Origin of the sequence: Ornithinimicrobium cerasi, from assembly GCF_003702705.1 — a bacterium.
GTDB classification, from domain to species: domain Bacteria; phylum Actinomycetota; class Actinomycetes; order Actinomycetales; family Dermatophilaceae; genus Ornithinicoccus; species Ornithinicoccus cerasi.
This window is the reverse complement of the sequence record NZ_QZMN01000008.1, coordinates 115,344-171,035: the sequence shown is the minus strand read 5'-3', so window position 1 is coordinate 171,035 and position 55,692 is coordinate 115,344. Positions and strand designations below refer to the sequence as shown.

The 55,692-nt window shown below is 73.7% G+C and carries 52 protein-coding genes, 3 tRNA genes and 1 pseudogene (1 of these 56 cut by a window edge); 39 read left to right on the top strand and 17 right to left on the bottom strand.

Annotated elements, in window-relative coordinates; translation table 11 throughout:
- Positions 1-771, top strand: partial view of a DUF2891 family protein gene (locus D4B81_RS11100; protein ID WP_122262710.1) — the 3' portion only. 246 nt of this gene lie to the left of the window's left edge; the window shows 771 of its 1,017 coding nt (coding positions 247-1,017); the start codon falls outside the window, past its left edge; it ends in the stop codon at positions 769-771.
- Positions 768-2,375 (top strand): sensor histidine kinase, encoded by a 1,608-nt coding sequence (locus D4B81_RS11095; RefSeq protein ID WP_122262709.1) that lies wholly within the window; start codon positions 768-770, stop codon positions 2,373-2,375. Before D4B81_RS11100 ends, D4B81_RS11095 begins: the two co-directional genes overlap by 4 nt.
- Before the next feature lie 336 nt (positions 2,376-2,711).
- Here D4B81_RS11095 and D4B81_RS18840 read toward each other — a convergent pair.
- Positions 2,712-2,909: pseudogene (locus D4B81_RS18840) on the bottom strand (peptidoglycan-binding domain-containing protein); the annotation flags it as partial.
- Positions 2,910-3,461: 552 nt separating this feature from the next.
- On the opposite strand from D4B81_RS18840, the gene D4B81_RS11085 reads away from it, so the two are divergent.
- The 12 genes from D4B81_RS11085 (at position 3,462) to D4B81_RS11030 (ending at position 15,570) form a co-directional block, all read left to right on the top strand.
- Entirely contained in the window at positions 3,462-4,133 is a 672-nt protein-coding gene (locus tag D4B81_RS11085; RefSeq protein WP_122262707.1) for a response regulator transcription factor, read from the top strand.
- Between the two features lie 122 nt (positions 4,134-4,255).
- On the top strand, positions 4,256-5,494 hold the full coding sequence (locus tag D4B81_RS11080; RefSeq protein WP_122262706.1) for a glycosyltransferase family protein: 1,239 nt from the start codon (positions 4,256-4,258) through the stop codon (positions 5,492-5,494).
- Positions 5,481-6,833 (top strand): glycosyltransferase, encoded by a 1,353-nt coding sequence (locus D4B81_RS11075; protein WP_237565947.1) that lies wholly within the window; start codon positions 5,481-5,483, stop codon positions 6,831-6,833. Before D4B81_RS11080 ends, D4B81_RS11075 begins: the two co-directional genes overlap by 14 nt.
- The gene (locus D4B81_RS11070; RefSeq protein WP_122262705.1) at positions 6,830-7,978 is read left to right on the top strand and encodes a glycosyltransferase family 4 protein; all 1,149 of its coding nucleotides are present in this window, start codon (positions 6,830-6,832) and stop codon (positions 7,976-7,978) included. The genes D4B81_RS11075 and D4B81_RS11070 overlap by 4 nt, the downstream gene beginning before the upstream one ends.
- Position 7,979: 1 nt before the next feature.
- Positions 7,980-9,764 (top strand): ABC transporter ATP-binding protein, encoded by a 1,785-nt coding sequence (locus tag D4B81_RS11065; protein WP_122262704.1) that lies wholly within the window; start codon positions 7,980-7,982, stop codon positions 9,762-9,764.
- Positions 9,761-12,055 (top strand): phosphotransferase, encoded by a 2,295-nt coding sequence (locus D4B81_RS11060; protein WP_122262703.1) that lies wholly within the window; start codon positions 9,761-9,763, stop codon positions 12,053-12,055. The genes D4B81_RS11065 and D4B81_RS11060 overlap by 4 nt, the downstream gene beginning before the upstream one ends.
- Before the next feature lie 4 nt (positions 12,056-12,059).
- The gene (locus tag D4B81_RS18535) at positions 12,060-12,596 is read left to right on the top strand and encodes a hypothetical protein (protein ID WP_122262702.1); all 537 of its coding nucleotides are present in this window, start codon (positions 12,060-12,062) and stop codon (positions 12,594-12,596) included.
- A gap of 87 nt (positions 12,597-12,683) precedes the next feature.
- Positions 12,684-13,478, top strand: coding sequence for a CPBP family intramembrane glutamic endopeptidase (locus tag D4B81_RS11050; RefSeq protein WP_122262701.1), 795 nt, complete (start codon positions 12,684-12,686; stop codon positions 13,476-13,478).
- 111 nt (positions 13,479-13,589) lie between these two features.
- Positions 13,590-14,150, top strand: a complete 561-nt coding sequence (locus D4B81_RS18530) for a hypothetical protein (protein WP_122262700.1) — start codon at positions 13,590-13,592, stop codon at positions 14,148-14,150.
- Positions 14,096-14,512 carry a GNAT family N-acetyltransferase gene (locus D4B81_RS11040; RefSeq protein ID WP_337189874.1) on the top strand — a complete coding sequence of 139 codons (417 nt, stop codon included), beginning with the start codon at positions 14,096-14,098 and terminating at the stop codon, positions 14,510-14,512. Before D4B81_RS18530 ends, D4B81_RS11040 begins: the two co-directional genes overlap by 55 nt.
- A complete protein-coding gene (locus D4B81_RS11035; protein ID WP_122262698.1) occupies positions 14,509-14,742 on the top strand; it encodes an RNA-binding S4 domain-containing protein in 234 nt (77 codons plus the stop codon). The genes D4B81_RS11040 and D4B81_RS11035 overlap by 4 nt, the downstream gene beginning before the upstream one ends.
- Positions 14,743-14,754: 12 nt before the next feature.
- On the top strand, positions 14,755-15,570 hold the full coding sequence (locus D4B81_RS11030) for a bifunctional hydroxymethylpyrimidine kinase/phosphomethylpyrimidine kinase (protein ID WP_122262697.1): 816 nt from the start codon (positions 14,755-14,757) through the stop codon (positions 15,568-15,570).
- A 15-nt stretch (positions 15,571-15,585) separates the two neighbouring features.
- Here the strand turns inward: D4B81_RS11030 and D4B81_RS11025 are convergent, their stop codons facing one another.
- Both D4B81_RS11025 and hisC read right to left on the bottom strand, forming a co-directional pair.
- Positions 15,586-15,987 (bottom strand): hypothetical protein, encoded by a 402-nt coding sequence (locus D4B81_RS11025; RefSeq protein ID WP_122262696.1) that lies wholly within the window; start codon positions 15,985-15,987, stop codon positions 15,586-15,588.
- A gap of 4 nt (positions 15,988-15,991) precedes the next feature.
- Positions 15,992-17,104 (bottom strand): histidinol-phosphate transaminase, encoded by a 1,113-nt coding sequence (hisC, locus tag D4B81_RS11020; protein ID WP_122262695.1) that lies wholly within the window; start codon positions 17,102-17,104, stop codon positions 15,992-15,994.
- A 43-nt stretch (positions 17,105-17,147) separates the two neighbouring features.
- On the opposite strand from hisC, the gene D4B81_RS11015 reads away from it, so the two are divergent.
- The 5 genes from D4B81_RS11015 to D4B81_RS10995 all read left to right on the top strand — a co-directional run bounded on the left by D4B81_RS11015 (position 17,148) and on the right by D4B81_RS10995 (position 22,098).
- Positions 17,148-17,528, top strand: coding sequence for a phage holin family protein (locus D4B81_RS11015; protein ID WP_122262694.1), 381 nt, complete (start codon positions 17,148-17,150; stop codon positions 17,526-17,528).
- Positions 17,525-18,286: a dienelactone hydrolase family protein gene (locus tag D4B81_RS11010; protein WP_122262693.1), complete on the top strand. Its 762-nt coding sequence runs from the start codon at positions 17,525-17,527 to the stop codon at positions 18,284-18,286. Before D4B81_RS11015 ends, D4B81_RS11010 begins: the two co-directional genes overlap by 4 nt.
- A 103-nt stretch (positions 18,287-18,389) precedes the next feature.
- Positions 18,390-19,586 (top strand): pyruvate dehydrogenase (acetyl-transferring) E1 component subunit alpha, encoded by a 1,197-nt coding sequence (gene pdhA / locus D4B81_RS11005; RefSeq protein WP_237565946.1) that lies wholly within the window; start codon positions 18,390-18,392, stop codon positions 19,584-19,586.
- Positions 19,587-19,601: 15 nt separating this feature from the next.
- Complete coding sequence (locus tag D4B81_RS11000) at positions 19,602-20,642, top strand: alpha-ketoacid dehydrogenase subunit beta (RefSeq protein ID WP_097188725.1); 1,041 nt, start codon at positions 19,602-19,604, stop codon at positions 20,640-20,642.
- 31 nt (positions 20,643-20,673) lie between these two features.
- On the top strand, positions 20,674-22,098 hold the full coding sequence (locus D4B81_RS10995) for a dihydrolipoamide acetyltransferase family protein (RefSeq protein ID WP_122262692.1): 1,425 nt from the start codon (positions 20,674-20,676) through the stop codon (positions 22,096-22,098).
- A gap of 15 nt (positions 22,099-22,113) precedes the next feature.
- Here D4B81_RS10995 and D4B81_RS10990 read toward each other — a convergent pair whose 3' ends face one another.
- Positions 22,114-23,184: a cell wall-binding repeat-containing protein gene (locus tag D4B81_RS10990; protein ID WP_122262691.1), complete on the bottom strand. Its 1,071-nt coding sequence runs from the start codon at positions 23,182-23,184 to the stop codon at positions 22,114-22,116.
- Between the two features lie 105 nt (positions 23,185-23,289).
- Here D4B81_RS10990 and D4B81_RS10985 point away from each other — a divergent pair, with 105 nt between their 5' ends.
- Positions 23,290-23,697 (top strand): hypothetical protein, encoded by a 408-nt coding sequence (locus D4B81_RS10985; protein ID WP_122262690.1) that lies wholly within the window; start codon positions 23,290-23,292, stop codon positions 23,695-23,697.
- Here D4B81_RS10985 and D4B81_RS10980 read toward each other — a convergent pair.
- The 3 genes from D4B81_RS10980 to D4B81_RS10970 form a co-directional block, all read right to left on the bottom strand.
- A complete protein-coding gene (locus D4B81_RS10980) occupies positions 23,669-24,499 on the bottom strand; it encodes a patatin-like phospholipase family protein (RefSeq protein ID WP_122262689.1) in 831 nt (276 codons plus the stop codon). The genes D4B81_RS10985 and D4B81_RS10980 overlap by 29 nt on opposite strands.
- A gap of 64 nt (positions 24,500-24,563) precedes the next feature.
- The gene (locus D4B81_RS10975; protein WP_122262688.1) at positions 24,564-25,481 is read right to left on the bottom strand and encodes a maleylpyruvate isomerase family mycothiol-dependent enzyme; all 918 of its coding nucleotides are present in this window, start codon (positions 25,479-25,481) and stop codon (positions 24,564-24,566) included.
- A gap of 66 nt (positions 25,482-25,547) precedes the next feature.
- Positions 25,548-26,084 carry a hypothetical protein gene (locus D4B81_RS10970; protein ID WP_122262687.1) on the bottom strand — a complete coding sequence of 179 codons (537 nt, stop codon included), beginning with the start codon at positions 26,082-26,084 and terminating at the stop codon, positions 25,548-25,550.
- Positions 26,085-26,254: 170 nt separating this feature from the next.
- On the opposite strand from D4B81_RS10970, the gene D4B81_RS10965 reads away from it, so the two are divergent.
- The 4 genes from D4B81_RS10965 to D4B81_RS10950 all read left to right on the top strand — a co-directional run bounded on the left by D4B81_RS10965 (position 26,255) and on the right by D4B81_RS10950 (position 30,071).
- Positions 26,255-28,297, top strand: a complete 2,043-nt coding sequence (locus tag D4B81_RS10965) for a bifunctional copper resistance protein CopD/cytochrome c oxidase assembly protein (RefSeq protein ID WP_122262686.1) — start codon at positions 26,255-26,257, stop codon at positions 28,295-28,297.
- On the top strand, positions 28,294-29,112 hold the full coding sequence (locus D4B81_RS10960) for a carbon-nitrogen family hydrolase (protein ID WP_122262685.1): 819 nt from the start codon (positions 28,294-28,296) through the stop codon (positions 29,110-29,112). The genes D4B81_RS10965 and D4B81_RS10960 overlap by 4 nt, the downstream gene beginning before the upstream one ends.
- Before the next feature lie 67 nt (positions 29,113-29,179).
- A complete protein-coding gene (locus D4B81_RS10955; protein WP_097188716.1) occupies positions 29,180-29,416 on the top strand; it encodes a DUF6458 family protein in 237 nt (78 codons plus the stop codon).
- A gap of 106 nt (positions 29,417-29,522) precedes the next feature.
- Complete coding sequence (locus tag D4B81_RS10950) at positions 29,523-30,071, top strand: GtrA family protein (RefSeq protein WP_237565945.1); 549 nt, start codon at positions 29,523-29,525, stop codon at positions 30,069-30,071.
- A 9-nt stretch (positions 30,072-30,080) separates the two neighbouring features.
- On the opposite strand, the gene D4B81_RS10945 is transcribed toward D4B81_RS10950, so the two are convergent.
- Positions 30,081-31,940, bottom strand: coding sequence for an acyl-CoA dehydrogenase (locus tag D4B81_RS10945; RefSeq protein ID WP_122262684.1), 1,860 nt, complete (start codon positions 31,938-31,940; stop codon positions 30,081-30,083).
- Between the two features lie 517 nt (positions 31,941-32,457).
- Here D4B81_RS10945 and D4B81_RS10940 point away from each other — a divergent pair.
- The 5 genes from D4B81_RS10940 to D4B81_RS10920 all read left to right on the top strand — a co-directional run bounded on the left by D4B81_RS10940 (position 32,458) and on the right by D4B81_RS10920 (position 37,929).
- On the top strand, positions 32,458-34,059 hold the full coding sequence (locus D4B81_RS10940; RefSeq protein WP_122262683.1) for an ABC transporter substrate-binding protein: 1,602 nt from the start codon (positions 32,458-32,460) through the stop codon (positions 34,057-34,059).
- Positions 34,060-34,123: 64 nt separating this feature from the next.
- Entirely contained in the window at positions 34,124-35,074 is a 951-nt protein-coding gene (locus D4B81_RS10935; RefSeq protein WP_122262682.1) for an ABC transporter permease, read from the top strand.
- Positions 35,075-35,109: 35 nt separating this feature from the next.
- Entirely contained in the window at positions 35,110-35,985 is an 876-nt protein-coding gene (locus D4B81_RS10930; RefSeq protein WP_474100187.1) for an ABC transporter permease, read from the top strand.
- The gene (locus D4B81_RS10925) at positions 35,982-37,055 is read left to right on the top strand and encodes an oligopeptide/dipeptide ABC transporter ATP-binding protein (RefSeq protein WP_122262680.1); all 1,074 of its coding nucleotides are present in this window, start codon (positions 35,982-35,984) and stop codon (positions 37,053-37,055) included. The genes D4B81_RS10930 and D4B81_RS10925 overlap by 4 nt, the downstream gene beginning before the upstream one ends.
- A complete protein-coding gene (locus D4B81_RS10920; protein ID WP_122262679.1) occupies positions 37,048-37,929 on the top strand; it encodes an ATP-binding cassette domain-containing protein in 882 nt (293 codons plus the stop codon). Before D4B81_RS10925 ends, D4B81_RS10920 begins: the two co-directional genes overlap by 8 nt.
- Positions 37,930-38,027: 98 nt before the next feature.
- On the opposite strand, the gene D4B81_RS10915 is transcribed toward D4B81_RS10920, so the two are convergent.
- Positions 38,028-39,320, bottom strand: coding sequence for an MFS transporter (locus D4B81_RS10915; RefSeq protein ID WP_161965125.1), 1,293 nt, complete (start codon positions 39,318-39,320; stop codon positions 38,028-38,030).
- Between the two features lie 80 nt (positions 39,321-39,400).
- Between D4B81_RS10915 and D4B81_RS18835 the strand changes: the two genes are divergently transcribed.
- Genes D4B81_RS18835 through D4B81_RS10895 form a run of 4 tightly spaced genes read left to right on the top strand, consistent with a single transcriptional unit; the run spans position 39,401 to position 42,869 of the window.
- A complete protein-coding gene (locus D4B81_RS18835; RefSeq protein WP_122262677.1) occupies positions 39,401-40,036 on the top strand; it encodes a winged helix-turn-helix domain-containing protein in 636 nt (211 codons plus the stop codon).
- On the top strand, positions 40,026-41,174 hold the full coding sequence (locus D4B81_RS10905; protein ID WP_237565944.1) for a P1 family peptidase: 1,149 nt from the start codon (positions 40,026-40,028) through the stop codon (positions 41,172-41,174). The genes D4B81_RS18835 and D4B81_RS10905 overlap by 11 nt, the downstream gene beginning before the upstream one ends.
- A gap of 10 nt (positions 41,175-41,184) precedes the next feature.
- A complete protein-coding gene (gene purU, locus D4B81_RS10900) occupies positions 41,185-42,051 on the top strand; it encodes a formyltetrahydrofolate deformylase (RefSeq protein WP_122262675.1) in 867 nt (288 codons plus the stop codon).
- Between the two features lie 26 nt (positions 42,052-42,077).
- Positions 42,078-42,869, top strand: a complete 792-nt coding sequence (locus D4B81_RS10895) for an SDR family NAD(P)-dependent oxidoreductase (protein ID WP_122262674.1) — start codon at positions 42,078-42,080, stop codon at positions 42,867-42,869.
- Between the two features lie 9 nt (positions 42,870-42,878).
- Here the strand turns inward: D4B81_RS10895 and D4B81_RS10890 are convergent, their stop codons facing one another.
- Positions 42,879-44,534, bottom strand: coding sequence for an AMP-binding protein (locus tag D4B81_RS10890; RefSeq protein WP_122262672.1), 1,656 nt, complete (start codon positions 44,532-44,534; stop codon positions 42,879-42,881).
- A 57-nt stretch (positions 44,535-44,591) separates the two neighbouring features.
- On the opposite strand from D4B81_RS10890, the gene cutA reads away from it, so the two are divergent.
- On the top strand, positions 44,592-44,966 hold the full coding sequence (cutA, locus tag D4B81_RS10885; protein ID WP_122262670.1) for a divalent-cation tolerance protein CutA: 375 nt from the start codon (positions 44,592-44,594) through the stop codon (positions 44,964-44,966).
- Between the two features lie 10 nt (positions 44,967-44,976).
- On the opposite strand, the gene D4B81_RS10880 is transcribed toward cutA, so the two are convergent.
- A tRNA-Gly gene (locus tag D4B81_RS10880) sits at positions 44,977-45,047 on the bottom strand.
- Between the two features lie 81 nt (positions 45,048-45,128).
- Here D4B81_RS10880 and dcd point away from each other — a divergent pair.
- Positions 45,129-45,710: a dCTP deaminase gene (gene dcd / locus D4B81_RS10875; RefSeq protein WP_122262668.1), complete on the top strand. Its 582-nt coding sequence runs from the start codon at positions 45,129-45,131 to the stop codon at positions 45,708-45,710.
- A gap of 10 nt (positions 45,711-45,720) precedes the next feature.
- Positions 45,721-46,773: a M15 family metallopeptidase gene (locus D4B81_RS10870; protein WP_122262666.1), complete on the top strand. Its 1,053-nt coding sequence runs from the start codon at positions 45,721-45,723 to the stop codon at positions 46,771-46,773.
- 19 nt (positions 46,774-46,792) lie between these two features.
- On the opposite strand, the gene D4B81_RS10865 is transcribed toward D4B81_RS10870, so the two are convergent.
- Positions 46,793-49,117: a (Fe-S)-binding protein gene (locus tag D4B81_RS10865; protein WP_122262664.1), complete on the bottom strand. Its 2,325-nt coding sequence runs from the start codon at positions 49,115-49,117 to the stop codon at positions 46,793-46,795.
- 119 nt (positions 49,118-49,236) lie between these two features.
- On the opposite strand from D4B81_RS10865, the gene cysK reads away from it, so the two are divergent.
- Positions 49,237-50,172 carry a cysteine synthase A gene (gene cysK / locus D4B81_RS10860; RefSeq protein WP_122262662.1) on the top strand — a complete coding sequence of 312 codons (936 nt, stop codon included), beginning with the start codon at positions 49,237-49,239 and terminating at the stop codon, positions 50,170-50,172.
- Positions 50,172-50,795: a serine O-acetyltransferase EpsC gene (epsC, locus tag D4B81_RS10855; RefSeq protein WP_122262660.1), complete on the top strand. Its 624-nt coding sequence runs from the start codon at positions 50,172-50,174 to the stop codon at positions 50,793-50,795. The genes cysK and epsC overlap by 1 nt, the downstream gene beginning before the upstream one ends.
- 96 nt (positions 50,796-50,891) lie before the next feature.
- Here epsC and D4B81_RS10850 read toward each other — a convergent pair whose 3' ends face one another.
- The 3 genes from D4B81_RS10850 to D4B81_RS10840 form a co-directional block, all read right to left on the bottom strand.
- Positions 50,892-51,236 carry a YtxH domain-containing protein gene (locus D4B81_RS10850; RefSeq protein ID WP_097188697.1) on the bottom strand — a complete coding sequence of 115 codons (345 nt, stop codon included), beginning with the start codon at positions 51,234-51,236 and terminating at the stop codon, positions 50,892-50,894.
- An 88-nt stretch (positions 51,237-51,324) separates the two neighbouring features.
- A tRNA-Ser gene (locus D4B81_RS10845) sits at positions 51,325-51,407 on the bottom strand.
- Between the two features lie 90 nt (positions 51,408-51,497).
- A complete protein-coding gene (locus tag D4B81_RS10840) occupies positions 51,498-53,114 on the bottom strand; it encodes an LCP family protein (RefSeq protein WP_161965124.1) in 1,617 nt (538 codons plus the stop codon).
- Between the two features lie 128 nt (positions 53,115-53,242).
- Here D4B81_RS10840 and D4B81_RS10835 point away from each other — a divergent pair.
- Positions 53,243-53,337, top strand: a tRNA-Ser gene (locus D4B81_RS10835).
- Positions 53,338-53,404: 67 nt separating this feature from the next.
- On the opposite strand, the gene D4B81_RS10830 is transcribed toward D4B81_RS10835, so the two are convergent.
- Positions 53,405-53,737, bottom strand: a complete 333-nt coding sequence (locus tag D4B81_RS10830) for a hypothetical protein (protein WP_122262656.1) — start codon at positions 53,735-53,737, stop codon at positions 53,405-53,407.
- Positions 53,737-55,560, bottom strand: coding sequence for a phosphoenolpyruvate carboxykinase (GTP) (locus D4B81_RS10825; protein ID WP_122262654.1), 1,824 nt, complete (start codon positions 55,558-55,560; stop codon positions 53,737-53,739). The genes D4B81_RS10830 and D4B81_RS10825 overlap by 1 nt, the downstream gene beginning before the upstream one ends.
- Positions 55,561-55,692 lie beyond the last annotated feature (132 nt).

Below are 55,692 nucleotides of genomic sequence, written 5' to 3'. Positions count from 1 at the left end.
GCCGCGACAGCGCTGCTCGACGCCCGCCTGCGACCCGATCACCTCGCGACCGAGGTGGCCTACCTCCGCGGGCGCCCGTCGTTCGAGCGTCCCTACGGCTGGGCCTGGGCGGCACAGCTCGTCGCCGCCGCCCACGAGGCCGAGCTCCCGCACGCACGCGCCTGGTCCGAGGGCCTCGCGCCGCTGGGTGACGTCGTCGCCGAGCTCGTCCTCGCCTGGCTCCCGCGCCAGACCTACCCCGTCCGGCACGGCAAGCACCAGAACGACGCGTTCGCGCTGACGCTGCTGCTCGACGCCTCCGACCGCCTCGGGCGGCAGGACGTGGCCGACGCGTGCCGGGCGCGGGCCGAGCGTTGGTTCGCCGCGGACGTCGACGCGCCGACCGGGTGGGAGCCGGGTGGCACCGACTTCCTCTCGCCCGCCCTGACCGAGGCGGTGCTCATGGCGCGCGTGCTCGGGCGGGAGAGGTATGCCGGGTGGCTCGCCGGTTTCCTCCCCGGCCTCGGCCACGGTCGCCACGAGCACCTCCTCGTGGCGCCCGAGGTGGTGGACCCGACGGACGGCCAGTACGCCCACCTCCTCGGCCTCGCGCTCAGCCGCGCGTGGGCGCTGAGGGAGCTCGCGGCATACCTGCCCGGCGGTGCGGAGCGACTGCGCACCGCCGCGGACGGGCAGGAGGCGGCGGTGCTGGGGGAGATCACCGGCGGGCACTTCATGGCGACGCACTGGCTGGTGTCGTTCGCCCTGCTGGCGCGGGGTGAGCTGCGGTGAGGGGCTGGACGGTCCGGCAGCGGCTGCTGGCGCTGATGACCGGGCTGATGATCCTCGGGCTGGCGGTCACCGGGACCGTCACCTTCGCCATCCAGTACGCCACGCTCGCCGACCGCGTCGACGCCGAGCTCAACCAGGAGGTCGCGGAGCTGCAGCGGATCGCGCAGGCCGGGCCGGCGCTGGACGGGCAGCCGTACACGGACCTGGACACCCTGTTCTTCGCGGCGCTGTCCACCGCGGTGGCGGGCGAGGACGAGGCGCTGCTGGCGATGGTCGACGTGCGCATCGCCTACGTCTCCGGCGGTGAGCGGCCCTTCGACGTCGCGCACCCGGACGTGCTGGGCGCGGTGGAGCGGATGGCGCTGCCCGAGGGGCGGGCGCGGATCACCACGCTGAGCACGCAGGGCACGACGCTGCGGGTGCTGGCCGCCGACGTGCGGCTGCCCGAGGAGGTGCGCTCCGGGACCCTCGTCGTCGTCAACGACCTCGGCCGCCAGCGCGACCTCATCACCTGGCAGGCGTGGCGGTTCGCGCTCATCTCGATGCTCACGGTCGCCCTGACGGCCGGGCTCGGTCACGTCGTCCTCGGCGCGCTCCTGCGCCCGTTGCGCGAGCTGCGCGAGGCCACCGCGGAGATCAGCGCAGAGTCGCTGTCGCGACGCGTGGCCGTGTCCGGTGCCGACACCGACGTCGCGGAGCTGGCGGTGCGGTTCAACGACATGCTGGACCGGCTCGACGAGGGGGTGAGGCAGCAGCGGCAGTTCCTCGACGACGCGGCGCACGAGCTGCGCACCCCGCTGACGATCCTGCGCGGCAACGCCGAGCTGCTGCGGCCGGGCGACCCGGACGAGGTGCGGGTGACCCGGCAGCTGATGCTCGACGAGGCCGACCGCATGCGGCGGCTGGTCGACGACCTCCTCATGCTGGCGCGCTCGCAGCGGCCCGACTTCGTGCGGCTCGGACCGACCGACGTCACCGAGCTCGCCCTGGAGACGATGGACCGGCTGACCGTCCTCGGGGACCGCGCCTGGCGGCTGCGCGCGGACGCCGAGGGGCAGCTCCCCCTGGACGCGCAGCGGGTCAGCCAGGCCGTCGTCCAGCTCGCCGCCAACGCGGTGAAGTTCAGCGAGGACGGGTCGGTCGTCGAGCTCGGCACCCGCTGGGTCGACGGCACCGACGCGCGGGCGGTCGCGGCGCGGGAGGCGGGGGCGAGGGCGGCTCGCCGCTACCTCACGGTGAGCCTCCGGGACCAGGGCCAGGGCGTCCCGGAGGACCAGCTCGGCCGCATCTTCGACCGCTTCGGCCGGGCCGAGAACGCCGCCGGCGTGGAGGGCTCCGGCCTCGGTCTGCCGATCGTGGAGGCCATCGCCCGCGGCCACGGCGGCGCGGTCACGGTCGAGTCGGTCGAGGAGGTCGGGTCGGTGTTCACCCTCTGGTTCCCCGACGGTGGCTCCGGCGCCGGCGTGGCGGAGGGCTCAGAAACGGATGCCGGCCGCGGCGAGGATCCGGGCCAGGCTCTCGTCGGGGACGGCGAGGAAGCCGCCGACGACGCGGACCCACGGCGGTCGGGTCTCCTCCAGGTGCCGCCGGACGGGTCCCGGTAGCCCTCCGTCCGGGCCCAGCGGAAGGAACGAGGCACCCGTCCGGAACGCGGCCAGCGAGCCGGCGGTCTCGTCCGGGGTGCCGCGCGCCGCGAGCAGGATGCCCTTGCCCGCGGGGGCGGTGAACCGGTCCGCCGCGATGGCGGTCGCGAAGGCGTTCTGGCCGGCGATCCGGAACGGCGCGAGCCGCGCCCGGAGGTCACCCCCGCCCAGACCGGCGATCCCGGCGATGGTCGCGTCCGGCTTCTTCGGCTCGGGCTTGGGGGGCTTCGGCTTGGGCTTCGGGCCGGGCCCGGGCTTCGACGCCTGCCTGGCGAGCGCAGCCTTCAGGGCGTCCCGCGTGCTCTGCCCCGGGTCACCGTCGTCGTCCAGGCCGTGGTCGCGCTGGAACGCCTTGATCGCCCGCAGGGTGTGCTTCTCGCGGAGACCGTCGATCGCGCCGGTGTAGTAGCGGCGGCCGTTCGAGCGGCGCAGCGCACTCAGCTGGCGCTGCACGTCGGCGATGTGCGCGACGGTGAACTCGCCGTTGGGACCCATGAAACGCAGCTCGTGGCCGCCGCCGACGTTGTAGTCGAAGTGCAGGTGGTCGAAGTGCGCCTCCACGCCCCAGATCACCCGGAAGCCCTCCCGCCTCAGGACCCTCGCCAGATCGTCGAGGTGGGCCTTCTCGAAGGTGGAGATGGCCTCGCCGGTGCTGGGGTCGCGCCCCACGTCGACCGCGCCGCCGACGCGTCGACCGTCGAAGCGTCCGCGTTCGTCCACGAAGTGCGTCGAGTCGGCCCGGTGCGGATGACCCGGTGCCCCCGGGAAACAGCTCCCGCGCTGGACGACGGAGGGTCCGTCGTAGACGGTGAAACCACGATCGCGCAACGTGCGCTCGCGCTGCGCGACGTCTCTCGGGCTCTTGGTGTTGACCACGGGTGCCTCCTGGGCTGGTGCGGTCCCGGCGCCCCCTCGGCGCCGAGGTCTCTGTCGGAGGAAGAGGCATTTCCATGGTGCCTGGATACAGGTCGGCACGAAAGAGCCGTGCGCCGAACGGCGGGCCTGGTGGCGCGGTCCGCCCGGGGACCCCGCCGTTAGGCTCGGCCCATGCACCACATCCTGGTCGCGGAGGACGAAGAGGGGATCGCCCGGGTCATCGAGCGCGGACTGCGGTCGGAGGGCTACCGCACGACGGTGGTCGGCGACGGGCTCGCCGCGCTGGAGGCGGCGACCGGCGGCGACGTGGACCTCGTCGTCCTCGACGTGGGCCTGCCGCGGATGGACGGTTTCACCGTGCTGCGGATGCTGCGGACGATGGAGGAGCCCGTCCCCATCATCATGTGCACCGCCCGCGACTCGGTCGAGGACACCGTGAGCGGGCTGGACCAGGGCGCGGACGACTACCTGGCCAAGCCGTTCCGGGTCGAGGAGCTGCTCGCGCGGGTGCGGCTGCGGCTGCGGCAGGCCGAGGTGCTCCGGACCGGCGTCCAGGACGAGGTCCTGCAGGCGGGCGGGGTCATCCTCGACGTCGCCGCCCGCACGGCGACGGTGGGGGACCGACCGGTCGACCTGTCCACGCGGGAGTTCACGCTGGCTCGTGAGCTGATGGAGCACGCCGGGCACGTGCTGAGCCGCGAGCAGCTGCTGGACCGGGTGTGGGGCTACGAGGTGACGGGCAGCTCCAACGTCGTCGACGTCTACGTCCGCTACCTGCGCACCAAGCTCGGCGCGGAGCGGATCACCACGGTCCGGGGGATCGGCTACCGCTTCGAGGCGTGAGCCCACCGGTGTGACCACGGGTGCATGAGAGCACTCTCACCGAGATTTCATCGACCCCTCATCCCGGGTCTGTTGACTCGTCGCACGCCGTCGGCCGACGGCGTCGGACGAGAGGCACAGAGATGGACGAGGCGCTTCGGGTGGTCTTCTCCTCGCACGACTCCCAGGGACTGGGGCACTTCCGCCGCAACCGCGCGCTCGCGCACGCCGTCGCGGCGCGCGTGCCCGAGCTCACCGGTCGGGCCGTCACCGGTCTTCTCGTCAACGGGGTGGGAGGAGCCTCGGGTATGTCGACGCCGCCCGGCTTCGACGTCGTCACCGTCCCGGCGATCGGCAAGACCGGCCACCACTACGGCGCCCGCCACCTGGGGGTGGACCTCGACGAGGTGACCGCGCTGCGCGGCGAGATCGTGCGTGCGACGCTGCAGTGCTTCGCACCCGACCTCCTCGTGGTCGACCGCCACGCACTGGGGGTCGACGGGGAGCTGCTGCCCGCGCTGGTGGCGCTCCGCGAGCAGGTCCCCGCCGCCCACGTCGTGCTCGGGCTGCGCGAGGTGCTCGACTCCCCGGCCGGCGTCGCCGCCGAGTGGGAGGGGGTGCCGCCCGGCCTCGTGCGTGCCCTCTTCGACGAGGTCTGGGTCTACGGCGACCCGCGGGTGCACGACCTGCGCGTCACCGGGGAGCTGCCCCGAGAGCTGGCCGACCTGGTGACCTTCCACGGCTACCTCTCCCGCGGCCGGGCCGAGGACGCGCACGGGCTCGAGCCCCAGGAGCCCTACGTCGTCACCACGGCCGGAGGTGGCTCCGACGGTGCGGCGCTGTGCCGGGTCGCCGCCGCGACGCCGGTGCCCGGGGGCCACACGCACGTCGTGGTCACCGGCCCGCAGATGTCGGAGGAGGAGCACCGGGAGGTCGTCCGGGCCGCTGTCCCGCGCACCCGCGTGGTGCGGTCGGTCCCCGACGCGGCGGGCCTCATCCGCCGCGCCGCCGCGTCGGTGTCGATGGCCGGGTACAACACGGTCGCGGAGACGCTGGCCACCGGCGTGCCCGCGCTGCTCGTCCCGCGCGAGCAACCGCGTCAGGAGCAGCTGATCCGGGCCTGCGGTCTGGAGGCGGTCGGCGCCGCCGACCTGCTGCGGCAGCGGGACCTCACGCCCGCCCGGCTGGCCGCCTGGTGGGGCGGAGCCGTCGGACGACGGGTGAGCCGTGCCGCCCTCGACCTCGGTGGGCTGCGCTCGGTGGCCGGCCGGACCGCCGAGATCGCGACCGCCCGCCTGCCGCGAGCCGGCACCGCCACGCCCGCCACCGCCACGACCGCCACCGCCACGCCCGCCCAGGAGGTCTACCGTGCTGCCGTCTGAGACCCGTCCGGTCCGTGCCGGGGCCCACCCGACCCCCACCCGGGCGCTCCCCCGCCGGTCCCGGGTCGGTTACGTCGTCAAGGTCTACCCCCGGTTCTCGGAGACCTTCGTCGTCACCGAGATCCTGGCCCGCGAGGCCGCGGGCGAGGACCTCGCGATCTACGCACTGCGTCCGACCACGGACGCCCGCTTCCACCCCCAGCTGGCGCAGGTCCAGGCGCCGGTCACCCACGTGCCCCGGCCGCAGAAGCTGTCCGGGGAGTGGGAGACCTTCTCCCGGGCGCACGAGGAGCTGCCCGGCTTCGGGACCCGCCTCGGTGCGCTCATGCCCCTCCTCGTCCGGCTGGGCGCCTCGGACGTGGCCCAGGGCGTGGAGCTCGCGCTGCGGGTCCGGCGCGACGGCATCACCCACCTGCACGTCCACTTCGCCACCCTGGCCTCCTGGTGCGCGGTCATCGCCTCGGCCCTGACCGACGTGCCGTTCACCGTGACCACCCACGCCAAGGACCTCTTCCACGAGGACGTCGACCGGGTGCTGCTCCGCGAGGTCCTCTCCCGCGCCGCCTCGGTCATCGCGATCAGCGACCACAACGCCCGCTTCCTCACCGAGGAGGTCGGCGTCCCCGCAGACCGGGTCCGGCTGGTCCGCAACGGGCTCGACCTGCCGCGCTTCCCCTACCGCGACCCCGGCGACCCGCACGCACCGCTGCGCGTCCTCGCCGTCGGGCGCCTCGTCGAGAAGAAGGGTTTCGCCCACCTCGTCGAGGCGGTCGCCCTCCTGCGCGACGAGGTCCCCGTCGAGCTGCGCCTCGTCGGCGACGGCGAGCTGGAGCAGCCGCTGCGCGACCTCGTCCGGGAGCGCGGCCTCGGCGACCGGGTCCACCTGCTGGGGGCCCGCAGCCAGGCCGAGCTCGTCGACGAGCTGGCCTGGGCCGACCTCCTCGCCGCCCCCTGCGTCGTCGGGGCCGACGGCAACGCCGACGGACTGCCCACCGTCCTGCTGGAGGCGATGGCCAGCGGCGTCCCCTGCGTCGCCACCGCCGTCACCGGCATCCCCGAGGCCGTCCAGCCGGGCGGCGCCGACGGGCCGGGCACCGGCATCCTCCTCGACGCCGAGGTCACCGGCCTGCCCGCACGCCTGGCCGGTGCCCTCCGTGCCGTCGCCGACCCGTTCTGGCCGCGCCAGGAGGTCGCCCGCGCCGCCCGCGCCCTGGTGGAGCGCGACTACGACACCCGGCGGCAGACCAGGTACCTCTCCGCGCTCCATCGGCCCGTCCCCCACCCCGTGCCGGCAGCCTCCGTGGACCCCGTGCCCGTCCCCGGCCAGGAGGCCTCATGAGCACCCAGCGCGTCGCCTACGTCTGCGCCGACCCCGGGATCCCCGTCTTCGGCACCAAGGGGGCCAGCGTGCACATCCAGGAGCTGGTGCGTGCCTGGCGACGCCGCGGCGCCGACGTCGAGGTGTATGCCGTGCGCCGGGGCTCCGAGGTCCCCGCCGACCTCGCGGACCTTCCCGTCCACGAGGTCCGGGTCGGCGGCAAGGACCTGGACCCGGCCGAGCGCGAGCGCGCGCAGCGGGCCGCGGCGGCGCAGCTGTCCGAGCTGGTGCTCGCCGCGCGGCCGGACGTCCTCCACGAGCGCTACTCGTTGTTCTCGACCGTCCTGGCCACCGTCTCCGCGGCCCACGCCTGCACGACCGTGCTCGAGGTCAACGCCCCGCTCGTGGACGAGCAGCGCGATCACCGGGTGCTCGTCGACGAGGCCGGAGCCGAGTCCGCGCTGGCGGCCCAGGTGGCTGCCGCGGACGTCGTCGCCTGCGTCTCGGAGCAGGTGGCCGGATGGGTGCGCTCGCGCACCCCCCGGCCGGGCGGCGCCGACGTGCGGGTCACCCCGAACGGGGTGAACACCGACCGCATCCGGCCGGTGACCCCGGACCCGTCCGGGGACCCGGTCGTGGTGTTCGTCGGGACCCTCAAGCCGTGGCACGGGGTCGAGGACCTCCTCGCCGCCGCCGCGCTGGCGCAGGTCCCCTGGCGGCTGCGCATCGTCGGTGACGGCCCCCAGCGCAGCGTCGTGGAGCGGCTCGTCGCCAGGCACCAGCTCGAGGTCGAGCTACTGGGAGCCGTTGCGCCGGAACAGGTCCCGCAGGCTCTCGAGGGTGCAGCGGTCGCGGTGGCGCCCTACCCGGCCTCCGCCGACCACTACTTCTCCCCGCTGAAGGTCTACGAGTACGGCGCGGCGGGCCTTCCCGTCGTGGCCTCGGCCATCGGCCAGATCCCGGACGTCGTCGTGGACGGGGCGACCGGGGTGCTCGTGCCGCCGTCCGACCCGGCCGCGCTCGCGGCGGCGCTCGACGCGCTCGTCACCGACCCCGCCCGCGCCCGCCGGCTCGGGGCCGCCGCGAGGCGGCGGATGGAGACCCTGCACTCCTGGGACAGCGTGCTGGGACGCTCGCTGCCCGCACCGCTGGGGGCGAGCGCCTGAGATGGGACGCCCCACGGTCGACCGGTCCGCCCTGCTGCGCACCCTCGGCATACTCCGACCCCACCTGCGCGGTCAGCGCGTCCTGCTCGCCGGCGGCGGCGCGGTGCTGCTGCTCGAGGTGCTCTTCCGGGTGCTCGAGCCCTGGCCGACCAAGCTCGTCGTCGACGCGCTCACCCGCAGCCTGGGCGCGGACCTGGCCGAGCCCGGCCCGACCGCCTCGGTGCAGCTGCTGCTCGCCTGCGCGCTCGCGACGATCTCCATCATCGGGCTGCGGGCGGTGAGCAACTTCGCCGCCACGGTCGCCTTCGCGCTGGGCGGCTCGCGGGTGGCCACCGCGCTGCGCGCCAGCTGCTTCGACCACATCCAGCGGCTCTCCCGGACCTACCACGGGAACGTCCGCACCGGTGACGTCGTGCAGCGGCTCGTCTCCGACGTCGGCCGGCTCCAGGAGGTCGCGGTGACCGCGGGCATGCCGCTCGTCGTCAACGTCATCACCCTGGTCGCGATGGTCGGTGTGATGGCCTGGCTGGACCTGGCTCTCGCGGGGATCGTCGTGGCGGCCGTGCTGGTGTTCCTCCTCTCCTCCCGCACCAGCACCGGCAAGATCACCGCCGCGTCGCGCCGGACCCGGCGCAGCGAGGGCGACCTGGCCAACATCGCGCAGGAGACCCTGAGCGGGATGACGCACGTCCAGGCCTACGGGATGGAGGACCAGCGCTCCCGGCACTTCCGCGGGTCCAACGACCGCTCGCTCAAGGACGGCGTCGTCGCCCGCCGGCTGGCTGCCGCGCTGGAGCGGCGCACCGACGTGCTCGTCGGCGTGGCCACCGCGGCCGTGCTCTTCCTCGGCGGCAGCAGGGTGCTGGAGGGCGCGATGACCCCCGGGGACCTCATCATCTTCCTCACCTATCTCAAGACGTCGATGAAGCCGCTGCGGGACCTGGCGAAGTACACCGGGCGGATCGCCCGCGCCACCGCCTCCGGCGAGCGGGTCGCGGACCTGCTCGACGAGCAGCCGGACATCGTCTCGCCCGAGCGCCCGGTGCCGCTCGGCACGGTCCGGGGCGAGCTGGAGCTGCGGGGGGTCGGCCTGGCCTTCGTCCCCGGCGTGCCGGTCCTCGACGGGCTCGACCTGCGGGTGCGCCCGGGGGAGTCGGTCGCGGTCGTCGGCCCGTCCGGCTCCGGCAAGTCGACGATCGTCTCGCTGCTGCTGCGGCTGCTCGACCCCGGCACCGGGTCGGTCCGGCTCGACGGCGTGGACCTGCGCGAGCTCGACCTCGCCGAGCTGCGCTCCGTCATGGCCCTCGTGCAGCAGGACGCGGTGCTCTTCACCGGGACGGTGGAGGACAACGTGCGGCAGGGCCGCCCCGGCGCCTCGGCCGAGGAGGTCGGGCGGGCGGCGCGGCTGGCGCGGGTGACCGAGTTCACCGACCGGCTGCCCGACGGGCTGCGGACCGTGGTGAGCGAGCGGGGCGACAGCCTCTCGGGCGGCCAGCGGCAGCGCATCTCCCTGGCACGGGCCTTCCTGCGCGACGCGCCGGTGCTCCTGCTCGACGAGCCGACGACCGGCCTGGACCCGGAGAACGCCGAGCTGGTCAACGAGGCGATCGAGGAGCTGACCCGCGGCCGGACGTCGGTCGTCGTGACGCACGACGCCGAGACGGCCCGGCGCGCGGACCGCGTCGTCGTGGTCGAGGCGGGCCGCGTGGTGTGGGACGGGCCGCCCGCGGAGGCGCCGCTGGAGCGGGTGCTCGAGGACGTCCCGGCCGCCGGGGTGGCACGGTGAGCGGCGACCCCGCCCTGGCGCTGCTCCTCGACCCGGCCCGGCTGAGCGCCCTGGTCGGGGCGCCGGTGCGGGCGACCCGGCTGCGCCCCAAGCCCGGGGTGACCAGCGTCGCCGCGCTCGTCTCGACGGACGGCTCGCCGTGGGGCTGGGTCCGCACCCTCACCGGGCCGGCCCGCGCGAAGGCGGCCAAGGGACGCGCCGACGGGGTCGCGGAGTCGGAGATCCCCGGGACCGAGACGCTCGTGCAGTGGGGGCCGGTCCGCACCGACCCCCGTCTCGGCCGGTATGCCGCGCGCCTGCCCCTCGGCGCGGACGTGGTCGTCCTGCGGCACAACCCGCTGCGCCGCCTCGTGGTGCGGGACGGACCGGTGGTCCACCGGGTCACGGCGGCACCGCACCGCCGACGGCTCTCGGACGTGACGCGGGCGCTGGCCCGGGCGGGTGTTCCCGTCGTGACGCCCGTGCGCGGCTCCGAGGTGCGGTCCTCCCACGTCACCACCTGGCCGTGGGTCGACGGCCGGGACGCCGTGGGGGAGACCGACCCCGCCGTGCTGCGCGAGGTCGGCGCGGCCCTGGCGGGGCTGCACGCCGTCGCTCCCGGCACCCTCCAGACCACTGCTCCGCGGGGCACCCCTGCCCCCGCCCCGCGGAGCAGTGCCGACGACCCGGTGGTCGGTCCGCTGCGCGACTGGCTTCCCGAGCGCACGTGGGCGGACGTCGTGGGGGCCGCGGCCGCGAGCGTGGAGCAGCTGCGGGTGACCGGGCGGCCGGAGCTGGTCACCCGGGCCGGGGCGGTGCTGCGGCGCCTGGGGTCGGAAGGTCCCACCAGCGACGAGGTCGTCGTCAGCCACGGTGACTTCTCCCTGGACCAGTGCCTGCTGCCGGTGGACGGCGGGGTGCTGCTCACGGACCTCGACCGAGCGGCCCTGGCACCCCGCGAGCTCGACCTCGCCGGCCTGATCGCCACCTGCCTCCTGGCGCGCTCGCACGCCGGGGCCGCCGTCCTTCAGGGGTATGCCGACGCCGCCGGGCTCCCCACCGTGCCCGACGTCCCGGGCCCGTGGGTCGCGGCGGCGCTGCTCGCCCGGGTCGTGGAGCCCTGGCGCCGGCAGGAGCAGGACTGGGTGGCCGGGACCGGGCGCCTCGTCGGGCTCGCCGAGGCGGCGCTGTCCCCGGGCACCACGACCGGCGGCCTGCACGGCGCGACCCCGGTCGACAGGCTCGCCGTGCCGGAGGTCGTGACCGACGGGACGGAGGAGGTCCGGGTCGGGCGGGCGTGGCCGGGAAAGGTGCGCGACGGCATACCCCGTGTCGTCGTGGAGGGCCGTGACGGGGCGGGACGGCTGCGGGCCGGGACCTGGGACGCCGACGGGCGCACGCGCCTGCTGCCGCCGGGGGCCGACCCCGCCCTCCCGGCGCTCGCGGAGATCGACGGGGAGCTCGTGGTGCACCGCGCAGGGCGGCGTGCGGTCGTGCGGCGGCCGGACGCCTACACCAAGGTGGTCCGCCCCGGCCGCGGCAGCGCGCTGGCCCGCGCCTGCGAGGCCGGTCGCCTGCTCGCGACCGCCGCCGGCCTCGGCTCCCCGCAGGTGCTGCGGGCGGGTGAGGACGTCGTCGACCTCTCCGTCGTGCCCGGCCGTCCTCTCCACGAGCTGGCGGACCGGACCGACTGGGGCGAGGCCTGGGAGTGCTGGGCGGAGGTGTGGGTGCGGTTCCAGGGGGTCGCCGACAGGCCTGACCTGCCCGTCCACGGTGACGCCGACGAGGTCGCCGTCCTGCGGACGTGGGCGCAGCGCGCCGCGCCGCTGCTGACCGGCACCCCGTGGCCGGACCGCCTCGAGACGCTCGCGACCGCGCTGACCGCCCGGGCGGGCAGCGGGCTGCGACCGGTCCCCACCCACCGCGACCTGCACGACAAGCAGCTGCTCTGGGACGGGGCGACGCTGTCCGTCCTCGACCTCGACACCGCCTGCCTGGCCTCCCCCGCGCTCGACCCCGCCAACCTCGCCGCCCACGCCTCGCTCCGGCAGGCGCAGGGCCTGTGGTCGGCGACCGCCGCCGGCGTCGTCCGCGACCACGCCGAGCGGGTGGCCACCGCCGCGGGCGTGAGCGAGGAGGAGTGGCGGCTGGCCGAGGCGGCCACGGTGGGGCGGCTGGTCGGGGTCTACGCCCACCGCCCGCGCTGGCGCCGCACCGTCGAGGCCTGGGCCGAGCGGTCCTGGGGCCGGCTCGTGGATGAGAGCTCTCTCATGGAGGTCTCACCCGCTTCTCCTGCCGGGAAGGCATCCTGAGGGTATGAAGCTCCTCGCCTCCGCGCTCGCCCTCGTGGTCGTGGGCCTCGCCTCGGTGTGGTTGTGGTTCGACTCGACGGCGACCGCCGAGCTCGACGCCGCCGGGGTGGTGATCACCACCGGCGCCCCGTCCACCCGGCCGGGCGGGCCGCTGGGCCCGGCACCGACCGGACCGGGCGGGGACGACGCCGCAGCCACCACCACGCGCGGCCCGAGCGCCGACGGCAACGCGGCCCTGCAGCAGGAGGTCGACGACGCCCTGGAGGCCGAGCGACGGGCGGCGGCCGCCCTCGCGCTGCTCGCCTCCGTGGGCCGGGGAGCCGACGAGACGGTGACCGCGGCCGCCAGCGTGCTGGCCGCCGCCACCGAGGAGCCCGCCCCGGCACCCGCACCGGCACCGGCGCCACCTGCCCCCGCGCCCCCCGCCCCGGCCCCCCGGTCCGTCCAGCCCGCCCCCGTCTCGCCCGGTCTGTGCTGGGACGACGACGAGTGGGAGGAGTGCGACGGTGACGACGACGATGACGACGACGGTGACGGCTGACCCCGGGGCGCCGGCGACCTGACGCCGGGGCGCCGGCGACCTGACGCCGGGGCGTGCGGCGGCGGGCCCCGTGGTTACCGTGGGGCGGTGCCCGTCCTCCCCGCCCTCCCGTCGCCGTCGACCCCGCTGACCCGCCGCGACCTCCTCACCGAGACGGCCCTCGTCCTCGGGGTCAGCCTGGGCGCGTCGGCGGTGTGGGCCGTGCTGTCGATCCTGCGCAAGGTGACGGCGGAGCAGCCGCTGTCCGCGCAGACCACCGCGATGAACACCAGCATCACGCCCGACCGGCCGTGGCTCGACCTCGCCCACCAGCTCGCCGGCGTCGGCCTCGCCCTCGTGCCGGTCCTGCTGGCCCTCCACCTGCTGGCCCGCGACCGCTGGCCCGGGGCCGGGGTCCGCAGCGTCATGGGGCTCGACCTGACCCGTCCGGGCCGCGACCTGGTGGCGGGGTCCGCGCTCGCCGCGCTGATCGGCATACCGGGTCTGGGTCTGTACCTGGGTGCCCGCGAGCTCGGCCTCAACACCACCGTCTCGGCCGCCAACCTCGAGGCCGTGTGGTGGGCGGTGCCGGTGCTCGTCCTCGCCTCGCTGCAGAACGCGCTGCTGGAGGAGGTCGTCATGGTGGGCTACCTCTTCACGCGCTGGGCGCAGGCCGGCTGGTCCACCGCGGCGATCATCGTCACCTCGGCGCTCATCCGCGGCACCTACCACCTCTACCAGGGCTTCGGCGGGTTCGTCGGCAACGTCGCCATGGGGCTGCTGCTCGGCTGGGTCTACACGCGCACGCGGCGGGTGATGCCGCTCGTCGTGGCGCACACGCTCCTCGACGTCGTGGCCTTCGTCGGGTATGCCGTGCTCGCGGACCGGGTCGGGTGGCTCTGAGCGACCGTCTCACAGGTGCGGCACAGCCCGGCCACGGGCCAGGGGGAGGAGGAGGGGGCACCGTGGGGACCAGGTCGTCGCACGGACGGCCACCGACCGGAAGGACCTCTCGTGAAGACCTCCAGAGCGACCGTCATCGGCGTCTCGGTGCTCACCGCGGCCGTCGTCGGCCTCGGTGCCTCGGCGCCCTCGCTGGCAGACAACCTGGGCCTCGTGACGAGCACCGAGGACTCCTCGACCACCGACGACGGCAGCACCGCCGACGGCAGCACCGACGACACCACGGACGAGCGGTTCGGGCCGCGCGGGCACCACGGCAGGGGCGACGGCCACCACGGCGGCATGGGCGGCATGGGCGGCATGGGGGGCATGGGCGGGATGGGCGGCGGCATGGGCGCCCCCGCGGACGGCCACGGCATGGTCGGGACCGCCGCCGAGACGCTCGGGCTGACCGAGGACGAGCTGCTCACCGAGCTGAAGGACGGCCGGACCCTCGGCGAGGTGGCCGACGCGCAGGGCGTGGACCGGCAGGCGCTGGTCGACGCGCTCCTGGCCGACCACGAGGCGCGCCTCACCGAGATGCTCGACGAGACCCACCCCGGGCCGGGGCAGATGCGCTGGCAGGACGACGACGGTGCGGAGGACGGCTCGACCACGACCTCCGGGACCTGAGCGTCCGACCGGGCCAGGAGGGGCGTCTTCGCTACTGTGTCGGCATGAGCACCGCCGCTGTCACGCACCGCCCCGCCGAGTCCCGGTTCGTCGTGAGCATGGAGGACGACGTCGTCGGCTACCTCTCCTACGAGATTACGGGAGGGACCGCCGACCTGCAGCACACCGTCGTGGACCCCGCCCACCGCCACCACGGTCTCGGCGCCATGCTGGTCGAGGAGGCCCTGCGGACCTTCCGGGCCGACCGGATGATGGTGCTCCCCACCTGCCCGTTCGTCGCCGACTTCATCGCCGAGCACGAGGAGTACCAGAACCTGCTCGCGCCGTCGCTGACCGTGGAGGACACGGGCGAACGGTCGTGAGCGAGATCGAGCAGGTCCCGATCCGCGACGAGTCCATCCGGCTCGGCCAGCTGCTCAAGCTCGCCTCGCTCGTCCAGGACGGGTCGATGGCGCGGATGGTCATCGAGAACGGCGAGGTGAGCGTCGACGGCCGGACCGTGATGCGCCGCGGCACCCAGGTCCGGCCCGGCCAGGTCGTCAGCTACGCCGGGCGCGAGGTGACCCCGGCGGCAGGACCGCTGCCCGGTTGAGAGGATCGGGGGATGCAGACGCTCCCGCTCGCCCTCACGATCGCCGGCTCCGAGGCCACCGGCGGCGCCGGTGCCCAGGCCGACCTCCGGACCTTCCAGGAGCACGGGGTCTTCGGCTGCGTCGCCCTGACCTGCATCGTCTCCTTCGACCCGCAGGACGGGTGGAACCACCGGTTCGTCCCCGTGGAGGCCGGCGTGATCGCCGACCAGCTCGAGGTGATCACCAGCGCCTACGGCCCGGAGCAGCTCGACGTCGTCAAGCTCGGGATGCTCGGCACGCCCGCCACGATCACGACCGTCGCGGGGGTGCTCCGCGAGCGACGGTTCGGCCACGTGGTCCTGGACCCGGTGCTCATCTGCAAGGGTCAGGAGCCGGGAGCGGCCCTCGACACGGACAACGCCCTCCAGGAGCACGTGCTCCCCCTCGCGACCTTCGTCACGCCCAACCACGTCGAGGCGCTCGCGCTCTCCGGCATGGACGCGATCGGCACGGTGGAGGAGCTGACGGAGGCCGCCCGCCGCATCCACGAGCGCTCCGGCGCCGCGGTGCTGGCCAAGGGCGGGGTGCACCTGCGGACCGACCGCGACCTGGCCGTCGACGTCTACGTCGACGCCGACCGCACCGAGGTGCTGTCGGCGCCCAGGCTCGGCGACGGGGCGCAGGTGGCCGGCGCGGGCTGCACGCTCGCGGCTGCCGTCGCGGCGCGGCTGGCGCGGGGGGAGACGCCCTTCGACGCCGCGCGTGCGGCCAAGGAGTTCGTCAGCCGCGGGATCGAGGCCCGGCTCTCCAGCTCGGCGCCCTACGACGCGGTCTGGCAGGGCGCCTGAGGGCGGCCCGGTCGCTCAGATCTCGGCCCAGCGGGCCGCGCCCGCGCGGGTGAGCCAGCTGACGACATACGTCATCGCGTAGGCGGCTGCCATCAGCACCAGGGTCGTCCCGAAGACGCCCTGGCCCTGCTGGGTGATCGCCAGCGCGAAGAACCAGGGCACGATCAGCCCCGTCGTGCCGGCGGCGGCGAGCAGCCACGGCCGACAGGTGCGCCCGCCGACCAGCTGCGCCGGGACGGCGACCACCGCCAGGGTGCCGAAGGCCATCACCAGCTGGAAGATCTCGCCCGCGTCGCGCTCGATGCTCCACGACTGCCCGGTGATCCACGCCAGGACCCCGCCCACCAGCATGATGAGCCAGGCCTTGACGGGCTGGCCGACTCCGACGACGCTGGAGCCCCGCGGGCTGAGGGACATGCCGTCAGGATAGGCGCCCCGCCCGCCACCGGCCGGCCGCCTCGAGCAGCCGGTCGCTGGCCCCGGGCTCGGCGACCGTGCAGCGCACGCCGTCCCCGGCGAAGGGCCGCACCGTCAGGCCGTCCGCCTGGCAGTGCTGGGCGAAGGCCACGGCGTCCTCGCCCAGCGGCAGCCAGACGAAGTTGCCCTGGGCGTCCGGCACGTCCCACCCCTGCGCCCGCAGCCCCGCGAGCACCCGCTCCCGCTCGGCGACGAGCTGCTTCACCCGCAGCTCCAGCTCGTCGTAGGCGTCCAGGCTGGCGATCGCGGCGCGCTGCGCCAGGTCGGTGACGCCGAACGGGGTGGCCGCCTTGCGCAGGGCGGTCGCGACCTCCTGGTGCGCGACGGCATACCCGACGCGCAGTCCCGCGAGGCCGTAGGCCTTGGAGAAGGTGCGCAGCACGCAGACGTTGGGGTGCTCGCGGTAGAGGGCGAGCGCGTCGGGGACGGTCTCCTCGGTGGTGAACTCGAGGTAGGCCTCGTCGATCACGACGAGCACGTCGGAGGGCACCCGCGCGAGGAACGCCCGCAGCTCGTCCTCGCGGACGGCCGGGCCGGTCGGGTTGTTGGGGGAGCAGACGAGCACGAGGCGGGTGCGGTCGGTGATGGCCGCGGCCATGGCGTCGAGGTCGTGCCGGAAGCGGTCGTCCAGCGGCACCTGGACCGAGGTCGCCCCCGCGAGCGCGACCACGATGGGGTACGCCTCGAAGGAGCGCCACGCGTAGACCACCTCGTCGCCGGGCTCGCAGGTGATGGCGAGCAGCTGCGCGAGGACGGCGACCGACCCGGTGCCGGTGGCCAGGTGCTCGACCGGCACCCCGAGCCGGTCGGCCAGCGCCGCGGTCAGCCCGCTCACCCCCATGTCGGGGTAGCGGTTCATCGAGCGCGCCGCGTCGGCGACCGCCTCGAGCACGGACGGCAGGGGCGGGTAGGGGTTCTCGTTGGAGGAGATCTTGTAGGCCGTCATCCCCTCGACGGGCTCCGCCGGCCGGCCGGGCGTGTAGGCGGGCACCCCGGCGAGGGTGGTGCGCAGGCGCACGGGGCTCGTCGCGGCGGGGGTGGGCTGCTCGGCGCTCATGCGCGGCAGCCTAGTTGGGGGTGGTCCGTGCCACGATGGTGCCATGAAGCTGATCCTCACGATCCTGGCCAACGCGGTGGCGCTCTGGGTGGCGGCGGTGCTCCTCGACGGCATCTCCTTCGGGGGCGAGGGGGGCGGGCTCGCCGTCACCGTGATCCTCGTCGCCGCGCTCTTCGGCGTCCTCAACGCGATCGTCAAGCCGGTGCTCAAGCTGCTCTCGCTGCCGCTCGTCATCCTCACGCTCGGCCTGTTCCTCCTGGTGGTCAACGCGATCATGCTGTCGCTGACGTCGTGGCTGGCCGGCGCGCTCGGCCTGGAGTTCACCGTCGAGAGCTTCTTCTGGGACGCGGTGCTGGGTGCCCTGATCATCTCGGTCGTCGGCGTCCTCACCGACATGCTGCTCCCGGACGGGGACCGCCGGTGAGCGGTCCGGTCGAGCACGAGATCGCGACGGCCGACGGGCCGCTCCCCGCCCTGCTGTGGCTGCCCGACGGGGTCGAGGACGGTGCCGAGGTGCCCGGCCTGGTCGTGCTGCAGGAGATCTTCGGGGTGGGCAGCTACGTGCAGGCCCGGTGCGCCGACCTCGCCGACCTGGGGTATGCCGTGCTCGCGCCGCAGCTGTACGCGCGCCTGGCCGAGGGGTCGGCGGGCGTGCCGGTCGTGGAGACGCCGGCAGGGGAGGGCGGCCTCGACGAGGGGATGGCCCTCGTCCAGCGGCTGGACTGGGACCTCGCGGTCCGGGACGGCCTCGCCGCGCGCGACGCCCTGGCCACCATGCCGGGCGTCGAGGAGTCCCGGGTCGGGCTGCTGGGCTTCTGCCTCGGCGGAGGGCTGGCGTTCGCCGTGGCCGCGGCGTCCGCCCAGGCCGGTGTCCCGGTCCCGGCCCTGGTGAGCTTCTACGGCTCCGCGCTGCCCCAGCTGCTCCCGCTCGCCGAGCACGTCGACTGTCCCAGCCTGCACCTCTTCGGCACCGCCGACGCGTTCATCCCCGCGGAGAAGGTGCAGGAGGTCAGGGAGGCGGTCACCAGCGGTGGGGCGCGCGCGCACGTCCGCCTCGAGCTCTACGAGGGCGCCGGGCACGCCTTCGACAACCCCGACCCGCTGTTCCACCACCCGGGGGCGAGCGAGGCTGCGTGGACCAGCACGGAGGCCTTCCTCGCCGAGGTCCTGCCCGCCCGGTGAGGGCCACCGGTTGCCCCGAGGTCACGCTGCCGCGTGGGGTAACGTGACCGCCGACCGCAGCCGCCCCGGCGGCCGCGGCCTTGCGACGAAGAAGGAGTGTCACGTGAGCGACGACGACGTCGCGGCGGTCGGGTCGACCGTCGCCGCCCCGGTCCGCGCCTCGCACGAGCCGCCGGAGCGGGACATCACCGACGGTGGTCCGGACATGGTGCAGTTCCTCGCCGCCGACGGCACCCGCGTGCCGCTCACCGAGGTCAACAGCCCCTACGCCGCCTACCTCGACGAGCTCGACGACGAGGCGCTCAGGGGGTTGCTGCGCGACCTGATCCTCGTCCGCCGCGTCGACTCCGAGGGCTTCGCGCTCCAGCGCCAGGGCGAGCTCGGGCTGTGGCCCAGCCTGCTGGGCCAGGAGGCCGCCCAGGTCGGCCCCGGTCGCGCCATGCGGCCCCAGGACTACGCCTTCCCGGGCTACCGCGAGCACGGGGTGGCGTGGTGCAAGGGCGTGCCGCCGGAGAACCTCCTGGGCATGTTCCGCGGCGTGAACCACGGCGGCTGGGACTCCCAGGCCAACAACTTCCACCTGTACACGATCGTCATCGGCAACCAGATGCTGCACGCCGTCGGCTACGCGCTGGGCGTGCAGAAGGACGGGGACGTGGCGACGGGGGACCCCGGCCGCGACACGGCCGTGATGGCGTTCACCGGGGACGGCGGGACGGCGCAGGGGGACTTCAACGAGGCCCTGGTCTTCGCCGCCGTCGCCAACGCCCCGGTCGTCTTCTACGTGCAGAACAACCACTGGGCGATCTCCGAGCCGAACGAGCGCCAGTTCCGGGTGCCGCCCTACCGGCGCGCGGACGGCTTCGGCTTCCCGGGTGTGCGGGTCGACGGCAACGACGTGCTCGCCTCGTACGCGGTCTCCCGCGCCGCGCTGGAGCGGGCCCGCGGCGGCGAGGGCCCGACCCTCATCGAGGCGTTCACCTACCGGATGGGGGCCCACACCACCTCCGACGACCCGACGAAGTACCGCATCTCCGCCGAGGTCGACATCTGGAAGGCGAAGGACCCCGTCGACCGGATGCGCAAGCACCTGCTCGCCGAGGGCGTCGTCGACGAGGCGTGGCTGCGCGAGGTCGAGGCGGAGGCCGACGAGCTGGCACGCCGCATCCGGCACGCCTGCCAGACCATGCCGAACCCTCCCCACGAGGAGATGTTCGAGCACGTGTACGCCGAGCCGCACCCGGTCGTGGCGCGGGAGGCGGCGGAGTTCGCGGACTACCACGCGGGCTTCGATGACTGAGGTGAGGAGATCACGATGACCAGCACCACGCCCGACCTCACCACCCCGACGTCGACCGCCCAGCGGACCACGATCGCCAAGGCTCTCAACGCCGGTATGCGAGCCGCGATGGAGCGCGACCCCAAGGTCGTCCTCATGGGGGAGGACATCGGCAAGCTCGGCGGCGTCTTCCGCATCACGGAGGGGCTGCAGAAGGACTTCGGCGAGGACCGCGTCATCGACACCCCGCTGGCCGAGTCCGGGATCATGGGCAGCGCCGTCGGCCTCGCGCTGCGCGGCTACCGGCCGGTGGTGGAGATCCAGTTCGACGGCTTCGTCTACCCGGCGTTCGACCAGATCGTCAGCCAGGTCGCCAAGATGCACTACCGCTCGCTCGGGCGCCTGCCCCTGCCGATCGTCATCCGCATCCCCTACGGCGGTGGCATCGGCGCGGTCGAGCACCACAGCGAGTCCAACGAGTCCTACTTCATCCACACCGCAGGGCTGCGGGTGGCGACCGTGTCGACCACCGACGACGCCTACTGGATGATGCAGCAGGCGATCGCCAGCGACGACCCGGTCGTCCTCTACGAGCCGAAGCGGCGTTACCACGAGCGGGGCGTCCTCGACCTCGGCGGCGGGCTGCCGGACCTCGCGGACGCACCCCACCGGCTGGACGAGGCCGTCGTCCGCGCCGAGGGCAGCGACGTGACCGTCCTCACCTACGGCCCGATGGTCAAGGTGGCGCTGGCGGCGTCCCAGGCCTCCGAGCTGGAGGACGGGCCCTCGATCGAGGTGGTCGACCTGCGGTCGCTCTCGCCCCTCGACACCGGGGTGATCGAGGCCTCGGTGGCCCGGACGGGCCGGTGCATCACGCTGTCCGAGGCGCAGACGTTCACGAGCATCCACAGCGAGCTCGCCGCCCACGTCCAGCAGCACTGCTTCTACTCGCTTGAGGCACCGGTGCTGCGCGTCGGCGGCTACAACATCCCCTACCCGCCGAGCCGGCACGAGGAGGTCTTCCTCCCCGACCTCGACCGCGTCCTGCACGCCGTCGAGACCGTGATGGCGTACTGACCCACCCGCCGCGAACCCCAGAGGAGCCCTCGTGCCCGAATTTCGCCTGCCGGACCCCGGTGAGGGCCTCGTCGAGGCCACGATCATCCAGTGGAAGGTCGGGGTCGGCGACACGGTCCGGACCAACGACATCGTCGTCGAGGTGGAGACCGCGAAGTCGCTCGTGGAGCTGCCGATCCCGTGGGAGGGGACGGTGACCGCGATCCTGGCCCAGGAGGGCGACGAGGTCGAGGTCGGCTCCCCGATCATCGTCGTCGACACCGGTGACGGTGCAGCGGGGCCCGGCACGACCGTCGAGGACGTGACCGACGCGGCGACCGCAGCCTCGGACAACCTCGTGCCGACGGCTCCGGACGCGGCGGCGCCGAAGCGTGAGGCGGTGCTCGTGGGCTACGGCGCGATCGAGAGCTCCACCACCCGCCGCCGCCGGGGGGCGGGCGCCACCGAGGAGGCGGCGCAGGAGTCCGCGGCCCCGCGGCGGGCCAAGGCCGCACCACCGGTGCGCAAGTACGCCAAGGACCACGGCGTCGACCTGTCCCAGGTCGGTTCGAGCCGGGACGACGGCGTCGTCACCCGCGCGGACGTGGACGCCTTCCTGGCCGGGACCGCGGCCTCACCGTCGGCGCAGCGCGCCGCCGCGGAGGTGGCCGCCCCCGCCGGCCAGGGCGTCGCCACCGGTGACGCCGCCCCCCAGGCCGGCCCCCCGGCAGCCAGGCCGGTGCTGTCCCGGTCGGGGGAGCGCGAGGAGCGCACCGACATCAAGGGTGTCACCCGGATGATGGCCCAGGCGATGGTCTCCTCGAAGTTCACCGCGCCCCACGTGACGGAGTTCATCACCGTCGACGCGACGGCCACGATGGAGCTGGTCGAGCGGCTGAAGCAGGACCGCTCGTACGGCATGACCGACGTGCGGGTCAGCCCGCTGCTGGTGCTGGCCAGGGCGATGACCATCGCGGTGCGGCGCAACCCGGGCGTGAACGCGGTGTGGGACGAGGCGGCGCAGCAGATCGTGCAGCGCAACTACGTCAACCTCGGCATCGCGGCCGCCACGCCCCGCGGTCTCGTCGTGCCGAACATCAAGGACGCCGACCTCATGGACCTGCGCCAGCTGGCCGAGGCCCTCGGGAACCTCGTGACGACGGCGAAGGCCGGGCGCACGCAGCCGGCAGACATGTCGGGCGGGACGATCACGATCACGAACGTGGGGGTCTTCGGCGTCGACACCGGCACCCCGATCATCAACCCCGGCGAGTCGGCGATCGTCGCCTTCGGGGCGATCCGGCGGATGCCGTGGGTCGTGGGCAGCGGGACCGAGGAGCGGATCGTGCCGCGCTGGGTGACCCAGCTCGCGCTGTCCTTCGACCACCGGCTGATCGACGGGGAGCTGGGCTCGATGTTCCTGGCCGACCTCGCCGCGCTGATCGAGGACCCGGGCCGGGCCCTCGTCTGGGCCTGACGGGGGTCCTCCCGCTCACTCCCAGGGCAGGGCGCGGATCGCCGTGTCGACGTCCTCGGTGATGGCGAGGTAACCACCGGGCACGATCACGGTGTCCGGGTCCAGCCGCACGAGGCCGGACCCGGTCACGCCGGGCAGCGACTCGCGACGGGTGAGCAGCACCGGGCTGCCCCGCAGCGCGGCGGCCGGGGCGGCGGCGAGGGCGTCGGCATACTCCAGCCCGGTGGCGACCCAGGCCTGCGTCGCCCCGGTGGGCCAGACCTCCATCAGGGCGGCGGCCGTCTGGTAGCGGTCGTTCCCCCGGATGCGGATGACCTCCAGGCCGAGGTCCCGGATGTCCTCCAGCACCGCCTCGGCCACGGCGACCTCGCCGCCCATGACGATCACCAGGCGCGGGTCGTGGCGGCGCAGCTCGGCGGCGGTGGCTCCCGGGAGGCCGCCCTGACGGGTGAGCAGCACGGGGGCTCGGTCGAGGCTGGCGACCGGTGCGGCGCTGAGCGCGTCGGGGTAGTTGAGGCCGGTGACCACGTAGGCGAGGTCGGACGCGGGCAGCTCGCGGCTCACCAGCGCGGCCGTCTCGTAGCGGTCGCCGCCGCCGATCCGACGGACCGGGATCCCGAGGGCGGTGATCTCGGCCACGACCTCCCGGCTGATCACCGTCTCCCCGCCGAGGAGGACCACCTGCTGCGGGTCGAGCGTCGTCAGCGCGGTGCCGGTCACCCCGGGCAGGCTGTCGGGCCGGGTGAGCAGCACCGGGGCGCTCCGGGCGCCGGCGAGCGCCCCGCCGGTCAGCGCGTCCGGGAAGTTGCGGCCGGTGGCGAGGTAGACCGTCGTCGGGGACGGCCGCCCGGACGCCGGGCCGAAGTGCGCCAGCGCGACCTCGACGGCGGTGCCGAAGCGGTCGCTGCCGATGTGCCGCACGATCTCCGGCGGCGTGGCCGCCACCGTCGTCGTCGGCGCGCCCGCCTGGTCGACACCGACCCCCGCCGTCGTGGCCGCCACGGCGAGGACGAGGCTGGCGCAGACCGCCGCCAGCCGGGCCGGGCGGGTCGACCCGGTCGGGCGTGAGCTGCCGCGTCGGGACATGGGCGTGCCTCCCCAGGATCGTCAGGTCCGTCGCCCGTCACCCTAGTCCCCCCGCACACCGCCCGCGGGACGGACCGCGGTGCGCCACGACATACCCTGACCCCCATGGCCCCCAGTCCCCGCCTGAAGGACCGCCTGTTCACGCTCCTGTGCACGGGCGCAGCGGCCGCGGTCCTGCTGGCGGGGGCCTCGCGCGGCAACCTGCGCGTGGGCGTGGTCGGTGCCTGCTTCTTCCTCGGGTACGGCGTGCTCCACTCGGTCACCCGCCGCCTCACCCCCGCCGCCCGGCTCCTGACCGGTGACGAGGCGGACGTCGCGGAGCGCCTCGCGCAGTTCCGTGCCACCCGGGCGGCCGGTCAGGCCGCGCTGGGCCTGGCCCTGGGCGGCATCCTGCTCGACCTCGCGGTCGGGTGGGAGCCGGGCCTGTGGGTGGCCGGGGCCTGCCTGGTCGTGGTGGCGGCGTTCGTGGCGGCGCTGTGGTTCTTCAGCCGGCCGGGGGCGCGACGAGCCTGAGGAGGTCCTCGCTCCGCTCGCGCGCGGCCTCCGCCCCCGCCTCGATCGCGGTGACCGCCTTGTGAAAGTCACCGATGTCCACGCCGTCGATCGGCGGGTCGAGGACGACATCGGGGTGGTAGAAGGACAGGCGCGCGGCCGTGAGCTGGGCCTGCATGACGTCGAGGGCCCGGAAGACCTCCCGCAGGACGGTGCCCCGACGGGAGGACGGCGCGCCCGGCTCCGGCTCGGCGCGCACGAGCGGCGTCGCGTTGACGGCCAGCACCCGGCGCGCACCGAGGAAGAGGGCGCCGTCGACGGGGATCTGGTTGAGCAGCCCTCCGTCGACGAGCAGCGCGTCGCCGAGCAGGACCGGCTCGACCACCCCGGGGTAGGCGGTGGTGGCGCGGATCGCGGTGTGCAGGTCGCCCCGGCGGAAGTAGTGGACCTGGCCGTCGCGCAGGTCGCTGGCGGTCAGCACGAGGGGCAGCTCGAGCTCCTCGAACGTCGGCGGCAGGTGGTCGGCGAGCCAGCGCTCGAAGGCGCGCGTGCTGAGCAGACGACCGCTCATCCGCCAGTCGATGAGCCGCGCCCACCGGAACTCCTTGGCGATGGACTCCAGGTCCTGCGCGCTGTAGCCCGCGGCGACGAACGCCCCGACGAGGCCGCCCATGCTCGTCCCGGACACGACGTCGGGGTGCACGTCCAGCTCCTGCAGCACCCGCAGCACCCCGATGTGGCACAGGCCCCGGGCGCCACCGCCGCCCAGGGCGAGGCCGAGCCGCGGCAGCGGCGGGGCGTCGGGGTGGGACTGCGCAGGCATGGGGACGGGTCAGGTCGGGGGAGCGGTCGGGGTGGAGGTCGGCGTCACGGGTGGCGTCGCGGCGTCAGGGGGTGACCGCGAGCGCGTCGACGACGCGGCGGGCGAGGTCCTCGTCGCCGACCACGTGGTAGGCGGTGTCCTCGGTCGTGCGGCGCCCCGCCGCGCGGCGGGTGAGCTCGTGGGTGGACATCGCGATCGTGGTGGCGCGGTCCTCCTCGTCGGCCTCGTGGACCATCGGGAAGCGTCCGGCGGCCTCGGTGTGGCCGGCGAACAGCTCGTGCCAGACGAGCTCGCCGTCGGCGTCGGTGCCGATCCGGACCCCCCCGCGCGCCATCACGGGTCCGGTGCTCTCCAGGATGATGACGGTGCCGGGCTCGGGCCTGACCCTGCGCAGCACGACCCGCGGCAGGGCCCCGACGACGTGGTCGACGAACTGGCTGGCGCCTGCGGCGTCCAGGGAACCCGGCCGGTTGAGCATCTCGCGCAGGTCCTGCTCGTGCACCCACACGTCGGAGATCCGCAGCCGCGTCAGCTCACCGAACGGCGCGGACGCGTCCATGACGCTGCGGACCGGGGTCTCGAGGGTGAGGTCGGGGTCGTACATGTGGGCCGAGCGCAGCTCCACGAGGCCGCGCAGCTCGGCCAGGAGGTCAGCGGGCTCCCGCTGCTGGCGGGCGCGGACGCCCTCCTCCACCCACACCCCGAAGGCGTGGCGGACGTGCTCCGGCGCGCCGATCTCCACCGGCTCCAGGTCGTCGCGGGGGACCCAGTCCGCCGCCGGGTGCTCGGACCCGGTGAGGTAGTCCTCGACGTGGACGACGTGGGCGAGGATGTCGCGGGCGGTCCAGCCGGGGCAGGTCGTCGGGCGGGCCCAGTCGTCCTCCCGCATGCCGTCGGCGACGTCCGCGAACGAGATCAGGGTGTGGCGGTAGGCCTCGATCAGGCTGGGCACGTCGGACGGCGGGGAGGGGTGGACAGGCATGTGGTCAGGGTACGCCGACGCCGTCCACCCCGCGGGGCGGACGGCGTCGTGCGGGGCCGTCGGGGGTCAGCCGGTGCAGGTGGCGAGGAGCTCCTCCTGCGCGGCCGCGGAGTCGGTGACGTCGATCTCGGGGACGGTGATCTCCGCGTCGCCCGGGCTCTGCTCCGGGTCGTCCAGGACGGCCGCCGAGGCCTCCTCGAACGGCGCGTTGACCCGCTCGAGCAAGGAGGCGGTGTCGCCGTCGGCGTCGGCGACCAGGGTCTCGACCCGCTGCTTGAGCAGGTTGACCTCGGCCCAGGAGGCGGGGTCGACGACGTCACCGTCCTCGAGGGCGGCGCGCGCCCGCTCGGAGCGCTCGGCCAGGGTCACCGGGACGTTCTGGAAGAACCCGGCGCAGGCCTCGTCGGTCATCGGGACGCCCGTGGCGACGGTGCTGCTGCCGTCCTCGGTCGTGGCGGTGCCGTCGGTGGTGGCGGCGGCCCCGGCGTCCGAGGAGGTGGTCGCCGTCCCCGTGCTCCCGGCCCCCGGGTCGTCCGGGGAGCAGCCGGCCAGCAGCAGGGTCAGGCCCAGGGCCAGTCCGATGGTCAGGGTGGTGCTACGCATTCTCGATCCTCTTCGTCGTCGTCCGTCTCGTTCCTTGCCGCAGCCGCGGGGGCTCCGGCAGCGAGGTGGGAAGAGGGACCGCGCACGCCGGCGACCCTGTCTGCTGCGACCGTCCATTGTGCCACCTCCGCAGGGCTGCGCCGTCGGGCGAGGCGCCTAGCATGGGAGGTATGCCGTCCCTCCCGTCCGCGCCGACCGGGCCGCCCGAGACCGCCGGCCCGGGCACGCCCGGCGTGGACGAGCACCCACCGGGTCGACTGCTCGGGGGCTGGGCCGCCCCCGCCACGGTCCTGCTCGTCGCACTCCTCGTGGCCGTGCCCGCGGCGTCGCTGTCGGGCGCGGCCACGCCGGTCCTGATCGGGGACGCCGGCCCGTTCGTGCGGTGGGGGATGCCGCTCGTCGGCGTCGTGCACGACCTCGCGGCCGCCCTCACGGTCGGGCTGCTCGTCGTCGGCGCCTTCCTCGTCCGGGAGGGCCGGACCACCGACCGGCGGGGCACCGCCGCCCGCGCCGCCTCGACCTCCGCCCTGGTGTGGCTGGTGGCGACCCTCGTCGTCCTCTACCTCACCTTCGCCGAGCTCTCGGGGATCCCGCCGGGGTCCCCCGGCTACCTCAACCAGGTGATGACCAACGCCTGGGACCTCGAGCCGATGAGGCTGGTCGTCACGGAGGCGGCTCTCGTCGCCGTCCTCGTCATCGCGACGGCCTGGGCCCGCACCCGCGCCGCCCTGGCCTGGGCCGCGGTGCTGTCCCTCCTCGCCCTGACCCCGGCCGCCTTCTCGGGCCACTCGACGTCGGCGACCGGCCACGAGACAGCGGTGACGGGGCTGGGGCTGCACCTGGTGGGGCTGAGCCTGTGGGTGGGCGGGCTGATGGCCATCGGCCTGCTGCTGCCGGTGCTCGGCCGGGCGCTGCCCGACACCGTCGCGCGGTTCTCGACCCTGGCGACCTGGGCCTACGCCATGGTCGCCCTGTCCGGGGTCCTCTTCGCGACGGTGACCGTCGGTGGTCTGCAGGGCCTCGACACCCCCTACGGCGTCCTCGTCCAGCTCAAGGTCGGCCTCGTCGTGCTGCTCGGCATCGCCGGCTGGCTGCAGCGCACGACCGTCGTCGCGCGGGGGGTGGACAGCCCGGCGCGCTTCGCCAGGCTCGCCGGCGGGGAGCTGGTGGTGATGGGCCTGGCGATCGGGCTCGGCGTCGTGCTCTCGCGCACCCCCCCGCCGGACGCCGCGCCCCGGCCCAGGGACGTCGCCGTCGACCTGACCGGGTTCCCGCTCCCGCCGCCCTGGGGCTGGGGGCGGTTGCTCACCGAGTGGCGGATCGACTGGTTCTTCACCCTCGGCGCCCTCGTCGCGGTCGGTGTCTACCTCTGGGCGATGGTGCGGCTCCGCCGACGCGGGGACCGCTGGCCAGCCTGGCGGCTGCTGCTGTGGGTGCTGGGCTGGGCGTTGTTCGTCCTCGTGACCAGCGGTGCCCCGGGCGTCTACGGACGGGTGATGTTCTCCGTGCACATGGTCGAGCACATGGCGCTGATGATGGGGGTCCCCCTCCTGCTGGTGCCGGCCCAGGCGATCACCCTGATGCTGCGCGCGCTGCCGGCGCGCCAGGACCGGACGCTCGGGCCGCGCGAGCTGCTCCTGGCCGTCGTCCACTCGCGGTGGGCCCGCCTCGTCGTCAACCCCGCGGTCGCCGGCGGGGTGTTCTTCGGCAGCCTGGTGGTCTTCTACTGGAGCGGCCTGCTGGAGTGGGCGCTGACCACCCACGTGGGCCACCTCTTCATGGTCATCCACTTCACCCTGGCCGGCTACGCCTTCGTGTGGTCGCTCATCGGCCAGGACCCGGGCCCGCCCAGGTGGCCGGCGCCGTTCCGGATGATCGTCCTCATCGGCACGCTGGCCGCCCACGCGTTCTTCGGCCTGGCCCTCATGCAGGGGTCGTGGCTGCTGGCGCCGGAGTTCTTCAAGACCCTCGCCGTGCCGTGGGTGCCCGACCTCCTCGTCGACCAGCAGCTGGGCGGCACGATCGCCTGGGGCATCGGCGAGCTGCCCACGGTGGTGCTCATGCTGCTCGTGGCCCTCGACTGGATGCGCCGGGACGCCCGCGAGGCCAGGCGCTCGGACCGGCAGGCCGACCGCGACCACGACGCGGCCCTCGTCGCCTACAACGCGCGGCTGCGGGCCATGGGCGAGCGGGGTCGGAGCGTGGAGCCGTGAGGGTCGCCGTCCTGCAGCTCGCCTACGGCGAGGGCGCCGAGGAGCCGGTGGCCGAGCGCGCCGACCGCGTCGCCGACCTCGTCCGCACCTCCGGGGCCGGTCATGACCTCGTGGTGCTCCCCGAGCTGTGGAGCGCCGGCGGGTTCGCCGTGCGGGACTGGGAGGAGCGCAGCCAGTCGCTGACCTCCTCCCTGCCGCCGGCCCTGGCCCCCGTCGCGCAGGCCGCACAGGAGATCGGCGCCGTGGTGCACGCGGGGTCGGTCGTCGAGCGGACCGGGGAGCCGGGACCCGACGGTCGCCACCTGTGGAACACCTCCGTCGTGCTCGGCCCGGACGGGAAGGTGGTCGCCACCTACCGGAAGGTGCACCGGTTCGGGTTCGGCGGGGGTGAGCCGCGGTTGATGGAGGCGGGGACCGAGCTCGTCGTCGTCGACCTCCCTGCGCCGGCCGACGCCCTCCCCGCCGGCCTGTCCACCTGCTACGACCTGCGCTTCCCCGAGCTCTACCGCGGGCTCGTCGAGCTCGGCGCCCAGCTCTTCCTCGTCCCCGCCGCCTGGCCCGCTCCCCGCGTCGAGGCGTGGCGGCTGCTGCTGCGGGCCCGGGCGATCGAGGACCAGTGCTTCGTGGTGGCGTGCAACACGGCCGGCACGCACGCCGGGCTGAGGATGGGCGGGCGATCGGCGGTCATCGACCCGTGGGGTCGCGTGCTGGCCGAGGCCGGCACCGAGCAGGAGGCGCTCTCGGTCGAGATCGACCCCGGGCTCGTCACCACGGCCCGCACCGACTTCCCGGTGCTGGCCGACCGACGCCTGTAGCGCGCCGCTCGGCGCAGCCTGACCTGCCGCGTTATCGTGGCGCTGACCCCAACGAAAGGGACCAACCATGGGACTCGGTCTCGGAATCCTGCTGCTCGTCGTGGGCGCGATCCTCGCGTTCGCGGTGGAGTACAACATGAGCGGCATCGAGCTGTCGACGATCGGCTACATCCTCATGGCCGCCGGCGTGCTCACGCTGCTGCTCGGCCTGGTGATGAACACCCAGCGCACCAACACCTCGCACAAGGAGGTCGTCGACCGCCACACGGACGCCGACGTCCGCCGCCGCGAGACGGACATCTGACGCCCGTCAGGAACCACGTCACGGGGCCGGGTCGCGCACAGTCGCGGCCCGGCCCCGTCGCATCGGCCCTCAGCCCGTCCCCAGACCCTCGCCCTACCCTGTCGCGGTGGCCGTGCCGCCCCCTCCCGACCAGCCCGAGGCTCCGATGACCGACGCCCCCGACGCCGTGCACCCGGTCGCGTCCGCCCCGAGGACGGCGGCAGACCGTTTCGCGACGCTCCGGAACCGCGTGCACGCCGTGCTCCCGCCCTGGGCGCGCCGCGTGGTCCCCGCCACGGCCGTCGGGTTCGCGGCCCTCAGCTCCTTCACCTACGCCGTCGACCTGCTGATCCTGGCGCTGGCCTTCGACGTGCTCGGGCTGCCCTACCCGCTGGCGGTCACGATCGGCTACGTCATCGCCTTCGGGCTGTCGTTCCTGCTCAACCGGTGGCTCAACTTCCAGGTGCACGGGCACGTCGGACGGCAGACCGGCCGCTACGTGCTGACGGTGCTCGCCAACTACCTGCTCTTCATCCTCGTGCTGGCCTCCACGCTGGAGGCCGTCGGCGTGAACTACCTCGCGGCGCGCCTCGTCGCCGGCGCGTGCGAGGCGGTGTTCATGTACCTGATGATGCGCGGCTTCGTCTTCCGCGCCGGACTGGACGACCGCGGCTGAGCAGCCTCCTCAGAAGGCCTCCTCCGGGAGGTCCATGAGCGAGAGGTCGGGCGCGGTGATCGTGCGTCGGTCCGCCCCCAGCCGGGGCAGGACCTCGCCGGCGAAGAACCGGGCAGCCGCCACCTTCCCCTCCAGGTATGCCGTGTCGCCGGGCCGTTCGCCGGTGTCCAGGAGGCGTGCGGCCACCTCGGCCTGGCGCAGCAGCAGCCACCCGATGAGCAGGTCCCCGGCCGCGAGGAGCAGCCGCGTGGTGCCCAGCCCCACGGCATACACCTGGGTCGGCTCGGCCTGGGACGCCAGCGCCCGGCCGGTGAGGAACTCGACCATCTGCTGGACCTCGCCGAGCGCGCGGCCGACGGCCCCGCGGACGTCCCCGAGCCCGTCGTCCACCTGGGCGGACACGGTCTGCAGGACCTGACCCGCGACATACCCCAGGGCCACCCCCTTGTCCCGCAGGATCTTGCGGAAGAAGAAGTCCATCCCCTGGATGGCGGTGGTGCCCTCGTAGAGGGAGTCGATCTTGGCGTCGCGGACGTACTGCTCGAGCGGGTAGTCCTGCAGGAAGCCGGAACCGCCGAGGGTCTGGAGCGACTCGGTGCCCAGCAGCACGAAGGCGCGCTCGGAGCCGCACCCCTTGACGAGGGGGAGGAGGAGGTCGTTGACGCGGGCGGCCATCGCGGCCGGGCTCTCCGCGGCCACGGCCTCGCTGCCCGAGGCCTGCTGGGCCGCCGCGACGGTGTCCTGAAAGCTCGCCGTCCAGAGCATCAGGGCGCGCAGCCCCTCGGCGTAGGACTTCTGCAGCATGAGGGAGCGGCGCACGTCGGGGTGGTGGGTGATCGTCACGCGGGGGGCCGTCTTGTCGCTCATCTGCGTGAGGTCGGCGCCCTGGACGCGCTCCCGGGCGTAGTCGAGGGCGTTGAGGTAGCCGGTCGAGAGGGTGGCGATGGCCTTGGTGCCGACCAGCATCCGGGCGTACTCGATGACGCGGAACATCTGGGCGATGCCGTCGTGCACCTCCCCGACCAGCCAGCCGACCGCCGGCCGGTCGGGGTCCTCCCCGAAGCGCAGCTCACAGGTGGTGGAGACCTTCAGGCCCATCTTGTGCTCGATGCCGGCGACCTGGACGCCGTTCTCGGCGCCGAGCTCACCGGTGCGCAGGTCGACGTGCTTCCCGGGCACGACGAACAGGGACAGCCCCTTGGTGCCCGGGCCGGCCCCCTCGGGGCGGGCGAGGACGAAGTGGATGACGTTGTCGTAGAACGGCGCCGTGCCGCTGGTGATGAAGCGCTTGACGCCGGTGACGTGCCAGGTGCCGTCCTCCTGCCGGACGGCCCGCGCGCGGCCGGCGCCTACGTCGGAGCCGGCGTCCGGCTCGGTCAGGACCATCGTCGCGCCCCAGCGCCGGTCGACCATGAGCTGGGCGAACTGCTGCTGCTCGGGGGTGCCGAGGCGGTAGAGGACGGTGGCGAAGCTGAACCCGGCGGAGTACATCTTGACCGCGGGGTTGGCGCCGAGGACCATCTCGGCCACCGCCCACGCCAGGGTCGGCGGGGCGCTGATGCCGCCCAGCTCCGCCGGGACCTCCAGGCGCCACCACTCGTGCTCGATCCAGGTCCGGTAGGAGTCCTGGAAGGCCTGCGGCATCGTCACGGTACCGGTCCGCGGGTCCAGGACCGGGGGGTTGCGGTCCGACTCCAGGAAGGACTCGGCGACCGGCCCCTCCGCCAGCCCGGCCACCTGGCGCAGCACGTCGCGGGCGGTCTCCTCGTCGATCTCCTCGAAGGGTGCCCGACCGAGGACGCCGCCGCGCTCCAGCACGTCGAACAGCATGAACTCGATGTCGCGAACGTTGCTCTTGTAGTGCCCCACGGCGACTGCCTCCAGGTATCCGGTACTCGCGGTACTTACTTCCTGGTAACCAGTGTGGACTACCGGCACGTCGGAGGCAAGACCCGCCGAGCCCACGGTGTGCCCGCCCCCAGCCCCACCGAGCCCACGGTGTGGCGGCCCAGACCGCGACCGAGCCCACGGCGTGTGGCTCTCAGCGCTGACCAAGCCCACGGTGTGTGGCTCTCAGCGCTGACCGAGCCCACGGTGTGTGGCTCTCATCGCTGACCAAGCCCACGGTGTGTGGCTCTCATCGCTGACCAAGCCCACGGTGTGTGGCTCTCAGCGCTGACCGAGCCACCCCGTGTTCAGCGCGCCCTGCGCGTTGGGACTGCGCGTGCAGGCCGTGGGCTCGGTGGAGGCGTCGGCGCGCACACCGTGGGCTCGGTGGGATGGGGGGCGCGCACACCGTGGGCTCGGTGGGATGGGGGGCGCGCACAGCGTGGTCTCGGCAGGGGTGGGTGGCGGGGGGCGGGCGGCATGCACGATGATGCAGCGCATGACCACGTCGCCGAGGACGCGCCTCCTGCTCGCCACGATCACCACGACGGCCCTCCTCGCGGGGTGCAACGCCGGGGCAGGCTCGGACCCGGAGAGCACCGGGAGCGGGACGCAGGGCGCCGACGGCGGCACCGCCACGGACGACGGCACCGGGTCCACCGGCAGCGGCACCGCGGCGCCCGGCGGCAGCGACGAGACCGTGCGCGTCGGCCTCGTCGCCGAGCCGGCCAGTCTCGACTTCACCACCACCGACGGTGCGGCCATCCCCCAGCTGCTGCTCGACAACGTCTACGAGACCCTCGTCACCGTCGACGCGGACAGCGGCGAGATCGTCCCCGCGCTCGCCGAGGAGTGGGAGGTCAGCGAGGACCGCCTGACCTACACCTTCACCCTCAAGGACGGCGTCACCTTCTCCGACGGCTCGGAGTTCACCGCCGAGGACGCCGTGTTCAGCCTCGAGCGGGTGAAGTCGGACGCCTGGACCATCAGCCTCAAGGCGCAGCTGGACGTGGTCGACACGGTCGAGGCGCCCGACGACGGCACCGTCGTCATCACCCTCTCCCAGCCGAGCAACCGCTTCCTCTACGCCCTCACCACCCGGGTCGGCGCGATGTTCGACACCGAGGGGGTCGACGACCTCGCCAACACCCCGGTCGGCACCGGCCCCTACCTCTTCACCGACTGGCAGCGCGGCTCGCGCATCACCCTCGAGCGCAACGAGGACTACCACGGGGACGTCCCGTACTTCTCCGACGTGGAGATGCACTACTTCCGGGACGCCAACGCGCTCAACAACGCGATGCTCACCGACGCGATCGACGTCGTCTCCACCGTGCAGGCCCCGGAGTCGCTCGTGGAGTTCGAGGGCGGCGACTACCAGATCGTCGAGGGCACCACCAACGGCGAGGTCGTCCTGTCGATGAACCAGACGGAGGGTATGCCGCTCGCCGACCCCCTGGTTCGGCAGGCGGTCCGGCACGCGATCGACCACCAGGCCCTCATGGACACCTGCTGGGCCGGCCGCGGCACCCTCATCGGCTCGATGGCACCGCCCACCGACCCCTGGTACGAGGACCGCACCGGCGACTACCCCTTCGACCCCGAGCAGGCGCAGAGCCTGCTCGCCGAGGCGGGGGCCGAGGGGACCGCGCTGCGGCTGCGCATCCCGACGCTGCCCTACGCCGTCTCCTGCGGCACCGTCGTCGAGTCGATGCTGGAGGAGGCCGGCTTCGACGTGACCGTCGACGAGCTGGAGTTCCCCTCCGCGTGGCTGGAGACGGTCTTCACCAGCAAGGACTTCGACATGTCGATCGTCGCGCACGTCGAGCCGCGCGACATGGCCAGCGTCTTCGGCAACCCCGACTACTACACGACCTACGGCACCGAGGAGATCCAGGCGCTGCTCGAGGAGGCCGACACCGGCACCGAGGAGGAGCAGGTGAGCAAGATGCAGGAGGCCGCGGCGCTGATCAGCGAGGACGCCGCCGCCGACTTCCTCTTCCTGCTGCCCAACCTCATGGTCGCCGACCTCGACATCACCGGGCTGCCGGAGAACGCGATCAAGGAGTCCTTCGACCTCTCCAGCCTCGCGCGCGGCTGATCGCACGGCACCCGAGCAGCGACCCGGTGACGCCACCCGCCGACCCAGCGCGAGGGCATACCCGATGATCCTGCGACTGCTGCAGCGCCTCGTGGTCCTGGTGACCAGCCTCGTGGTCGCCTCGCTCGTGGTCTTCGGGTTCATGCGTGTCCTGCCCGGCGACCCGGCGCGGGTGGCGCTGGGCGTCAACGCCTCGGACGCGGCGGTCGCCCAGCTGCGCGAGCAGTTCGGGCTGGACCGCCCGGTGCCCGTGCAGTACCTCGACTGGGTCGGCGGCCTCCTCACCCTCGACCCGGGCATCGAGTTCGTCTCGAGGGCGGCCATCGGGCCGCAGATCGCCGACCGGCTGCAGGTGACGCTCTGGCTCGTCGTCGCCTCGATGGTCCTGGCCCTCGTCATCGCGCTGCCCGTGGGGCTGTGGATGGCCGTGCGGCACCGGCACTGGGACGGCGTCGTGCTCTCGGCACTGTCGCAGGTCGGCGTCGCGGTCCCGGCGTTCCTGGCCGGGATCGTGCTGATCTCGGTCTTCGCGGTGCGGCTGCGGTGGGTCCCGTCCGGCGGCTGGGTGGTCCCGGCGCAGGACCCGGTCGGGTTCCTGCAGCGGCTCGCCCTGCCCACCCTCTCGCTCGCGCTCGTCCAGGCGGCGGTGCTCGCGCGCTACATCCGCTCGGCGGTCCTCGACGTGCTGCGCGAGGACTACCTGCGCACCGCGCGCGCCAAGGGGCTGCGGCCCGTCCAGGCCCTGGTGCGGCACGGCCTGCGCAACGCCGCGGTCCCCGTCGTGACCGTGCTGGGGCTGCAGCTGGCGACGCTGCTCATCGGCGCGGTGGTCATCGAGCGGGTCTTCGTGATCCCGGGCCTGGGGTCGCTGCTGCTGGACTCGGTCGCCAAGCGCGAGCTGCTCACCGTGCAGGCCGTGGTGATGGTGCTCGTCGTCGCCGTGCTGGTCATCAACTTCGTCGTCGACCTGCTCTACCTGGTCATCGACCCGCGGCTGCGGACGGGGGCGCGGTGAGCGAGGCGCTGCAGGGAGTCCCGGCGCTCGGGCCGGTGGGTGGACCGGGCGGCGGGGCTGCGGCCGGGCCGCTGGCCGTCGAGGGGGCGGGTCGCCGGCGTGCGCTCAACCCCTCGCTGCTCATCGGCGGCTCGATCGTGCTGGCCATCGTGCTGCTGGCGCTGGTGTCCTACGTGTGGACCCCGTGGCCGCCGATGCGGGTGCTGCCGGTCGAGCCCTACCAGACGCCCAACGCCGAGCACTGGCTCGGCACCGACCGGCTGCGCCGGGACGTCCTCACCCAGATCCTCGTCGGCGCGCGGACCACGCTCTTCGTGGGGCTGGTCGCCGTGGGGGTGGCCGCCGTGGTCGGGGTGCCGCTGGGGATCCTCGCCGCGATGTCTCCCGGGTGGCTGGGGCAGCTGGTGATGCGGACCAACGACGTGCTGCTCGCCTTCCCCGCGCTGCTGCTCGCGATCATGTTCGCTGCGCTCTACGGCGGCTCCACGCGGGTGGCGATGATCGCCATCGGCATCGCCACCATCCCCGCCTTCGCCCGGATCACCCGGTCCGGGGCGCTGGGGGTGATGGCCTCGGAGTACGTCGTGGCCGCCCGGTCCGCGGGACGCTCCGCGCTCGGCATCGCCGGGCGGCACGTCCTGCCCAACGTCGCCGGGCTCGTCATCGTGCAGGCGTCGGTGTCGTTCGCGATCGCGATCCTGGCCGAGGCCGCCCTGGCCTACCTCGGGCTGGGCACCCCGACCGGGCAGGCGTCCTGGGGGCGGATGCTCTTCGAGGCGCAGACGACGCTGCGGTCCGCGCCCCACCTCGCGCTCGTCCCGGGCGCCGCGATCGCCCTGTCGGTGCTCGGCTTCAACCTCTTCGGCGACGGCCTGCGCGACTGGCTCGACCCCAAGCTGGAGGGCCGATGACCACGCCCGGCCGAGTGGTCGCCACGGACGGACCGGCGGGTCCGGGCGGGCCGGTCGGGGCGGGGCGCACGGTGCTGCGGGTGGACGGGCTCTCCGTCGGCACGCGGCAGACGCCGCTGCTCTCCGACGTCAGCTTCTCCGTCGACCGGGGCGAGCGGGTCGGGCTGATCGGCGAGTCCGGCTCCGGCAAGTCGCTGACCGCGCTGGCGGTGATGGGCCTGCTGCCCGAGGGGCTCGGGGCGAGCGGCGACGTGCGCCTCTCGGCCCGCACCCCGGCCGCGCGCAACCTCCTCGGGGTCGGGGAGCGGGAGATGGCGCGGGTGCGCGGCGACGGTATGTCGATGGTGTTCCAGGAGCCGATGACGGCCCTCAACCCCACGATGCGCGTCGGCGACCAGGTCGCCGAGGTCATGCTGCTGCACCGCACCCAGCCCTCACGGTCGGCCGCGCGACGCCGGGTGGTCGAGCTCCTGGGCCAGGTCGACCTGCCGGACCCCGCGCACCTGGCCCGGTCCTACCCCCACGAGCTCTCCGGTGGCCAGCGCCAGCGCGTCGTGCTGGCGATCGCGCTGGCCAACGACCCCGCCCTGCTGATCTGCGACGAGCCGACGACCGCGCTCGACGTCACGGTGCAGGCGACCGTCCTCGACCTCGTCGTCCGGGGCGTCGAGGAGCGCGACTCCGCGATGCTCTTCATCACCCACGACCTCGGGGTGGTCGCCACGGTGTGCGAGCGGGTGCTGGTCATGTACGGCGGCCGCATCGTCGAGGCCGGCCCCGTGCAGGAGGTCTTCGCCGACCCCCGCCACCGCTACACCCAGGGCCTGGTCGCCGCGAGCGACCTCGCGGGCGCCGACGGTCGGCGGGGCCGCGCCCAGCTGCCGACCATCCCGGGCACCGTGCCGCCGGCCGGCCGCTTCCCCAGCGGCTGCGTCTTCCGGACCCGCTGCACCCACGCGACGCAGGCCTGCGCCAGCCAGCCGCCGTGGACGCCGCGCGGGAAGCACCCCGCCGGTGCGGCGGCATACGGTCACGCGTGCGTGCACCCCGCAGGAGGTGACGATGACTGACCCTGCCAGGGACGCGACCGCCGGACCCCCGGGCCCGGCGATCGAGCTGCGCGGCGTGAGCCGCGACTTCCGGCGACGACGGACGTCGCTGAGCACACCCCCGCCGGTCGTCCACGCCGTCCGCGACGTCAGCCTGTCGGTCGCCCGCGGGGAACGGTTCGGGATCGTCGGCGAGTCCGGCTCGGGCAAGTCGACGCTGCTCCGGCTGGTCTGCGGCCTCGACCGGCCCACCTCCGGCGAGCTGTACGTCGAGGGGCGCCCCGTCCACGACCAGCCGCACCGGCGCCTCCGCTGGCTCAGGTCGACCCTGCAGCTGGTCTTCCAGGACCCGATGGGCAGCCTCGACCCCCGGATGCGGGTGCGCGACATCGTGGCCGAGCCGCTCGTGGCCCAGGGCCGCCGGGCGGGCAACCGGGAGCGCGTGGTCGACCTGCTGGAGCGGGTCGGGCTGTCGGCCGACGCGGCGGACCGCTACCCCCACCAGTTCTCCGGCGGGCAGCGGCAGCGGATCTCGGTCGCCCGCGCGCTGGCCCCCGACCCCGACATCCTCGTGGCCGACGAGCCGGTGTCGGCCCTGGACGTCTCGGTCCGGGCCCAGGTGCTCAACCTCATCGACGAGGTGGTCGAGGGGTTCGACCTGACGCTGGTGCTCGTCAGCCACGACCTCTCCGTCGTGCGGCACGTCTGCGACCGGGTGACCGTGATGCAGCGGGGGGAGCTCGTCGAGGTCGCGCCCACCGAGCAGCTCTTCACGGCACCCGAGCACCCGTACACCCGCTCGCTGCTCGCCGCCGTCCCCGACCTGCAGACCGCGCTCTCCGGTCGCACCGCCCGGGACCTGGCCGCCGGGGTCCGGGGACAGGCGCCTGCCTAGGGCCCGCCGGTCGCCCACGGGGATCGATGTGCGGTCCTGTCGTGTCACGGACGTCGTCAGGGCGATGACCGTGACACGACAGAAGCGCACAGGCGTCCTCACGCCTCGGCCCGGTCCCACTGCGCCGGGCGGGGGAGGGTGCGCAGCGCCCGGCTGGTGAGCACCGCCGCGACGGCGAGCAGGCAGACCGCCGCGCAGACGAGCAGCGTCGGCCGCAGCCCCAGCAGCGCGAGGCCGAAGCCCGCCACGACGGGGGCGAGCGGCGTGGCGCCGGCGGAGACCAGCTGGGCAGCGCTCATCACCCTCCCCAGCACCGCGCGCGGCGTCCGGTGCATCAGGTAGCTCATCATGGCCGCGTTGGTGGCCGGTGCCCCGAGGATGCCGACGGCGAGGACCGCCAGCCGGCCCCAGAAGCCGGGCACGAACGGCAGCACGAGCATCGACAGCCCCGCCATCGTCATCCCGGCCATCGCCACCCAGCCGGAGGGCAGGCGCTGCACCAGGGGGGCGGCGGCGACGGCGCCGACCAGCATGCCCACCCCGATCGACGTCGAGACCAGGCCGATCCGCGCCGGGTCCTCGCCGGTGGTCGCCAGGTGGTAGAGCAGCGTGGTGACGGCCGCGTTCAGACCCAGGTTGAGCAGCAGCGCGACGCCCATCACCCGGCGCAGCTCGGGCCGAGCCCACAGCCAGCGGAGCCCGGACACCACGTCCGCACGGATCGAGGAGGGTCCTGCCGCGGGCTCGGGCCGGAAGTCCCCCCGCAGCACCAGCGCGCCCGCCGCAGCGACGAGGTAGGCGGCCGCCGCGGCCAGCAGCGCGGGCACCGCGCCGAGACCGAGCAGCAGGCCGGCCAGCGGAGGGCCACCCATCGACACCGCGGCGTCACGGGCCTGGTTGGCGGCCGACGCGCCCGGCAGCTGCCCGGAGGGGACGACCTGCTTGAGCGCGGCGTCGGACGCGCCGGCGAGCAGCCCGGCACGGATGCCCGCCAGCAGGTTGAGCACGCCGAGGGCCACCAGCCCCAGGTCCAGGCCGACCACGGCGACCATGCCCGTGACGACGGCGGCGGCCAGCAGGCCGCTGAGGACCATGAGGCTGCGCAGGTCGTGCCGGTCGGCGAGCACCCCGCCGAGGAGGGTCGTGGCGACCCGGCCGCCGAGGCCGACGGCGGCGACGGTGCCGGCCGCCGCCGCGTCCCCGGTGACGAGGACGACGAGCAGCGGGACGAGGAAGAACTGCAGCGCGGACCCGAGCGCCTGGCCGGTGTCGCTCAGCAGCCAGGCCAGATAGGGACCGGAGCGCCACAGCGGCAGGGGGACGGGAGCGGGGGTGGTCCCGTCGGGATCGGGGGTCTGGGGGGCGGCTTCGGCCGCGGTGCTCGTGCTCATGCTCAGACGGTAGACCCGCACACAAAATTGCGCAATGGATATTGCGCAACTTTCTTTGCGAGTTCGGCTAGGCTGCCTTCATGGCCTCCGAGGACCCACGTACCGTCCGGCTCACGTCGCCGATGCTCAAGGCGGTCTCGCACCCGCTGCGCCGTCGGATCCTCGAGCTCATGCACGAGGACGTGCCCCGCCGGGCGGCCGACCTGGCCGAGCTCGTGGGTGCCCCGGCCAACTCGGTGAGCTTCCACCTCCGCCAGCTGGCCGGTGCCGGGCTCATCGTCGAGGCGCCCGAGCACGCCCGTGACCGGCGGGACCGCGTGTGGATGGCGGCGGGCAGCGGCTACACGATCCCCACGCCGGCGACCCCGCCCAGCCCGGAGGACGAGCTGGTGCTGCGCTCCTTCCTGGACCAGGAGGCCCTCGACCTGCACGACCTCGTCGCGCGCGTCACCGCCTGGGCCCCCGACTGGGGCAGCGGCCGCGACACCACGCCCCGCGCCGCCATCCAGACCGGCCTGGTGGAGCTGACCCAGGAGGATGCGCGGTGGCTCTCCGACACGCTCCAGGACGTCATGTCGCAGGCGGTCGAGCGCAGCCGCCGGCCCACCGAGGAGCCGCGTCGGCTGTGGCGGCTGGTCGCCATCCTCGCCGACGACTCGCTGCCCGCCCCGGGCGAGACCACCCGCGACCCCCAGGAGACGACCCGTGACGCCTGAGCCCGCGCCCGGCCCGACCAACTCCCTCGCCGACGTCGCCGGGCTGGCCGTCGGCCAGAGCCAGCGCGTCGGCGACGGCTGGCTCACCGGGACCACGGTGGTCCTCGCCCCTCCGGAGGGAGCGGCCTGCGGCGCCGACGTGCGCGGCGGGGGGCCCGGCACCCGGGAGACCGACCTGCTCGACCCCTGCAACGTCGTCGACCGGGTGCACGCGGTCGTGCTGTCCGGCGGCTCCGCGTTCGGGCTGGCCGCCGCCGACGGCGTCATGCGCTGGCTGCTGGAGCGCGGCTGCGGGTTCGGCATGGGCGAGCCGCACGAGGTGGTCCCGATCGTGCCGGGGGCGGTGATGTTCGACCTCGGCCGCGGCGGGCGCTGGGACGCGACCCCCGGCCCCGACCTCGGCGCCGCCGCCTGCGACGACGCCGACCGGGCCCGGACGGCAGGCGCCGGCGGGTATGCCGTCCCTCCCGCCCAGGGCGTCGTCGGCGCCGGGACGGGGGGTCAGCTGGCCGGCGGGCTCAAGGGCGGCGTGGGGACCGCCAGCCTGGTGCTGCCCGGCGGCGGCACGGTCGCCGCGCTCGTGGTGCTCAACGCCGTGGGCTCGACCGTGGACCTGCGCACCGGTGAGCTGCTCGGAGCGCGGCACCTCCTCCCCGGTGACCTCGACGTCATACCCGGGTCGGCCCGGGGCAGCGTGCGCCTGCGCACGCCCGACCCCGCTGAGGTGGAGGAGGCGCGTCGCCGCGCCGCGGCCGCCCCCGGCCCGCCCCGCACCCTCGCCACGACCATCGGCGTCGTCGCGACGGACCTGACGCTCACCGACGCGCTGTGCCAGCGCCTGGCCATGAGCGGCCAGGACGGGCTGGCACGGGCGATCGAGCCGGCGCACACCATGCTCGACGGGGACACCCTCTTCGGCATGTCGACCGGCCGGCTCCCCGCCCCGCCCGACCTGCGGGGCCTCGACGCCCTGCTCGCCGGGGCGGCCACGGTGGTCACCCGGGCCGTCGTGCGGGCGACGCTGGCCGCGGAGACCGTGGAGACGCCGGCGGGGACCTGGCGCAGCTACCGCGACGCCTTCCCCAGCGCGCTCGTCCACGACCCCACGGCGGCCGGCGCCGCCGGTGACGGCTCGTAGACTCCCCACCGTGACCTCCGAACCCGGCCGCACCTTCGTCCTGACCCTCTCCTGCCCGGACCGCCGCGGGATCGTGCACGCGGTCACCGGCGCGCTCCTCGAGCAGGACCTGTCCATCACCGACAGCCAGCAGTTCGCCGACCCGAGCACCGGGGAGTTCCACCTGCGCATCGAGGCCGCCCGGGAGGGCGACGCGGTCGACGTGGCGGTCCTGCGCGACGCCCTGGCCCCGGTGGTCGACGAGCTCGACGGCCAGTGGCAGGTGCACGACCGCAGCGTGCCGCACCGGGTGCTGGTGCTCGTGAGCCGGATGGGCCACTGCCTCAACGACCTGCTCTTCCGCACGCGCACGGGCCAGCTCCCGGTGACCATCCCCGCGATCGTCTCCAACCACGAGGACTTCCGGGACCTCGCGGAGTGGCACGGCATCCCCTTCCACCACGTCCCGGTCACCGCCGGCACCAAGCCGCAGGCCGAGGCGCGCCTGCGCGAGCTGGTCGCCGAGCACGCGGTGGACACCATCGCGCTCGCCCGCTACATGCAGGTGCTCTCGGCCGACCTGTGCGCCGACCACTCCGGGCGCATCATCAACATCCACCACTCCCTGCTGCCCAGCTTCAAGGGCGCCCGCCCCTACACCCAGGCGCACGACCGGGGGGTCAAGGTCATCGGCGCCACCGCCCACTACGTGACCGCAGACCTCGACGAGGGGCCGATCATCGAGCAGGACTTCCGCCGGGTCGACCACCGCCTCACCCCCGAGCAGCTGGCCCAGCAGGGCCAGGAGCTCGAGGCCGCGGCGTTCTCCCGCGCCATCCGCTGGCACGCCGAGCACCGCGTCGTGCTGCGCGGCGGGCGCACCATCGTCTTCAACTGACCGCCCACCTGACACACTCCTGCGGTATGACGTCCCTCGACTACGCGCAGATGTTCCGGCTCGACGGGCGCCACGCCGTCGTCGTCGGCTGCGGCGGCATCGGCTCCGAGATCGCCGCCGGCCTGGCCGCCCAGGGCGCCCGCGTCACCTGTCTCGACAAGGACCTGGCTGCGGCCGCGCAGACCCGGGACCGCCTGCCGCACAGCCAGACCCGGGCGCACACGGCATACCCCGTCGACGTGCTCGACCCCGCCCCGCTGGGGCGGCTGGCCGCGGAGCTCGGCGACGTCGACGTGCTCGTGCTGACGGCCGCGGTCAACGTGCGCAAGCGGCTGCTCGACTACACGGCCGAGGAGTTCGACCGGGTCGTCTCGCTCAACCTGCGCGCGACCTTCGACGTGGTCCGGGCGTTCGCGCCGCGGATGGTGGAGCGGGGGAGCGGGTCCGTCGTGGCGCTCACCTCGATCCGTGCGGTGACGGTGGAGCCGGGACAGGGGGTGTACGCCGCGACGAAGGCGGGCGTGATGCAGCTCGTGCGCACCTGGGCTGCCGAGCTCGGGCCGGCCGGAGTGCGGGTCAACGCCGTCGCGCCGGGAGTGGTGGAGACGCCGCTGACGCAGCAGATCCGCGACGACGAGGCATGGGGGCGGGCGTACGCCGAGAAGTCCGCGCTCGGCCGGTGGGCACGGCCGGAGGAGATGGTGGGCGCGGTGTGCTGGCTCGCCTCCGACGCGGCGTCCTTCGTCACCGGCTCCCAGGTGATGGTCGACGGCGGGTGGACGGCCGTCGACGGCAGGTTCACGCCGCCGTTCTCCTGACGGTGCGGCTCAGTCCTGGGTCCCGCCGAGGATCGTCCGGGCCTGCTCGCGCAGCTCGACCTTGCGCACCTTCCCGGTGACGGTCATCGGGAACTCGTCGATCACCTGGACGTAGCGAGGCACCTTGAAGTGCGCCAGCCGGCCGCTGGCGAAGGCCCGCACGTCCTCGGCCGTCAGCGGCGCAGCGCCGGGCCGCAGGCGCAGCCACGCCATCAGCTCCTCGCCGTAGCGCTCGTCGGGCACGCCGACGACCTGGGCGTCGACGACGTCGGGGTGCCCCATGAGGAACTCCTCGACCTCGCGGGGGTAGATGTTCTCCCCGCCGCGGATCACCAGGTCCTTGATCCGGCCGGTGACCTCGACGTAGCCGCCCTCGTCCATGACCGCGATGTCCCCGGTGGCCATCCACCCGTCGCGGATGACCTCGTTGGTCCGGTCGGGCTGCTCCCAGTAGCCGACCATCACCGAGTAGCCCTTGGTGCACAGCTCGCCCGGCCGTCCCCGCCGCACGATCTCGCGGGTCGCCGGGTCGACGATCTTGAGCTCCAGGTGGGGGCCGACCCGGCCGACGGTGCCGACCTTCTTCTCGAAGGGGTCGCGGGGCGAGGTCTGCGTCGACACCGGCGAGGTCTCGGTCATCCCGTAGCAGATGGTCATGTCGGTGACGCCGGCGTCGATGAGCCGCTGCATCACCGACGCGGGGCACAGGGAACCGGCCATGATCCCGGTGCGGACGCTGGCCAGGTCGGCGACCGAGAACTCCCCGCCGGCGTCGATGAGCTCCAGCTCGGCGATGAACATCGTCGGCACCCCGTAGAGGGAGGTGCACTGCTCGTCACGCACGGCGCGCAGCGTCGCGGCGGCGTCGAAGCCAGGACCGGGGATGACCATGCAGGCGCCGTGCGTGACCGCCGCGAGGTTGCCCATCACCATGCCGAAGCAGTGGTAGAACGGCACCGGGATGCAGATCCGGTCCTCCTGCGTGTAGCCGCAGCCCTGGCCGACGAAGAACCCGTTGTTGAGGATGTTGCGGTGCGAGAGGGTCGCGCCCTTGGGGAAGCCCGTGGTGCCGGAGGTGTACTGGATGTTGACGGGGTCGTCGGGGGAGAGCGTGCTCTGGATCTCGTGCAGCCGTGACCGGGTCACCTGGGTGGAGTTCTGCAGGAGCTCACGCCAGCTGTCCTGCCCGATGACGACGGTGCGGGCCAGCGACGGGCACCCCGGGAGCACCTCCTCCACCATCGCCGGGTAGTCGCTGCCCCGGAACTCCTCGGCGACGACGAGCATCCGCACCCCGGCCTGGTTGAGCACGAACGCCAGCTCGTGGGTGCGGTAGGCGGGGTTGATGTTGACGAGGATGACGCCCAGCTTGGCGGTCGCCAGCTGGACGATCGTCCACTCGGCGCAGTTGGGCGCCCAGATCCCGACGCGGTCACCGGTGCGCACGCCCGAGGCGATGAGCCCACGGGCCACCCGCTCCACGTCGCCGAGCAGCTCCCCGTAGGTCCAGCGCCGCCCGGTGGCGGCGTCCACCAGGGCCTCACGGTCGTGGTGGGCGCGCGCGGTCGCGTCCAGCGTGTCACCGATGGTCCGCTCGAGGAGGGGTATGTCGACCCGTCCGCTGGCGTAGGACGGCTCGGGGAGGGAGACGCCGGTGGCTTCCATGGGCCCATCCTGCCCTGCCGCGCCGACCGACCGGACGGATGGGCATACTCATGTGCCATGGACTCCCCTCCCTCGATCCCCGCCGAGCAGCCTGCGCTCGTCGAGGCCCACGTCACCGTGCCCGACCCCGAGGCGGCCCAGCGCATCGCGAACGACCTGGTGGCCCGGCAGCTGGCGGCCTGCGTCCAGGTGCTGGGCCCGATGGCCTCGGTCTACGTGTGGCAGGGGGAGGTGCACCGCGCGCAGGAGTGGCTGCTGCTGGTCAAGACGACGGCCGAGGCGTTCCCGCGGGTGGCCGAGGCGGTGCGCCACCAGCACCGCTACGACGTGCCGGAGATCATCGCCGTGCCGGTCACCCACGCGCTGTCCGACTACGGGCAGTGGGTGCGCAGCCACTCCGACGGCATCGACGACCGTGAGGTCCTGGCCTGAGGGGGAGCGGAGCGGGCGACGAGAATCGAACTCGCGTATTCAGCTTGGGAAGCTGATGTTCTACCATTGAACTACGCCCGCGAGGCCCAGGAAGCGGGCCGGGACGTCATACTAACCGCCCCGCCCGTCGCCTCCAAGCCGACCCACCGTTAGGTTGTCCACGTGCTGCTCTCCGACCGTGACATCCGGGCCCAGGTCGACGCCGGACGCGTCCGTCTCGCCCCGTGGGAGCCCGGCATGGTGCAGCCCTCGAGCGTGGACGTCCGCCTCGACCGGTTCTTCCGGCTCTTCGACAACCACAAGTACCCCGTCATCGACCCCGCGCTGGAGCAGCCGGACCTGACGCGGCTGGTCGAGGTGGACAGCGGGGAGAGCTTCGTGCTGCACCCGGGTGAGTTCGTCCTCGGGTCCACGTTCGAGGAGGTCACGCTGCCCGACGACATCGCCGCGCGGGTGGAGGGCAAGAGCTCGCTGGGGCGGCTCGGTCTGCTCACGCACGCGACCGCCGGGTTCGTCGATCCCGGGTTCACCGGGCACGTGACCCTGGAGCTGTCGAACGTGGCGACGCTGCCGATCGTGCTGCACCCCGGCATGAAGATCGGGCAGCTGTGCTTCTTCCAGCTCAGCTCTCCCTCCGAGCACCCCTACGGCTCGGACCCGCGGGGCAGCCACTACCAGGGGCAGCGCGGACCCACCGCCAGCCGCTCCTTCCAGAACTTCCACCGGACGCCGGTGAACGGGTGATGACCGCACCATGAGGCACCGGCCAGCCGCTGCGCCGCGCCACCGCACGGTCCCCCGCCACCAGGTGCCGCGGCGGGGTCCGCGGCACCGCGCCCCGGCCGACCCTGTCGGACCGGTGGGACGGCACGTCCGAGGGTCCTTCCGGCGACCGGTCGGCCGCCTCCTGGTGGCCGGTGCGCTGGGCGGCACGATGCTGGCGGTGAGCCCGGTGTCCGCCGACGCCCCGGTCGGCGCCCCGACCGCGCCGGCTCTGCGGAGTGCCCCGGTCGCCGTCGCCACCCCGACGGTGCCGGGCGAACCGGGTCGGTCCACCCCGCACGCTCGTCGGGAGAGCCTGTGCGACCCCGGGCAGGAGGTCGGCCGGGCGGAGGGCCCGGTCCCCGGTGCCGCCGGCCGCGCCGGGCTGGAACGGTTCGGACCCACCGTGGTCTGGTGGGCCTGCGACCCGTTCGCCGCCGTGGCAGGCCTGCCGCCCACCGAGCTGGAGGCCGGTGAACCGGAGCGCCTCTACACGCTGCTGACCCGCGACCAGGGGATCGAACCGCTCGACTACGCCCCGGACGACCTGGTGCCGTTGTTCGACGGTCCCTACCGGGCGCGCGCGGAGGTCGCCGACCAGCTCGTGCTGCTGGTCGAGGCGGCGCGCGAGGCCGGGCACCCGGTCGTCTCCGTGACCTCCGGGTTCCGGGACTACGCGACACAGGCGGGGACCTACGAGGACTGGGTCCGTCGGTCCGGTCCCGAGCAGGCCGACCGGGTGTCGGCGCGACCGGGGTTCAGCGAGCACCAGCTCGGCCTGGCCGTGGACCTCACCGGCACCTGCGGCGGCTTCGCCTGCTTCGGCGAGAGCCCCGAGGGACGGTGGGTCGCGGAGAACGCGCACCGGTTCGGCTTCATCATCCGCTACCCCGAGGGTGGCGCGGACGTCACCGGCTACGCCTACGAGCCGTGGCACCTGCGCTACGTCGGCCCGCGCGCAGCCTGGGCGATGCACCTGCGGGGCGAGGTCTACTGGGAGAACTACGCAGCGGTCGCGCTGAGCGCGGCCGACGTCCGCCCCTGACCCTCTCGGCCGGGACAGCTCAGGCGACGGGGGTGGGGTCGGGCTGGGACTGCGTCCCGGCGGCCCGCTCCGGATCCTCGCCCCGGCGCACGGCGGCCAGGAGCATCTGCGCCACGTCGACCACCTCGACCTCCTCGCGCGCACCCTCGGACTGCTTCTGGGTCAGCCCGTCGGAGAGCATGACCCGGCAGAACGGGCAGCCGATCGCGATCCGGTCGGCGCCGGTCGCGATGGCCTCCTCGGTGCGGTTGAGGTTGATGCGGGTGCCCAGCTTCTCCTCCATCCACATCCGGGCGCCGCCGGCGCCGCAGCAGAAGGACTTCTCGCCGTGCCGCGGCATCTCCCGCAGCTCCACCCCCGGCAGCGCCCCGAGCAGCTCGCGGGGCGGGGAGTAGACCTGGTTGTGGCGGCCCAGGTAGCACGGGTCGTGGTAGGTCACCGTCTCCGCGGTCGACGCGACGCCCGACGTGTCGGCCTCGCCCGGGCGGGCCACCGGGGTCAGCCGCTTCTCGCGCACCAGACGGTTGAGCAGCTGGGTGTGGTGGACCACCTCGAACTGGCCGCCCACCTGGGGGTACTCGTTCTTGATGGTGTTGAAGCAGTGGGCGCAGGTCACCACGATCTTCGTGGCGTTGACCTCCTTGAGGACCTCGACGTTCTGCATCGCCAGCATCTGGTAGAGGAACTCGTTGCCGGCGCGCCTGGCCGGGTCACCCGTGCAGGTCTCCCCGTCACCGAGCACCGCGAAGGTGACGCCCGCGGTGTGCAGCAGCTCGGCCACCGCCCGCGTCGTCTTCTTGGCGCGGTCCTCGAACGCGCCGGCGCACCCGACCCAGAACAGGTAGTCCACCTCCGCCATGTCCTCGACGTCAGCCCCCGCCATCGGGATCTCGAACGGCAGGTCCTTGGCCCAGTCCATCCGCAGCCGGGCGTTCATGCCCCACGGGTTGCCCTTGTTCTCGAGGTTCTTGAACAGTCCGCCCAGCTCGCTCGGGAACGCCGACTCGATCAGGGTCTGGTAGCGCCGCATGTCCACGATCGCGTCCACGTGCTCGATGTCGACCGGGCACTGCTCCACGCACGCCCCGCACGTGGTGCACGACCACAGCACGTCCGGGTCGATGACGGCACCGCCGCTGGGCACGGTCGGGTCCCCCTCGGTCTCACCGACGAGCGGTCGCTGCGCCTCCAGCACCGACCCGGAGGGTATGCCGTGCAGCCGGTCCGGGAGCCCGTCACCGGGGTGCTGGGCCAGGGAGGCGGTCGCCGCGTCACGGTGCGCCTCGTCGGCCAGCAGCCAGGGGGCCTTCGCCTGGTGGTGGTTGCGCAGGTTGAGCACGAGCATCTTGGGCGAGAGGGGCTTGTCCGTGCGCCAGGCCGGGCACTGCTCCTGGCAGCGGCCGCACTCGGTGCACGTGGAGAAGTCGAGGAGCCCCTTCCAGGTGAAGTCCTCGACCTTGCCGACGCCCAGCGCGGCGTCCTCGTCGAGGTCCTCGATCTCCTCGAAGTCCAGCGGCTCGCCGCCCACCATGACCGGCTGCAGCTCGGCCAGCGAGGTGCGCCCGTCGGGGTGCCGCTTGAACCAGATGTTGAAGAACGCGAGGAAGCGGTGCCAGGCCACCCCCATCGTCGGGGTGCGGGCGATGGTGATCAGCCACGTCATCGAGATCAGGATCTTCAGGAGCGCGACCAGGACGACCGCCGTCTCCAGAGCCCCGACCGAGAACCCCTCCAGGAGCCGGCCGAGCCAGGCGGTCAGCGGGAAGTGCAGGGCGCTGGCCCAGGTCTCGCCCTGGGCGCGGCCCACGGCATACTCCAGCGCGCGGAGCGCGACGATGCACAGGCCGACGCCGAGGATCACCGCCTCGACGAAGTAGGCCTGCCAGAAGCTGGAGCCCCAGAACCGTGAGCGGCGCCCCTGGCTGCGCGGGTGGTTGCGCTGTCGCACGACGATCAGCACGAGGATGCCCACCACCGCGGACCAGCCGAAGATCTCGGTGAGCCACTCGTAGGGAGCCCAGTGGCCGATGAGCGGCAGGACGAAGTGCGGGTCGAGGAGCTGCCCGTAGGCGGTGAGGAGGGTGAGGAAGAGCAGGCCGAAGCTGACCATCACGAACCAGTGCGCGACCGCCACCACCGGCTTGCGCGCCATCCGGGTGTGACCGAGGAACTCGCGGACGAGCGTGACGCTCCGGGCGCCCGGTTCGTCCGTCCGGGCCGCCGGCTGCCCCAGGCGGAAGACGGTGACGAAGCTGTTGACCGACCGCACGAACAGCGCCACCGCGGTGAGGGTGACGACCGCGGCGAGAACCATGGCCACGACCTGAAGAACTCCGACGTCCATAGGGGGAGGGTAGTGCGCGGGCCGGACAAGCCTGGACCCGGCAAGGGGAATAACCCGACGTTGGCCCCTGTATAACATGGGTAGCGACATCGCTTGTCCCCGACGAAAGGCCTCCTCCCGTGCCCGTGTACGACGACATCACCCAGGTCATCGGCCGCACCCCCCTCGTGCGTCTGCGCCGCCTCACCGACGGCATCGCCGACGGAGCGCAGGTCCTGGCCAAGCTGGAGTCGCAGAACCCGGCCGCCTCCGTCAAGGACCGCATCGGAGCCTCCATCATCGACGCCGCCGTCGAGAGCGGCGAGCTCCAGCCCGGCGGCACCATCGTGGAAGGCACGTCCGGCAACACGGGCATCGCGCTGGCGATGGTCGGCGCCGCCCGGGGCTACAAGGTCGTCCTGGCCATGCCGGAGACGATGAGCCTCGAGCGCCGCGCCCTCCTGCGCGCCTACGGCGCCGAGCTGGTCCTCACCCCGGGCTCGGAGGGGATGCGCGGAGCCGTCGGCAAGGCCGAGGAGATCGCGGCCGAGCGCGGCGCGGTGCGGGCGCGGCAGTTCGCCAACCCGGCCAACATCAAGGTGCACTACGAGACCACCGGCCCGGAGATCTGGGCCGACACCGAGGGCGGCGTGGACGTCTTCGTCGCCGGCGTCGGCACCGGCGGCACCATCACCGGCGCCGGCCGCTACCTGCGCGAGCAGAAGCCGGACGTGCGCCTGGCCGTCGTCGAGCCCGCCGACAGCCCCATCCTCTCCGGTGGCCAGCCCGGCCCCCACAAGATCCAGGGTCTCGGCGCCAACTTCGTTCCCGAGATCCTCGACACCGAGCTCTACGACGAGGTTCTCGACGCCACGCTCGAGGACTCGATCCGGGTCTCCCGCGCGCTCGCGACGGAGGAGGGCATCCTGGCCGGGATCTCCTCGGGCGCCAACGTCTGGGGCGCCCTGGAGATCGCCCGCCGCCCCGAGAGCGCCGGCAAGACCATCGTCGTCGTCATCCCCTCGTTCGGTGAGCGCTACCTCTCCACGGTGCTCTTCGAGGACCTGCGCGACTGATGACCCTCCTCACCCTTGTCCGAGCACCCCGGCGGGCCGCCGGGGTGCTCGGCCGGGCCGTCGCCACCGTCCGGGACGACCTGGACGCCGCGGTCGCGCGGGACCCCGCCACGGACAGCCGTGTGGAGATGGCCCTGGCCTCGCCGGGGCTGCACGCGATCTGGACCCACCGGGTCAGCCACGCCCTCTGGGGGCGCGGCCACCGGCTGCCCGCACGGCTGCTCTCGCAAGCCGCCCGGGCTGCCACCGGCGTCGAGATCCACCCCGGGGCCACGCTGGGCCGGCGCTTCTTCATCGACCACGGCATGGGCGTCGTCATCGGCGAGACCGCGGAGGTCGGCGACGACGTGATGCTCTACCACGGGGTGACCCTCGGCGGCCGCTCGATGGAACCGGTCAAGCGCCACCCGACCCTCGGTGACGGCGTCACCGTCGGGGCGGGGGCCAAGGTGCTGGGCAACATCGTCCTCGGCCACGGCGCGCAGGTCGGCGCCAACGCGGTCGTCACCAAGGACGTGCCCGCGATGTGCGTCGCGACGGGGGTGCCCGCGAAGGTCCGCGCCTGCGAGCCGGGCGTCGACCCCCAGCACGCGCTCTACGACGAGCCCGCGCTCTGGATCTGACGCGCACAGGATCTGACGCGCCACGGCATACCCGGAGCACGAGAGAGCGGCCCGCCCCCTTCCGGGGACGGGCCGCTCCGTCGTGCTCAGGTCAGGTCACGGGAGCTTGTCGCCGCCGGGGCCGAAGCTGGAGGAGTCCACCTGGGGACCGGTGGTGGGGTCCACGGACCCGGTCTCGTTGCTGTACGTACCGGAGGTGCCGGTGGTCTCGTGACCGGACACCTTGGCCTTGACCTCGGTCGCCTTGGCCTTGGCCTGGTCGCCCAGGGTGTGCGCGACCTCGGGGGCCTTGGTCTTGACCTCCTCGACCTTGGTCTGCACGCGCGGGTCCGTCCAGAGCTTGTTGGCCTGGTCGGCGATCTGGTCGTAGCGCTCGCGTCCGGCGCGCGCCCCCAGCACGTAACCGACACCAGCGCCGACGAGCAGCAGAAGCTTGTTCATGGTGACTCCTTTCATGGGTCAACGATTCACCTCGACACTACCCACGACCCACCCCCCTGTGCACGTCGGGGCGACCCGGGTGTGCCGGCGGAGGGTGTGGGATTTGAACCCACGGAGGTTTCCCTCGGGCGCTTTCAAGGCGCCTGCACTCGGCCGCTATGCGAACCCTCCAGGCCTCGGCCGGGACCGGCCGAGGCGTCCCGCCGATCATCGCACAGAGGTCACGCCGCGCTCTCCTCCGACCGCGACCCGGGCCCGGGATCAGTCGCAGACGGCGCCGATGTCGGACAGCTCGTCCGACTCGGTGGTGGTGGCCGAGCCGTCGTCGGGCGTGACGGTCGGGGAGTCGTCCGGCTCCTGCGGAGCCGCGGGCGTCGCGGTGGCGGTCGGCTCCTGCGGGTCCCCACCCGGGGCGGGGGCGGGCTCGGGAGCGGGGTGCAGCGCCTCCCACACGTCGTAGCGGATCTGCGCGAAGTCGGGGTCGGCGACGTCGGTGTTCTGCGGGGTGAAGGGCAGGCTCTGGATGGAGGCGCCCTGCACCAGCAGGACGAGCTCGGCCCACACGCCCAGGTCGGACTGGGGGATGTCCGTCACGACGTTGTCGCCGACGGCGGAGATGATCTGGGGGTAGCGCTGGAGGAGGGTCATCGGATCCGCCTGCTCGATGAGGGCGGCGACCATGCAGCGCTGGCGACGCATCCGGCTGAAGTCGTCGGTGGTGACCCGCGACCGCGAGTAGCCGAGGGCCTGGCGGCCGGTCAGGGTCTGGGTCCCCGGCTCGAGCCACTCCAAGTTGGGTGACTCGGGGTCCAGCTGGATGACGCCGTTGGCGTCGGTGTAGGTGCGGCCGTTGATCGGGATCGGCTCCTGGACGGTCACGCGCACCCCGCCCATGGCGTCGACCAGGTCGGAGAAACCCTCGAGGTTGACGATCACGGTGTGGTGGATGTCCACGCCGAGGACGGCCGAGAGGACGTCCCGGGTGGCCGTGAGGCCCGGGGTCGGGTCGTCGGCGTACAGCTGCGGGTTCTCCTCGGCGTTGAGCTCCGCCTCGGTCCAGATCGCGTTCATCAGGCACTGGTCGCCGCAGTCGTAGCGCCCGGACGGGTAGACCTCGTGCAGGGGGTTGTCCCGCGGGATCGGGACCCGCTGCAGGTTGCGGGGGATGGAGAAGAGGACCGACTCGCCGGTGTGCGTGTCGATGCTCGCGACGATCATCGTGTCCGTCCGCGTGCCCTCGCGCGCCTCCGCGGCGTCCGAGCCGAGGAGCAGCATGTTGACCCGGGGCAGCTGCGCCCACGGGTCCAGCCGGTCCGGGCCCAGCGCCGACGTCGGCCGTGGCGACCCGGGCGTGAGCGGCTCGTCCTGGGTGAACACCTTGTCCATCGCCGACAGGTGGCTGGTGATGTACTGCGTGCCCAGGGCTGCGGGCGTCGTCACGGCCAGGCAGAGCAGCGCGGTGAACCCGGCGAGCGCCCACCGCTGTCCGCGGCTGGCGCGGCGGGGGCGGGTCAGCACCGCGGTGAGCGCCACGGCCCCGACCCACAGCACCGTCCCGGCGATCAGGATGCCCAGGACGATCCGGAGCCGACGCTCGTCGGCGGCGGTCGCGAGGGCGGTGCTGGTCAGGCCCTCCCGCCACACGGTCGCGGCGAGCACCCCGAGCGAGGCCACGGCCAGCGTGACGAGGAAGATCCCCAGCACCCACGCACGCGTGCGCAGCAGCCCCGAGCCCGGCAGCAGGGCGGACAGGGTGGTCAGCCCCAGGGACCGGCCCAGGCCCGTCCCCGGCGCGCCCGGGGACCGTCCAGCCTCCCACGTCTCGTGCTCGCGACGGGCGGCGTGGGAGCCACCGGCGGGCGGGTCGTGGTCGTTCATCGAGCCGGGCACATCCCTTTCACGAAGCAGGAGAGGACCATTGTCCTACCAGTCACTGCTGACGGTGTGCTGGGAGGGGGTCGTGTTTTGGTGCAACCCTGGGGTGCAGGTACGCTGATCTGCGTTCTGGAGGCGTCGCCTAGTCCGGTCTATGGCGCCCGCCTGCTAAGCGGGTTTGGGGTTTAGAGCCCCATCGAGGGTTCAAATCCCTCCGCCTCCGCCAGATCATGACAGAACCCCCGGTCCGTGCGGCCGGGGGTTCTGCACGTCCACCGGTATGCCGTGCGCGCTCAGCCGGTCCCGTCGGCGCCCGGCTCGTCGGCGCCCTGGGCCTCGGGGTCCTCCGGGTCGGCGCCCTCGTCGGAGGTGGGGTCCTGCTGGGCGTCGGCGTCCGAGCCGGCACCGTCGTCGCCGCTGCGCTCGTCGGCGTCCTCGGCGTCGCCCTCGGCGGCGTCGGCAGCCTCGTCCGCGTCCTCCACCTCGTCGGGCCCGCGGCTGCGGATCTTCTTGTCGATCTCCTCGACGGTCCGCGCGAGGTTGTCACCGCCGGGGGGCAGCGGCTCCTCGGCCAGCAGCGGTTCCTCGGTGCGGGGCCCGGGCTCCTCGCCCGGCGTGATGGACATCAGGCGTCCACCCGGACGAGGCGCTGCTCGAGCGTGGCCAGCTCGTCCTTCATGGCGGCCGGCAGGTCGTCGCCGAACTGCTCGAACCACTCCTGGATGAGCGGCAGCTCCTCCGACCACTCCTCGGGGTCGAAGCGCAGCGCCCTGGCGACCTGGGCCTCGCCGACGTCCAGCCCGTCGGTGTCGACGTCCCCGGGGTGGGGGAGGTAGCCGATCGGGCTCTCCTGAGCCTCGACGGCGCCCTCGAGCCGCTCGAACATCCACTTCAGGACCCGGGCGTTCTCCCCGAAGCCGGGCCACAGGAAGGACCCGTCCTCGTCGCGGCGGAACCAGTTGACCATGAAGATCCGCGGCAGCTTGTCGGCGTCGGCCTGCTTGCCGATCTCCAGCCAGTGGTCGACGTAGTTCCCGGCGTTGTAGCCGATGAACGGCAGCATCGCCATGGGGTCACGGCGCACCACCCCGACCGCACCGGTCGCCGCCGCCGTGGTCTCCGAGGACAGCGTGGCGCCCACGAACGTGCCGTGCTGCCAGTCGCGGGACTCCGAGACCAGCGGCACCGTCGTCTTGCGGCGTCCGCCGAACATGATGGCCGAGATCGGCACGCCGTTCGGCTCGTCGTACTCGGGCGCGATCGTCGGGCACTGGGTGATCGGCGTGCAGAACCGGCTGTTGGGGTGCGAGGACACGGCGTCGGAGTCCGGGGTCCACGGCCGGCCGTGCCAGTCGACGAGCTCGGCCGGGGGCTCCTCCGTCAGACCCTCCCACCAGACGTCACCGTCGGGGGTGCGTGCGACGTTGGTGAAGATCGAGTTGCCCTTCTCGATCGTGGCCATCGCCACCGGGTTGGTGTCGGCGCCGGTGCCGGGGGCGACACCGAACAACCCGAACTCGGGGTTCACGGCATACAGGCGTCCGTCGGGACCGAAACGCATCCAGGAGATGTCGTCCCCGACGAGCTCGGCCTTCCAGCCCGGCATCGTCGGCTCGATCATCGCCAGGTTGGTCTTGCCGCACTGGGACGGGAAGGCGCCGGCGATGTAGTGCGTCCTCCCCTCCGGGTTGGTGAGCTTGAGGATGAGCATGTGCTCGGCCATCCAGCCCTCGTCCCGGGCCATCACCGAGGCGATGCGCAGCGCGTAGCACTTCTTGCCGAGCAGGGCGTTGCCGCCGTAGCCGGAGCCGTAGGACCAGATGGCCAGCTCCTCGGGGAAGTGGACGATGTACTTCGTCTCGTTGCACGGCCACGCCACGTCCTGCTCGCCCGGCTGCAGGGGCGCGCCGACCGAGTGCAGGCCCTTGACGTATGTCGCGTCCGTCGCCTCCATCCGCTCCAGCACCGTGCTGCCGATGCGGGCCATGATGCGCATCGAGGCCACGACGTAGGCGGAGTCGGTGATCTCGACGCCGAACTTGGGGTCCTCGGCGTCGAGGTGACCCATGACGAAGGGGATGACGTACATCGTGCGACCGCGCATCGACCCCTCGAAGAGCGGCCACAGGCGGTCCTTCATCTCCTGCGGGTCCATCCAGTTGTTGGTGTGCCCGGCGTCCTTCTCCTCCACCGAGCAGATGTAGGTCTGGTCCTCGACCCTGGCCACGTCGTCGGGGTCCGACAGCGCGAGGTAGCTGTTGGGCTTCCTGTCCTCGGCCAGCCTGGTGAAGGTCCCCGCCTCCACGAGCGTGGCGTTGATCCGCTCGATCTCCTCGTCGGACCCCGTCACCCACACGACCTCGTCCGGCTGCGTGTGGTCGGCGACCTCCCGCACCCACGCGTCGAGGTCGGCGTGACGGGTGCCCCCGGTGGTCTGGTTCTGCAGCATGTGCGCTCCCTTCCTGGCGTCCTCGCCAGTCGTCGTCAAGGCCACTCTGCCTCCCTCTCACCGTATCGCCCCTCCGAGGCTGCTCCGACCCCCCAGGACCCACCGGGCTGCGGTATCCGTCACACTCCGCGG

Excerpts from the sequence above, each read along its gene's own strand:
- D4B81_RS11065 (WP_122262704.1), top strand. The coding sequence starts at position 7,980 with ATGGGACGCCCCACGGTCGACCGGTCCGCCCTGCTGCGCACCCTCGGC.
- D4B81_RS10925 (WP_122262680.1), top strand. The coding sequence starts at position 35,982 with ATGACCACGCCCGGCCGAGTGGTCGCCACGGACGGACCGGCGGGTCCG.
- D4B81_RS11030 (WP_122262697.1), top strand. The coding sequence starts at position 14,755 with ATGCAGACGCTCCCGCTCGCCCTCACGATCGCCGGCTCCGAGGCCACC.
- D4B81_RS10955 (WP_097188716.1), top strand. The coding sequence starts at position 29,180 with ATGGGACTCGGTCTCGGAATCCTGCTGCTCGTCGTGGGCGCGATCCTC.
- D4B81_RS10890 (WP_122262672.1), bottom strand. The coding sequence starts at position 44,534 with ATGGAAGCCACCGGCGTCTCCCTCCCCGAGCCGTCCTACGCCAGCGGA.
- D4B81_RS11070 (WP_122262705.1), top strand. The coding sequence starts at position 6,830 with ATGAGCACCCAGCGCGTCGCCTACGTCTGCGCCGACCCCGGGATCCCC.
- D4B81_RS10825 (WP_122262654.1), bottom strand. The coding sequence starts at position 55,560 with ATGCTGCAGAACCAGACCACCGGGGGCACCCGTCACGCCGACCTCGAC.
- D4B81_RS18835 (WP_122262677.1), top strand. The coding sequence starts at position 39,401 with ATGGCCTCCGAGGACCCACGTACCGTCCGGCTCACGTCGCCGATGCTC.
- D4B81_RS10975 (WP_122262688.1), bottom strand. The coding sequence starts at position 25,481 with ATGCCTGTCCACCCCTCCCCGCCGTCCGACGTGCCCAGCCTGATCGAG.
- cutA (WP_122262670.1), top strand. The coding sequence starts at position 44,592 with ATGGACTCCCCTCCCTCGATCCCCGCCGAGCAGCCTGCGCTCGTCGAG.
- D4B81_RS11025 (WP_122262696.1), bottom strand. The coding sequence starts at position 15,987 with ATGTCCCTCAGCCCGCGGGGCTCCAGCGTCGTCGGAGTCGGCCAGCCC.
- D4B81_RS10965 (WP_122262686.1), top strand. The coding sequence starts at position 26,255 with ATGCCGTCCCTCCCGTCCGCGCCGACCGGGCCGCCCGAGACCGCCGGC.
- D4B81_RS18535 (WP_122262702.1), top strand. The coding sequence starts at position 12,060 with ATGAAGCTCCTCGCCTCCGCGCTCGCCCTCGTGGTCGTGGGCCTCGCC.
- D4B81_RS10895 (WP_122262674.1), top strand. The coding sequence starts at position 42,078 with ATGACGTCCCTCGACTACGCGCAGATGTTCCGGCTCGACGGGCGCCAC.
- D4B81_RS11015 (WP_122262694.1), top strand. The coding sequence starts at position 17,148 with ATGAAGCTGATCCTCACGATCCTGGCCAACGCGGTGGCGCTCTGGGTG.
- hisC (WP_122262695.1), bottom strand. The coding sequence starts at position 17,104 with ATGAGCGCCGAGCAGCCCACCCCCGCCGCGACGAGCCCCGTGCGCCTG.
- D4B81_RS10985 (WP_122262690.1), top strand. The coding sequence starts at position 23,290 with ATGGCCCCCAGTCCCCGCCTGAAGGACCGCCTGTTCACGCTCCTGTGC.
- D4B81_RS10990 (WP_122262691.1), bottom strand. The coding sequence starts at position 23,184 with ATGTCCCGACGCGGCAGCTCACGCCCGACCGGGTCGACCCGCCCGGCC.
- D4B81_RS11000 (WP_097188725.1), top strand. The coding sequence starts at position 19,602 with ATGACCAGCACCACGCCCGACCTCACCACCCCGACGTCGACCGCCCAG.
- D4B81_RS10865 (WP_122262664.1), bottom strand. The coding sequence starts at position 49,117 with ATGGACGTCGGAGTTCTTCAGGTCGTGGCCATGGTTCTCGCCGCGGTC.
- D4B81_RS11080 (WP_122262706.1), top strand. The coding sequence starts at position 4,256 with ATGGACGAGGCGCTTCGGGTGGTCTTCTCCTCGCACGACTCCCAGGGA.
- D4B81_RS10850 (WP_097188697.1), bottom strand. The coding sequence starts at position 51,236 with ATGAACAAGCTTCTGCTGCTCGTCGGCGCTGGTGTCGGTTACGTGCTG.
- D4B81_RS10980 (WP_122262689.1), bottom strand. The coding sequence starts at position 24,499 with ATGCCTGCGCAGTCCCACCCCGACGCCCCGCCGCTGCCGCGGCTCGGC.
- D4B81_RS10940 (WP_122262683.1), top strand. The coding sequence starts at position 32,458 with ATGACCACGTCGCCGAGGACGCGCCTCCTGCTCGCCACGATCACCACG.
- D4B81_RS10970 (WP_122262687.1), bottom strand. The coding sequence starts at position 26,084 with ATGCGTAGCACCACCCTGACCATCGGACTGGCCCTGGGCCTGACCCTG.
- D4B81_RS10870 (WP_122262666.1), top strand. The coding sequence starts at position 45,721 with ATGAGGCACCGGCCAGCCGCTGCGCCGCGCCACCGCACGGTCCCCCGC.
- D4B81_RS10840 (WP_161965124.1), bottom strand. The coding sequence starts at position 53,114 with ATGAACGACCACGACCCGCCCGCCGGTGGCTCCCACGCCGCCCGTCGC.
- D4B81_RS11085 (WP_122262707.1), top strand. The coding sequence starts at position 3,462 with ATGCACCACATCCTGGTCGCGGAGGACGAAGAGGGGATCGCCCGGGTC.
- D4B81_RS10935 (WP_122262682.1), top strand. The coding sequence starts at position 34,124 with ATGATCCTGCGACTGCTGCAGCGCCTCGTGGTCCTGGTGACCAGCCTC.
- D4B81_RS10920 (WP_122262679.1), top strand. The coding sequence starts at position 37,048 with ATGACTGACCCTGCCAGGGACGCGACCGCCGGACCCCCGGGCCCGGCG.
- epsC (WP_122262660.1), top strand. The coding sequence starts at position 50,172 with ATGACCCTCCTCACCCTTGTCCGAGCACCCCGGCGGGCCGCCGGGGTG.
- D4B81_RS10830 (WP_122262656.1), bottom strand. The coding sequence starts at position 53,737 with ATGTCCATCACGCCGGGCGAGGAGCCCGGGCCCCGCACCGAGGAACCG.
- D4B81_RS10915 (WP_161965125.1), bottom strand. The coding sequence starts at position 39,320 with ATGAGCACGAGCACCGCGGCCGAAGCCGCCCCCCAGACCCCCGATCCC.